Source organism: Sandarakinorhabdus limnophila DSM 17366 (assembly GCF_945882885.1).
GTDB classification, from domain to species: domain Bacteria; phylum Pseudomonadota; class Alphaproteobacteria; order Sphingomonadales; family Sphingomonadaceae; genus Sandarakinorhabdus; species Sandarakinorhabdus limnophila_A.
The window spans coordinates 1-48,885 of record NZ_CAMCWT010000015.1 but is presented as its reverse complement, the minus strand read 5'-3'; the positions used below and the strand labels follow the sequence as shown (position 1 = coordinate 48,885).

The following is a 48,885-nucleotide window of genomic DNA, read 5'->3' as shown; positions in this document are numbered from 1 at the left end:
TAGAGGCCATCGATGCGGACATTGCCGGCCACCACCGGCGAGAAACCGCGCACGCGTTCGCGGCTGTAGAGGCCGGAGACCTCGCGGCCGATCGAAGTGCCGAAGGCATCGCCGGCCTGACGCACGGCGTTTTCCGCCGATCGGCTGCCAGTGGCGGCGACAGATGCTGCGACGGCATCAGGCTCGTCGGTCACCGGCAATTCGGCGGGCGGCGGCGTGCTGTCGTTTGGTTGTGGCGCCGGGATCGGCTGCAGGACTGGCTGCGCCGCCAATATCGGCGCGGCGAGCAGCCAAGCGCCGATCATGGTCAGCGCGCGGCCCGCTGAGTTTGCCCCTGTCATGCCCGGCTCTTGGCCGCCGCTTGGGCCCAAGTCCAGCGCCAAAATGCGCAGGGCGCGGTGCGGGCGGCGCGGTTCGGGCGGTGGGGTGCGCCGGGCCCGAAACGACGATGGCGGCAATGGGGTGTTGCCCCATCGCCGCCATCATGCCTGCCCAACGGGCGGGCCGCATCAATAACGATAATGATCCGGCTTGAACGGGCCGGTTTCGCCGACGCCGATGTAGCTGGCCTGCTTGTCCGACAGGGTGGTGAGCTTCACGCCCAGCTTTTCGAGGTGCAGGCGGGCGACCTTTTCGTCGAGATGCTTGGGCAGCACATAGACGCGGTTCTCATAGGCGTTGGCCTTGGTCCACAATTCGATCTGGGCCAGCACTTGGTTGGTGAAGCTGGCCGACATCACGAAGCTGGGGTGGCCGGTGGCGCAGCCCAGGTTCACCAGGCGGCCCTTGGCCAGCACGATGATCTGATTGCCATCAGGGAATTCGACAATGTCGGTGCCCGGCTTCACTTCGGTCCACTTGTAGTTGGACAGGGCCGAGATCTGGATCTCGCTGTCGAAGTGACCGATGTTGCAGACGATGCTGTTGGGGCGCATCGCCTTCATGTGTTCAGCGGTGATCACATCCATGTTGCCGGTGGCGGTGACAAAGATGTCAGCCCGCTTGACGGCGTCTTCCATGGTGACGACTTCAAAGCCTTCCATCGCGGCCTGCAGGGCGCAGATCGGATCGATTTCCGTCACCATCACGCGGGCACCGCCGTTGCGCAGGCTCTGCGCCGAGCCCTTGCCGACGTCGCCAAAGCCGGCAACCACGGCAACCTTGCCGGCCAGCATCACATCGGTGGCGCGGCGGATGGCATCGACCAGCGATTCCTTGCAGCCGTACAAATTGTCGAACTTCGACTTGGTCACGCTGTCGTTGACGTTGATCGCCGGGAACGGCAGGCGGCCCTGCTTGGCCAGTTCATACAGGCGGTGCACACCCGTGGTGGTTTCTTCCGAAACGCCCTTCAGGTTTTTCACCGTCTCGGTCAGATAGCCGGGGCGGGCCTTGATATAGGCTTTGAGCGCGCGCTGGAACTCGACTTCTTCCTCGTTTTCCGGCTCGCCCATGGTTTCGCCGGCTTCAAGGCGGGCGCCCCACAGCGCGAACATGGTGGCATCGCCGCCATCATCGAGGATGATGTTGGAGGTAACATCGCCCCAATTGAAAATGTGGCCAACATAATCCCAGTAATCCGCCAGGCTCTCGCCCTTGATGGCATAGGTCGGGATGCCGGCCGCCGCCATAGCCGCAGCAGCATGATCCTGGGTGGAGAAGATGTTGCAGGTGGCCCAGCGCAGTTCGGCGCCCAGTGCCACCAAAGTTTCCATCAGCACCGCGGTCTGGATCGTCATGTGCAGCGAGCCGGTGATGCGCGCGCCCTTCAGCGGCTTCGACGCACCAAATTCGGCGCGCAGCGCCATCAGGCCGGGCATTTCGGTTTCGGCGATGGCGATTTCGCGACGGCCGAATTCGGCGAGGCTCAAGTCCTTGATGGCATAATCGGCCATGGTGCGATTCCTGATGATGAAAGCTAGAGTTGGCGTTCCCCTATCGGTCATGGCCTTTGCGCGCAAGTATAAAGATAGCTTTATATGATGTCGCAGGCGACCGGATTGTGGCAATTGCTGGAAATGCCGGGCGCAAGCGGCCATGGTGTGCGCCATTGCCCAAAAGGGAGAAACCGGCCCTGCGCTTGCCTCTTGCGATTGTGATGATGATGTCCACCGCTGCCTCTGTTGTTGCCGCCCCGATCGCCTATCCCGAAACCAAGCGCGGGTTCGAGGTGGAAGCGCGTCATGGCCTTTCGGTGCCCGACCCATATCGCTGGCTGGAAGCCGATGTGCGCACCGATGCCAATGTGGCCAAGTGGGTGGACGCGCAAAACACGGTTACGATGGGTTATCTCGCTGGCCTGCCCAAGCGGGAACCGATCCGCCAGCGGCTAACCGCGCTGTATAATTACGAACGCTTCGGCATCCCGCGGGTTCGTGGCGGGCTGCAATTCTATGCTCGCAACTCCGGTTTGCAGAACCAGTCTGTTCTGTATGTGCAGGCAGATGGCGCCGCGCCGCGCGTGTTGATTGATCCCAACCCTTGGGCCAAGGATGGCGCCACGGCGCTGGCCGAATGGACGCCGTCGAAGGATGGCAAGCATCTCGCCTATGCCGTGCAGGACGGCGGTACCGATTGGCGCTCCATCAAGGTGATGAATGTCGCCACCGGCATCGATCTGGCCGACAGCCTCGAAGGGGTGAAATACACTGGCGAGGTGGCCTGGCGGCCCGATGGCAGCGGCTTTTACTATTCGCGCTTCCCGGCGCCGCCGGCGGGCCAGAAATATCAGTCCGCCACGCTTAATGAGGCGATCTGGTTCCACAAGCTGGGTACGCCGCAAAGCGCTGATACCAAGGTGTTTGCGACCCCCGATCGTCCCAAGCTGGGCCACCACGCCCAGCTGAGCGAAGATGGCCGCTGGATGGTGGTGTCGAGCAGTGAAAGCTCCGGCGGCAACGCTGTCTTCATCGCCGATCTGTCCAAGGGTGAGACGCCGCGTGCGTTTGTCAGCGCCCTCGACAAGGAGTGGGGCTTCGCCGGCAGCCAGGGCGGCACGCTGTATTTTGTCACCAACAAGGATGCGCCGCGTTACCAGCTGCTCGCGGTTGATGGCGCGAGCGGCTTTGGCAAGCCGGTTGTCCCCGAAGGCGCGGCCACGCTGACCGGCGGCGCCGTGGTCGGCAAGCGGCTGGTGGTGGAGACGCTTGAGGACGCCAAATCAGTCGTGCGGTTGTATGAAACGGACGGCAAGCCCGTGGGCGTGGTGCCGCTGCCCGGCATCGGCACGGCCGGTGGTTTTCAATCATCGGATGACGGTAAGACTTGGTTTGCCTTCTCCAGCTTTGCCACCCCTGGGTCGATCTGGCGCTATGATGCGGCCACCAACACGGCAGAGGTCGTGCGCCAGGCCAAGGTGGCGTTCAACCCGGCAGATTACACGGTGAGCCAGGTCTTCTACCCGTCGAAGGACGGCACGAAGGTTCCGATGTTCGTCGCCCACCGCAAGGATGTGGACGTCAGCAAGCCGCACCCAACCCTGCTTTATGCCTATGGTGGCTTCAATATCAGCAGCACGCCGGGCTTCAGCGTGTCGCGGCTGGTGTGGATGGAAATGGGCGGTGTCTTCGCTGTGGCCAATATCCGCGGCGGCGGCGAATATGGCGCAGCCTGGCACGATGGCGGCCGGTTGCTAAACAAGCAGAATGTGTTCGACGATTTCATCGCGGCTGGTGAAGCGCTGATCCAGCGCGGGCTGACGACGAAGGGCCAACTGGCCATCCAGGGCGGTTCCAACGGCGGCCTCCTAGTGGGCGCTGTCACCAACCAGCGGCCTGATCTGTTCGCTGCCGCGCTGCCGGCCGTCGGCGTGATGGACATGCTGCGCTATGCCAATTGGACCGCCGGCCGATATTGGGTCGATGACTATGGCGACATGAACAAGCCGGAGATGTTCCGCTACAATCTCGGCTTCAGCCCGTATCACAATGTGAAGGGTGGCAAGGCGTATCCGGCCATTCTCGTCACCACCGCCGACACCGATGATCGGGTCGTGCCGAGCCACAGCTTCAAATATGCAGCGGCCCTGCAGGCGGCGCCGATCGGCGACAAGCCGCATCTGATCCGCATCGAAACCCGCGCCGGCCACGGTAGCGGCAAGCCGACCGACAAGATCATCGCGGAAGCGGCCGATCTGTGGGCCTTTGCCGGATATTGGACTGGTCTTACGAAATAGGTCCGTTCGGGCGGGTGATGATGAACAGGCAGGTGATCGGCAGGATCACCGCCTGGATGATGATCACCCGCTGCGGCGCGCCGACCAGCACCGAAATCCCCACCACCCCCGCCATCGACAGCACCGCCAGCACCTTGGCGCGTTGCGAGATGGCGCGATGTTGTTCCCAATTGTGGATCAGGGGCCCGAAAATCTTGTGGCCCAGCAGCCAGTCGTGCAGGCGGGGGCTGGAGCGGGCGAAGCAATAGGCCGAAAGCAGCACGAACGGCGTGGTGGGCAGCAATGGCAGCACCACGCCGGCAATGCCGAGCGCAAGGCTGGTCAGCCCGATGATGAGCCAGAGGGTGCGGAACATCGGGTCACGTTAGCAGGGCGCTGTTCTGGCACCAGCACTTATCAATCCGGGCAGGACAACGCCTCGGCAATGGCGGCGGCGAGCGCCGGATCGCCGGCGGCGATGACGGCGCCGCGACTGGCGGTGGTGAGCGGCTGCCCTTCCCAGTCGGTGATCACACCGCCGGCGCCGGTGATGATCGGCACCAGCGCAGCCCAATCATGCAGTTTCAGCCCGGATTCGACCACGGCATCAAGATGCCCCGCGGCGACCAGGCCATAATTGTGACAATCGCCGCCATACAGCGTGTCATGCGCGGCGGTCCGCACGCGTTCGAAACACGTGAAATCTTCCGACTCAAAAGCCTGCGGGCTGGTGGTGCCGATGCGCGCCTGGGCAAGATCGGTGCAGTGCCGCACATGCACCCGCGCGCCGTTCAGCGTGGTGTGCTGGCCGGGTGCCGCCATCCAGCGATCGCGGATGATGCATTGATCGATGATGCCCAGCACCGGCTTGCCCTGCTCCAACAGCCCGATCAGCGTGCCGAACAGCGGCCGGCCGGCGACAAAGGCCCGCGTGCCGTCGATGGGATCGAGCACCCACACCCGCTCGGCATCGGGGCGATCATCGCCATATTCCTCGCCAATCACCCCGTCATCGGGGCGATACTGCGCCAGCAGGCGGCGGATGGCGGCTTCGGCTTCCTTGTCGGCGGCAGTGACGGGGGAGAAATCTTCCTTGGTCTCCACCAGGAAAGGTCGCCGGAACCATGGGCGGATGGCCTGGCCGGCCGCTTCGGCGAGCATTTCGGCAAGGGCGAGATCGCTGATCGTCACAGGCCGAGTTCCTTCAGGATAGCAGCGCGATCTGCATCCAGGTCGGGGGCTGGGGCGCGGGTGGCGGGATCGGCATGAGCCGAAAGCTTGATCGGATTGCCGGCGGCGATCAGCGGTGTGCCGTCGGGCAGGGCGGTGTGCACCACCATGTTCCGCGCCTTCACCTGCGGGTTGGCCAGCGCCTGGCCGATAGTGTTCAGTGGCCCGCACGGCACACCGGCCGCCTCCAGCTTCGGCAGCCAGTGCGCCACCGGTTGGGTGAGCAGCACGTCCTCCAGAACAGCGGCCAGTTCCTCGGCATGGGTGGTGCGCGCGTTGTTATCGGCAAAGCGCGGATCATCTTCTGGCAGGCCCAGCGCCTTGCATAGCGCGGTGAACAACTGGTCGTTGCCAGCCGCGATCACGATTGGTGCATCGGCGCAACTGTAAGCGGCAAAGGGCGTGATCGACGGGTGGCGCGCGCCCAGCGGGCCCGGCGACTGGCCGGTGGCGGCATAGCGCGCGATGGCGTTTTCGAGGATGGCGATCTGGCCATCGAGCATCGCGACATCGACGAACTGGCCCTTCCCCGTCCGGTCCCGGTCATGCAGCGCCGCCATGATGCCGATTACGGTGAACAGCCCGGCGGTGATGTCACCCACACTGGTGCCAACGCGTGTGGGCGGACCGCCGGGGTGGCCGGTGACACTCATGATGCCGCCCATGGCCTGCACCACCATGTCATAGGCAGCTTTTTGGCTGTCGGGCCCGGTCTGGCCGAAGCCAGAGGTGGCGGCGTGGATCAGGCGCGGATAGCGTGCGGCCAGACCCTCCCAGCCATAACCCAATCGCGCCATCACGCCGGGGCGATAATTGTCGATCAGCACATCGGCCTTTTCCAGCAGCGCTTCGAAGATGACGCGATCTTGCGGAGATTTCAGATCGAGCGCGATCGATTGCTTGCCGCGGTTGATGCTGGCGAAATAGGCGCTGTGGCCGTTGATGAATGGGCCATAGGCGCGGGCATCATCGCCGCCATCGGGCCGTTCCACCTTGATCACCCGGGCGCCCAGATCGGCCAGCACCATGGTGGCATAGGGGCCGGCGAGCACGCGCGACAGATCGATGACGGTGAGATCGGAGAGGGGACCGGGCATGGCCATGGGTGTAGCGATGTTTTTCCCCCTCGTCACCGCCCCGCCGGCTGGATAGACCATAGGCAACACATGAGGGGAACGAACATGCGATCATTGATTCTGGCGGCGCTTCTGCTGGGTACCGCTGCTGCTGCGCAACCTGCCGCCAATCGCGAAGCGGCGTACGACGCCCAAATCAGCAGCGCCGATCAGATGGCGTGGCTGAAGACCATGGCCGCCGGCCCCAATCATATGGGCAGCCCGCACAACCAGGCCAATGCAGCGCTGATCGAGAAGATGTTCCGTGAATGGGGCTGGCAGGTGAAGCGCGCCGATTATCAGGTGCTCTATCCCACGCCGGTTTCCACGGCGCTGGCTCTCGTGGGCCCGGTGGCAAAGACGCTGGGCGGGCAGGAGCCGGGCATCCCGCAGGACGCCACCTCCAACAGCCTTGCAGGCGCGCTGCCGCCCTATGTCGCCTTTCAGGGTGATGGCGATGTCACGGCGCCGGTGGTGTATGTGAACTATGGCCTGCCCGCCGATTATGAGGCGCTGGCGCGGCGCGGCATTTCGGTGAAAGGCAAGATCGTCATCGCACGGTACGGCGCCGGCTGGCGCGGCCTGAAGCCGAAGCTGGCGCAGGAACAGGGCGCCATCGGCTGCCTGATCTATTCCGATCCGCAGCAGGATGGTTATGGCAGCGCCGATACCTATCCCAACGGCGGCGGCCGCCCGCCGGCCGGGGTGCAGCGCGGCAGCGTGCTGGATATGATCACCTATCCCGGCGATCCGCTCACCCCCGGTGTGGGTGCCACCAAGGACGCCAAGCGCCTGACCCGCGAGACGGCGCCGACGGTGCTGAAAATCCCGACAATGCCGATTTCCTATGCGGATGCGACCGAGATCCTCTCCCGTCTGAAGGGTGCGCCCGTGCCCAACGATTGGCGCGGCGGCCTGCCGTTCCATTATCGTTTCGGCGGCGACGACAGCGTGCAGGTGCATTTGAAGGTGCAATCCGAATGGTCGCTGAAGACCATTTCCAACGTGATCGCCACGCTGCCGGGATCGTCGAAGAAGGACGAATGGATCGTGCGCGGCAACCATTATGATGGCTGGGTGTTCGGCGCCTCCGATCCACTGTCGGGCGAAGTCGCGATGATGAGCGAAGCCAAGGGATTGGGCGCGCTGTGGAAATCCGGCTGGCGGCCAAAGCGCAGCATAGTTTACGCCAGCTGGGACGGCGAGGAGCCGGGCCTGTTGGGCTCAACCGAGTGGGTGGAAGAGCATATCGCCGAACTGCGCCAGAAGGCGGTGGTGTACATCAACAGCGACAGCAATGGCCGCGGCTTTCTGGGCGTCGATGGCAGCGGGCAGTTCACCGCGTTGATAGGCAAGGCCGCTGCTGACGTGAAGGATCCGCAGACCGGCGCCAGCGTGGCCGACCGCTGGCGGGCGGGCGTGCGCGCCAAAGCGTTCGACGGCCTGCGCGGCAATCCGGCGGCGCTGGCGGCCGCCGAACTGGCCGCCGATCAGCCGATGGATGCGCTGGGTTCGGGCAGTGATTACACCGCCTTCATCCACCATGCCGGCGTGTCGTCGATCAACATCGGCTTTGGCGGCGAGGGCGAGAGCGCCGGTTCCTATCACTCGATCTACGACAGCTATGATCATTTCGTGCGCTGGGATGATCCGGGTCTCGTCTATGGCGCGGTGCTGTCCAAGGTGGCGGGCCGGATGGTGATGCGGCTGGCCGATGCCGATGCGCTGCCGGTGCGTTTTGGCCCGGTGGCCGGCGCGGCCCGCAGTTATTTCGGTGAGATCAAGACGCTGATCGACAACCGCCGCCGCGAGGATGACAAGCGCGCTGCGCTGAGCGCCGACATCTACCGGCTGGGCAGCGATCCGCGCGATCCGCTCGGGCCGCCGCTGCCGAAGACGCCGACCCCGGCGCTCGATCTGGCCGTGCTGGATGCGGCGATCACCCGGCTGGATGGTGCCGCCAAGGCTTTCGATGCCGCCATTGCTGCAAAGGAAGGCAGCCTGACCCCGGCGCAAACGACAGCGTTCAACGGCAAGCTGCGCGACATCGAACAGACGTTGCTCAGCCCCAGCGGCCTGCCGTTCCGGCCGTGGTTCCGCAACATCCTCTACGCACCGGGCCGCTTCACCGGCTATGGCTCCAAGACGCTGCCGGGCCTGCGCGAAGCGGTGGAAGAGCGGCGCTTTGACGATGCGACCCGCGAAGCCGGGATCGCGGCGAAGGCGCTGGGTGATTATGCAGATCGCTTGAATGAGGCGGCGGGGTTGCTCAAGTGAAGTGCGCTGCCCTCGTTCTGGCCTTGCTGGCCGCCACGCCGGCGCTGGCACAGCGGATGCGGCCGGCGGATGTCGATAAATTGCCGTCCTCCGCCCCGGCGCTGACCGAGGCCTATGGCAAGGAACCAACCCAAGTCGGCGATCTGCGCCTGCCGGCGGGTCCCGGCCCGCACCCGGTGGTGATCGTCATCCACGGTGGCTGCTGGTGGAAGGGCTTTGCCACCCGCCAGAACACCGCGGCGCTGGCCAGCCGATTGACGGAAAAGGGCTTTGCCACCTGGAATATCGAATATCGCCAGGCTGGTGAGAAGGACAAGGACGGCAAATACAGCGGAGATGCTGGCGCTGGCTGGCCGGGCACCTTTAACGATTGGGCGGCGGCCACCGATCATCTGCGCGACCTCGCCAAACGCTATCCGATCGATCTGGCGCGGCTTGCCGTCACCGGCCACAGTGCCGGCGCCCATGCCGCGCTATGGGTGGCGAGCCGTCACAAACTGCCGAAGGACAGCGACATCGCCTCGCCTGATCCGCTGAAGATCGGGGCCGTGGTCGCCATTGACGGCCCGGCCGATCCGTCCAGTGAGATCGAGACGTTCGAGAAGGGCTGTGGTGTCCCGGCCGGCAAGGCGATGTTTGGCGGCACGCCGGCTGAGCAGCCCAAGCGCTGGGCCGAAGGCAGCCCGCAGGCGCAATTGCCGCTGGACGTGAAATCCGGCCTGGTCTCTGCCAGCCTGTTCCTCTCCCCCACCGCCGCCGCCAAGTGGGTGACAGAAGCACGGAAAGGTAAGGGCAAATCCAGCGCCCTCATCCTCGGCGGCACCGGCCATTTCGAAGTGATCGCACCGGGCAGCCCGGTGTGGAGCCAGGTCGAAGCCTTTCTGCTGGAACAACTGAAGGTGGAAAAGTGAAACTCCTCGCCTCTCCTACGTCGCCCTATGCCCGCAAATTGCGGGTGGTTGCGCATGAACTGGGCCTTGCCCTGCCGGTGGAAGACACCGCGCCAATGACCGATCCAGCCGCGCTGCTGGCCGCCAATCCGCTCGGCAAAGTGCCGGCGCTGGTGCTGGACGATGGCAGCGCCATGATCGATTCACCGGTGATCGCCGCCTTCCTTCTCGCCAGCGTGCCGGGGCAGCAGTTGATGGCGCAAAGCGGCCACGCCCACTGGCAGGCGCGCACCACCGAGGCGCTGGCCGACGGCGTGCTCGATGCCGCGATCATCCTCAGGTTCAATATGACGCAGGGTATCACCAGTGGCCCGTGGGTGGACCGGCAATATCGCGCCATCGAACGTGCGCTGAGCGTGATGAACACCCGCGTTGGCGGCAGCGACTTTGGCGACATCTGCATCGCGGTCGCCTGCGACTATCTCAGCTTCCGTTTCCCCGATCTGCACTGGCGTGAGCATAACGCGGCGCTGGCAGAATTGACGTATAGGCTGCTGGCCACGCCGGCGTTCGCTGCAACACGACCGCCGGCCTGAGCCTCACTTCTTCAGTTCCCGCGCCAGTGCCTTGGCGGTCTTGGCGCCATAGGGCGGCTTGAACCCGGCCAGGCCGGCGAGATCGATTTTGGGCTGGCTGTAGATCGCCTTGGGATGGCTGAATTCCTTGAAGCCATCGTGGCCGTGGTAATTGCCCATGCCGGCCGGGCCGATGCCGCCGAACGGCAGGTCTTCGGCAGAGACGTGGAAGATCACGTCGTTCACCGTCACGCCGCCCGAAATGGTGCGGTCGAGCACGCGGCGCTGTTCCAGTTCGTCCTGGCCGAACCAATATAGGCCCAGCGGCCGGTCGCGGCGGTTGATCTCGTCGATGGCGCCGTCCACAGACTTGTAGGTGCGCACGGGGAGTAGCGGCCCGAAGATTTCCTCCTGCATCACCGTCATCTCGTCGGTGGCGCCGCGGATGATGTGCAGCGGCATCTTGTTGGTGTTCTGCTTGCTGAAATCCTCGTTCGCCGGATTGACCACCACCACGTCTGCGCCCTTGGCGCGGGCGTCTTCCACATGGGCTTCCAGGCGCTCCCGGTGACGAGCGCCCAGCACGCTGGTGTAGTCCGGGTTGGCCAGCATGGTGGGATACATTTTGGCGGTGGCGGCCTTCAGCCCCTCGATGATCTCACCTTCGTTCTCCTCGGGCACCAGCAGATAATCCGGCGCCAGGCAGATCTGGCCGGCGTTCATCAATTTGCCCATCGCCACGCGCTCGGTGGCCGACGCCACATCGGCGGAGCGCGAGATGATTGTGGGCGACTTGCCACCGAGTTCGAGCGTCAGCGGCACCAGATTCTTGGCGGCGGCGGCCATCACGTGGCGGGCCACGCTGGTGGCACCGGTGAAGATGATGTGATCAAAGGGCAGTTCGGTGAACGCCTTGCCCACTTCCGGCCCGCCGGTGATCACCGCGATTTCGGTCTGGTCAAACGCCGCTTCCAGCACTTCCTTCATCAACGCCGAAGTGACCGGCGTATATTCCGAAGGCTTGATCATCGCCCGGTTGCCGGCAGCCAGCACACCAGCCAGCGGCGCGAAGGTGAGGTTCACCGGGAAATTCCACGGGGACAGGATCCCGACGACGCCCTTGGGCTGCCATTCCACCCGCGCTTTCGCACCAAGCAGGCCCATGGGGAAATCCAGCTTGCGCTTTTCCGGCTTCATCCAGGCATCGAGATGCTTCAGCGCATGCTTGAGCGGCTTGATCGACGCCATAATGTCGGTGACCAGGCTGAGTTCGGTCGAACGGTGGCCGAAATCCTCGCTCATCGCAGCGGCAAAGCGGTCCTTGTTGGCCAGCACCACATCGAGCGCGCGGTTCAACCGGTCGCGACGGGCGGCGGCCGTCACCGGCAGTTCGGCGGTGAAGCTGGCGCGCTGCGCATCAAGCACGCCCCGCATGTTCGCGGCATCGCGGGCATCCCATTCAGCGGTTTTGGCGATCGTGGCCATGGCTCATCTCTCTTGTTTGTTTGGGCGCAGCCTAGGCGGGTTATCCGCTGTTGCCAAGCCGCCCACATTGAAGGGGAACTGCGCCGTTCTGACAGACTGGCGGGGCGCTGCGCTTTGCGGCATCGTGGCCGCAATAAAAACGCCTTGGGGAAATGATGAATGAGCAACTGGCCCGCCATGTCGATTGCCGAAGCCCATGCGCTGCTCACCGCGCCGGGGCAGCCGCTGGAGATGGAAACGGTTGCCATCCAGGGCCGGCCCACAAGGGTCTGGAAGAATGCGCCGGCATCGTTGGCCCATTGTTTCGCTGCCGGCCGCGCTCATGGCGACAAGATTTTCATGGTGCTGGACGAGGAACGGGTGACGTTCGAAGCCTTTGCCCGCGCCACGCTGGCGCTGGCCGAGCGGTTGAAGGCCGATGGCCTGGCGAAGGGCGACCGCGTGGCGGTGGTAATGCGCAACCTGCCGGAATGGCCGGTCGCCTTTTATGCCGCCAGCCTGTGCGGGGCGATCGTCACGCCCTTGAATGCCTGGTGGACGGGCGGCGAGCTGGAATATGGCCTGACCGACAGCGGCACCAAGATCCTGCTGATCGATGCCGAGCGCTACAACCGCATCGCTGAACATCTGCCCAACTGCCCGGACCTGGAGCAGATCTACGTTACCCGCGCCAGCGAACTGGAACTTGGTGATCCGCGTGCGCGCCGGCTGGAAGAGGTAATCGGCTGGCCGATGGACTGGGCGTCGCTGAAGGACCGTGCCATCCCGGCCGATGCCTTGGCGCTTCAGCCCGAAGATGACGCGACGATTTTCTACACCAGCGGCACCACCGGCAAGCCCAAGGGCGCGCTGGGCAGCCACCGCAACATCTGTTCCAACATCATGGCCAGTGCCAGCAGCGCGGCGCGCAGTTTCCTGCGGCGCGGCGAGCAGCCGCCGGCGGCTGACCCCAACGCCCCGCAGAAGGCGACCCTGCTATCGGTGCCCTTCTTCCACGCCACCGGTTGCCATGCCGTGCTCAATCCCGCGCTGGTGGGCGGCGTGAAGCTGGTGCTGATGAAGAAATGGGATGTGGTGGAAGCCATGACGCTGATCGAACGTGAGAAGATCAGCTCGGCCGGCGGCGTGCCCACCATCGCCTGGCAGATCCTGGAACATCCCGACCGCGCCAAATATGACCTGTCGAGCCTGGAGGCCGTCAGCTACGGCGGCGCACCATCAGCGCCCGAACTGGTTCGCCAGATCGCCAAGGAGTTCAAGGCCAAGCCCGGCAACGGCTGGGGCATGACCGAAACCAGCGCCACCTTCACCCACCACATGGCGGAAGATTATGAGCACCGGCCCGACAGCTGCGGCCCGCCGGTGCCGGTGTGTGATCTGCAGGTGCGCGACCCGGACGGCAAGGTGTTGGGGCCGAACGAGGTGGGCGAAATCTACGGCTTCGGCCCCAACGTGGTGCGGCTCTATTGGAACAAGCCCGAAGCCACGGCGGCCACCTTCATCGACGGCTGGGTGCGCACCGGCGATCTGGGGCGCATCGATGAAGAGGGCTTCTGCTTCATCATCGACCGCGCCAAGGACATGCTGATCCGCGGCGGCGAGAATATCTACTGCGTCGAGGTGGAAAACGCGTTGTACGAGCATCCGGCGGTGATGGACGCCGCGCTGGTCGGCCGCCCGCACAAGCAGTTGGGCGAGGAGCCGGTGGCGTTCGTGACGCTGAAAGAGGGCGTCGACGCCAGCGAAGAGGAACTGCGCGCTTTCGTGGCGGCGCGGCAGGCGGCCTTCAAGGTGCCGGTTGCGGTGCATTTCAGTCGCGAACCGCTGCCACGGAACGCCAATGGCAAGATATTGAAGACCGAGCTCAAGAAGCTGGTGGCCGGGGGCTGAGCTTCAGTCCCAGTCCAGTCGGCCTTATTGCTCGTTGTTCGAGAAGCTGCCGTCGGCACGCAGGATGCGCGGGCCGCCGGTGGGGGCTGGGGCAGTTTTCGGCCAGCGGGCGGTGAGGAAACGGTCGCGGGCAAAGCGCTTCACGTTCACGGCATCGCCTTGGTTGCCGCCCAGGATATGATAGGCCGAGGCATCTTCGCCGACATAAAAGCCGACATGGCCCTGCCAGCCATCGCGGCTGCCGCGCCAGAAGGTCATCACGGCGCCCGGCTGCGGCACAGGGCAGGGCACACCAAACCTGGTCCAGGTGCGCGCGCCCAGCGGATTGGACGTCAGCACTTCGCCGGGCAGGGTGAGGCCGATGCAATGGGCGACGAACAGCCCGCACCAGGCGATTTCATCCTTGGCATAATCAATGCGCAACCGGCGCGCCCAGCCGGTGATCAGCGGGTTGGAACCGGGGCCGGTGTCTTCCTTCACGCCAATGGCGCGCTGCGCTTCGATGAACCATGGCATCGACAGGCTGTGGATCGGGTCAGGCGCAGTCTGCACTGCGGATGCCGCAAGCTTGGCAAGCGTATCGGGCCTCGCCACACCATCCACATCCAGGCCATTGGCCGCCTGGAAGGCACGGATTGCAGCGATGGTGTTGCGCCCCATCGCACCATCGATGTCTCCTGGGTCGAAGCCTCTGGCTTTTAAGGCTTTCTGGAGCTCGAGCGTGGTCATATCGGAAGTCCCCCGATGAATGTTGCCTTCGACCCTGATTGAAAAATACCATAGCGGCGCAGCGTAGGACAGCCGGTGCGTGCGGGGACCAAAAGCGATGGTAGGAAAGCCCGTCTGCATCGGTTAAAGCAGCCCGAATCTTCCCTTCCACTGCTGGGCTGCCGCCATGAAATTCTTTGCCGATACCGCCGACGTTGCCGAAATCGCCGATCTGGCCGCCACCGGCCTGCTGGATGGCGTCACCACCAATCCCAGCCTGATTGCCAAATCGGGCCGCAATTTCCTCGAAGTCGTCAAGGAAATCTGCGGGATCGTCGATGGCCCGGTTTCGGCTGAAGTGGTCGCCCCCGATCATGCCACGATGATGCGCGAAGCCGCCGTGCTGCGCGCGCTGGCGCCCAATATCTGCATCAAGCTGCCGCTCACCCTGGATGGCCTGAAAAGCTGCAAGGCGCTCACCGCCGAAGGCGTGAAGACCAACGTGACGCTGTGCTTCTCCGCCAACCAGGCGCTGCTCGCGGCCAAGGCCGGCGCGACGTATATTTCGCCGTTCGTTGGCCGGCTGGATGATATCGGCCATGACGGGATGGAACTGATCCAGGACATCCGCACCATCTACGACAATTATGATTTCAAGACGGAAATCCTCGTCGCCAGCGTGCGTAGTCCGGTCCATGTGCTGGCCGCGGCGCGCATCGGCGCCGATGTCGCCACCATGCCGCCTTCGGTGATCCGCCAGCTGGCGGGCCACGCGCTCACCGACAAGGGCTTGGCCGCGTTCGAGGCCGATTGGGCCAAGACGGGTCAGAGCATCCTCTGAGCGCGGCGGCAGAGCCTCTGGCCGGTCTGATCGGCCGCTTCCTCGCCTATTCGGGCGACCAGCGGCGATTGTCTGTCCACACGCTCAGGGCCTATGGCCTGACGCTGGAACGGTTCGACGATTTCCTGAGCACCCATCTGGGCGGCGCCGTGACCGGTGGGCGGCTGGCCACGTTGGCTGCCGCCGAACTGCGGGCCTTTCTTGCGCTGCGGCGCGGTGAGGGGCTGGCGGCGCCATCACTGGCGCGCGATGTATCGGCGTTGAAAGGCTTTTTCGCGTGGGCGCGGCGCAACGAGGGGCTGGCCTGCGATGCCATTGCCGCGCTGAAGGTCCCGAAACAGCCGCGCCGCCTGCCACGTGCCGTTTCGCCGGGCGATGTGCGGCAACTGGTGGCGGTGGTGGGCGATGCAGCGGCACAGCCCTGGCTGGCGGCGCGCGACATGGCGGTTTTGCTGCTGCTTTATGGTGCCGGCCTGCGCATTGGCGAGGCGCTGTGGCTCACCGGAGCCGCTCTGCCCTTGGGCGACGTGATCGCGGTGACCGGTAAGCGCGCCAAGACCCGCCAGGTGCCACTGCTGTCCCAGGTGCAGGCCGCGATCATGGATTATGTCGAAAAATGCCCGTTCGACTTGGCCCACGATTCCCCACTGTTCCGCGGAGTGAAAGGCGGCGCGCTCGATCCCGGCACGGTGCGCCGCGCTGTGCAGGCTGCACGGACAGCGATGGGCCTGCCTGCCAGCGCCACGCCGCACGCGCTGCGCCACAGTTTCGCGACCCACTTGCTGGCAAGGGGCGCTGATTTGCGGCAGCTGCAGGAACTGCTCGGCCATGCCAGCCTGTCGTCAACGCAGATATATACCAAGGTCGATGCGGCGCAATTGCTCGATGCGTGGGCGGCGGCGCATCCCCGCGCGGAGTAGCCGCGCAAAACGGGCAATGCGCGGAGGTGCAGCGATCAGGCGGGGCGATAAACCCGGCGGGTTTCGGACAGCGTGATCGGTTCCACTTCGATGAAGAACAGATCGAACTGCGGGTCCACCGTGACCGTGATGTCCACGAAATCCTGGTCATTGGCGGCACCTGGGGTGATGGTTGGCGCTGTCATCACGCTGCCCAGGCCAAAGCTGTTGGCGCGGATCGCTGTGCTGATCTGTGTGTTTTTGCGGCGCGGGAAGAGCGTAGCCACCCGGGCGCCTTCGCTGAAACCCTAGCCGTGTGGCCGGGTGGGCAGTCGTGATGTGGGCAGGGTCTAACCGGCGAGGCGGCGCAGGATGATCTCCCAATGGCGCAGGGCCGGCGCGATGGCGGTTTCCGGCACACGTTCGTTCAGGCCGTGGGCGAAACTGTCTTCCTGGCGCATGAACAGGCCAGAGACGCCGTAGGACGGGATGCCCAGCGCGCGCCAGAACACGCTGTCGGTGGCGCCGGCGTCCATGCCGGGGGTAGCGGCAAGGCCGGGTGACCTTGCCGAAACCGCCGCCTGCACGGCCGCTGTCACGTCAGGCCGCAGCGGCGATGCCGGGGTGACCGGCCAATCGATGCCGGTGGCAAAACTCACCCCGGGGTCCTCGGCCACCCGCGCCAATTCCTCCTGCACGGCAGCAATGCTGGTGCCGGGGAAGATGCGGCAGTTGACGGTGAGGGTGACGCGCTGCGGCAAGGCATTGGGCGCATGGCCGCCATTTATCATGCTGGGCACGCAAGTGGTGCCAATCTGGCCGATGGTGCCGGGATTGGCGCGCAGGGCCGTGATGGCCTCGGCATCATCAGTATTGGCGGCAAAGCGGCGCATGGCGTCGCCCAGTGCGTCGCTCCGCGCGCGGCCTGCTTCGGCCAGCGACGCCCGAGTGATGTCGTTCACCTGTGCCGGCCAGCGGTGTCCGGCGATGCGTGCGGCCACCAGGCCCACGCGGGCAATGGCGTTGCTGGCGGTGGGGGTGGAACTGTGGCCGCCCGGGTCGGTGATGGTCAGCTGGAAATCGGCATAGGATTTCTCGGCCGCCTGTAGCTTGTAGAAAAAGGGTTTGCCCTGCGCGTCCAGCCCACCGCCGCCGCCATCGCTGTTCAGCATAACCTCGATGCCCAGCGCGCCGGCCTGCTTGGCCTGTGCGGCGCTGGCGATGCCGTCGGTTTCCTCGTCGCCTGACAGGAAGAAGTGGATGTCGCGTTTCGGCGTCCAGCCACTGGCCTTCAGCTGGGCCAGCGTGGCGATCATCATGGCGACATCGAACTTGTTGTCCTGCACGCCGCGGCCGAAGATGTAGCCGTTTTCGGCGACTGCAGTGAACGGCGGCCGTTCCCAATCGGCCGGTTTGGCTTCCACCACGTCCAGATGGCCAGTCAGTGCCATGGGTTTGGCCTTGGCTGAGGCTGCGCGCCAGACGAAATGGAAATTGGCGGTGCCGGCCAGTTCGTCGATCTGGATGTCGGCGGCGTTGAAGCCGGCCTGCACCAGTGCAGCGCGATAGAAACGCGCCAGCGCCGGGGTCTGGCCGCTGCCCTTGACGCTGGCGATGCCAACACTGTCCATCAACAGCCGCTTGGCCTCCGCAGCGTCGCCGGGGGCGGCATGCGCGGGCAAGGCAGTGCAGGACAGGGCGAGGATAGCGGCGAGGGTGCGGATCATGAACCGAGACTGCGCCGCGCGCGCGCCGGCTGCAAGCCTTGGCGCGCGGTTTCCGGCTTGACGGCGCCAAGGCGCTGCCCGAAGTCAGGCGGCCATGAAGCCCACAAACTCGCTTACCCGCTGGATCCTGATCGGCCTTGTGGCCGGGCTTGGCGTCGGCTGGGCGATCAATGCCAGCATGGCGGCGGAGCAGGCCAAGGAGATCGCCGGTTATCTGTCGGTCATCACCGATGTGTTTCTGCGACTGATAAAGATGATCATCGCTCCCTTGGTGCTGGCGACGCTTACCGTGGGCATCGCCCACATGGGCTCGGGCGGAGCGGTGGGCCGCACCTTTGTGCGCACGCTGGCCTGGTTCATCGCGGCGTCGATCTTCAGCCTGGGGTTGGGCATCCTGATGGTTAATCTGCTGGCGCCCGGTGTTGGCGTCGGTTTGCCGCTGCCGGCAATTGATGCGGCATCGGGTGTTGCCAGCAAGGCCTTCAACCTGAAGGAATTCATCGGGCATATCTTCCCGAAGTCCATTATCGAAGCCATGGCCACCAACGAAGTGCTGCAGATCGTCATCTTCAGCCTGTTTGCCGGCGTGGCGCTGATCCAGATGGGTGATAAGGCCGAACCGATCAACAAGGGCCTCGATGCCATCATGCACATGATGCTGGTGATCACCGGCTATGTGATGAAGGTGGCGCCGTTTGCGGTGTTTGCCGCCATTGCCAGTTCCATCGCGGTGGAAGGGCTGGGCATCCTCGTTACCTTCGGCAAGTTCGTCGGCGGATTTTACCTGGCGCTGGCCGTGTTGTGGGCCTTCCTGCTGGGCGCCGGCGCGTTCGTGCTGGGCTTTGGCGAGGTGCGTCGCCTGATCCCTGAAATCCGGGAGCCGTTTCTGATCACCTTCGCCACCGCGTCGTCGGAAGCCGCCTATCCCAAGCTGCTGGCCTCGCTGGAGCGTTATGGCGTGCCCGGCCGCATCGCCTCGTTCGTGCTGCCGCTGGGCTACAGCTTCAATCTTGATGGCTCGATGATGTACTGCGCCTTTGCCAGTATCTTTATTGCGCAGGCCTATGGCATCGATCTGTCATTAGGCCAGGAAATCGCCATGCTGGGCCTGCTGATGATCACGTCGAAAGGCATCGCCGGCGTGCCGCGCGCGTCGCTGGTGGTGATCGCGGCCACGCTGCCCTATTTCAACATCCCGGAAGCCGGCCTGCTGCTGATCCTGGCGGTGGATCATTTCCTCGACATGGGCCGCAGCGCCACCAACGTGATCGGCAACGCGGTTGCCACAGCGGTGATCGCGAAATGGGATGCGGGCGAAGTGACGGCGGCGAAACCTGCCGAATAGGCGCGTTCAATTCACTGGCGGGCGGCGCCGGTAAGACAATGCTTCTGCAACGTGCATACGCGCCACGCCGCCGCTGCCGGCCAGATCCGCAATCGTGCGCGACACCCGCAGCACCCGCGCATAGCCGCGCGCCGACAGGCGCAACGTGTCAGCAGCCTGGGTGAGCAGGCGCTGGCCTTCGGCATCCGGCGTGGAATGGGCGGTGAGCGCTTCGCCATCGGCTTCGGCATTCATGCGAGTGGCAGTGCCGGCATAGCGGGCTGTCTGCCGGGCCCGCGCGGCGGCGACACGGGCAGCGACCTGCGCGCTGCCTTCAGCCGGTGGCGGAAGTGTGAGATCGGCGGCCGAAAGCGCCGGCACCTCGACATGCAGATCGATGCGATCGAGCAATGGCCCGGAGAGCTTGCTCTGGTAATCGGCCGCACAGCGCGGGGCGCGGGCGCAGGCGAGGCCGGGATCAGCCAGATGCCCGCAGCGGCACGGGTTCATGGCGGCGATCAACTGCACGCGCGCCGGATAGGTGACGTGGGCGGCGGCGCGCGCCACCTGCACCTGGCCGGTTTCCAGCGGCTGGCGCAGCGAATCGAGCACGCCGCGCTGGAATTCCGGCAGTTCGTCGAGTAACAGCACGCCGAGATGCGCGAGGGAGACTTCGCCCGGCCGCGCCTTTGTCCCGCCGCCGACCAGCGCCGCCATCGAAGCGCTGTGGTGCGGCGATCGGAACGGCCGGGTGCGCTTCAGCTTGCCGCCCTCCAACTCGCCGGCGATGGAAGCCACCATCGAGACTTCCAGCGCTTCGGCCGGCGTGAGATCGGGCAATATGCCGGCCAGCGCGGCGGCGATCAGCGATCTACCGGAACCGGGCGGGCCACTCATCAGCAGATTATGGCCGCCGGCCGCAGCGATTTCGGCAACGCGTTTGGGGGTTTCCTGGCCCTTGATGGCCGCGAAATCCGGGCCACGGCGCTGCGGTTCGGCTTCGGCCCGCCGCGGCGGAGGCAGGATGATCTGGCCCTTCAGATGGTTGATCAGCGCCAGCAGGTCGGGCGCGGCCAGCACATTCACCTCGCCGGCCCAGGCCGCTTCGGGTCCTTGCACTGCAGGGCAAATCAGTCCCTGCTCGCAGGATGCGGCATGCAGGGCCGCGAGCAGCACGCCCGGCACCTTCTGGATGGCGCCATCAAGCCCCAGCTCGCCGACCGCGACAAATTCATCAAGCGCATCCTGGGGAATCACCCCCATCGCGCTGAGCAGCCCCAGCGCGATCGGCAGATCATAATGCGATCCTTCCTTGGGCAGATCGGCTGGCGACAGGTTCACCACCACCCGGCGCGGCGGTAGCGAAAGCCCGATGGCGTGCAGCGCGGCGGCGACGCGCTCGCGGCTTTCCTTCACCGCCTTGTCGGGCAGGCCCACGGTAACGAAGGTGACGGGCCCGGCCGAGATCTGCACCTGCACATCAACACTGCGGGCCTCCAGCCCCAGAAACGCCACCGTGCCGACATGGGCCACCATCAACCTTTTCCCCAAAAGAAAGGAAGCATTTGACCCTGATCACAATTCGTAGAGTTTTTGGCCTTGCGGTGCAATTGCCGCCTTAAGATTGCCACAGCTGGGCCGTATCGGGATCCAATCGTGAGCCGTCCCGACTTTCTTGACCTGCTGGTTCGGTCCGAACCGTTCCGGGTGTTCCAGATCTTGCTGGGGCTCCTGCTGATGGCGGCTGCCGGCATCGTCGGGCTGCTGTCGCCGGCGCCGATCGGTATCGTCATCCTTGGGGCCGGGGTGGCGCTGGTGTTCCGCAACTCGCGCTGGGCGCGCCGGCATTATCTGTTCTACACTCGCCAATATCCGCGGGTGCGTCGCGCCGTGGACTTTGGCTTGCGGCGCGACAAGCGGCGCGCCAAGCGCGGGCAGGAGGCTGCGGCTTCATTGACGAAAAGGGTGACTGACCCTACATCGCCCACCATGCCGCCGGTGTAACGGGCCACCCTGTTACGCGCGGCACGCCAAGGTTTCGCCAAGTCAGGATTTTCATGCTCGGGTTGAACAAGGTCGCGAAGGCGATTTTCGGGTCGTCGAATGATCGCTATCTGAAGTCGCTGCGGCCGATCATCATGCGCATTTCTGGTCTGGAAGACCAGATCAGTGCGCTGACCGATGACCAACTGCAGGCGCAGACGCCCAAGCTGAAGGCTGAGCTCGAAGCCGGCAAGTCGTTGGATGATATTCTGCCCGAAGCCTTTGCCACCGTGCGCGAAGCCTCCAAGCGCGTGCTGGGCATGCGGCATTTCGATGTGCAGATGATCGGCGGCATCGTGCTGCATCGCGGCGAAATCGCCGAAATGCGCACCGGCGAAGGCAAGACGCTGGTGGCGACGCTGGCGGTCTATCTGAATGCCTTGTCCGGCAAGGGCGTGCACGTGGTGACGGTGAATGATTATCTCGCCACCCGCGATGCGCAGTGGATGGGCGAGATCTATCGCTTCCTCGGGCTCACGGTTGGCACCATCGTCCCCAACCTCGACGATCAGACGCGCCGCGCCGCCTATGCGTGCGATATCACCTACGGCACCAACAATGAATTCGGCTTCGATTATCTGCGCGACAACATGAAATACACGCGCGAGCAGATGGTGCAGCGGCCGTTCAATTTCGCCGTGGTCGATGAAGTCGATAGCGTGCTGGTCGATGAAGCCCGTACCCCGCTGATCATTTCCGGCCCCACCGACGACAAGTCGCAGCTCTACACCCAGGTCAACGCCGTGGTGAAGGAACTGGTGCGCGAGGATGTCGAGGTCGATGAGAAGCAGAAGTCCGTTATTCTCACCGAAGCCGGCACCGAGAAGGTGGAGAGCATGCTATCCGCCGCCGGGCTGCTGGTAGGCGAGAATCTCTATGATTTCGAGAATACGCAGGTGGTGCACCACCTGAACCAGGCGCTGCGCGCCATCGTCATCTTCCGCCGCGACACGGATTATATCGTGCGCGATGGCAAGGTGATCATCATCGATGAATTCACCGGCCGCATGATGGATGGCCGCCGCTGGTCCGAAGGTCTGCACCAGGCGGTGGAGGCCAAGGAAGGCGTGCAGATCATGCCGGAAAACCAGACGCTGGCCAGCATCACCTTCCAGAATTATTTCCGCATGTATCCCAAGCTGGGCGGCATGACCGGCACGGCGGCCACCGAAGCCGCGGAATTCTTCGACATCTACAAGCTGAACGTGGTGGAAATTCCCACCAATGTGCCGGTGCTCCGCAAGGATGTGGACGACGAATTCTACAAGAACGCCGAAGACAAGTTCAAGGCGATCGTGAAGGCCGTCCGCGGTGCCCAGGAACGCGGCCAGCCGGTGCTGGTTGGCACCGTCTCGATCGAAAAGAGCGAGATGCTGTCGGACTATCTGAAGGAGCAGGACGTCAAGCACGTGGTCTTGAACGCCCGCTATCACGAGCAGGAAGCCGTGATCGTGGAAGACGCTGGCCGCATCGGCGCCGTCACCATCGCCACCAACATGGCCGGCCGTGGGACTGACATCAAATTGGGCGGCAACGAGGAAGCCCGCGTCGCTCGCGAACTGGCCGGCATGCCGGAGGGGCCGGAGCGCGAGGCCGCCGAAGCCCGGATCAAGGCCGAAGTGCTGGCCGAACGCGAGCAGGTGAAGGCCAATGGCGGCCTGTTCGTGCTCGGCACCGAGCGTCACGAAAGCCGCCGCATCGACAACCAGCTGCGTGGCCGTTCCGGCCGCCAGGGCGATCCCGGCCTGTCACGTTTCTACCTGTCGCTCGACGATGATCTGCTGCGCATTTTCGGCCAGCAGAACATGCTGACCCGCCTGATGAACTCTGGCCTGGAAGAGGGCGAGGCGATCATCCACCCATGGATTTCGAAAGCCATCGAAACCGCCCAGAAAAAGGTGGAAGCCCGCAACTACGACGTGCGCAAGCAGCTGCTGCAATACGACGACGTGATGAACGACCAGCGCAAGGTGGTCTATGAACAGCGCGCCGACGTGATGGACAGCGAAACCGTGGGCGATGTCGTGATCGACATGCGCCACGAAAGTGTGAACGCCATCGTCGGCGCCCGCTGCCCGATGGGCAGCTATCCCGAACAATGGGATGTGGCCGGGCTGCAGGAAGATGTGACGGGCACGCTCGGCCTGTCGGTGGATGTTTCGGCCTGGGCCAAGGAAGAGGGCATTGATCCCGAAATCGTCGTCGATCGCCTGATCGAACAATCCGATGCGCTGGTGGCTGCCAAGGCCGCCGAACTGCCGTCCGAAACCTGGATCAGCATCGAAAAGAGCTTCCTGCTGCAGGCGCTGGACCATCACTGGAAGGAGCATCTGGCCACGCTGGATTCGCTGCGTTCGGTCATCCACTTGCGCGCCTATGCCCAGAAGACGCCGATCAACGAATATAAGCGCGAAGCCTTCGCCCTGTTCGAACGCATGCTGCAGAATGTGCGCGAAGACGTGACGCGCATGCTGGCCAATGCACAGTTCGCGCTGCAGGCTGACGAACCGCCGCAGGAATTGCCGTCGTTCATCACCACCCACGTCGATCCGGCCACCGGCCAGAACGAAGCCGGCCCGACGCTGAACTTCGATGCCTTCGGCTCGGCCCTGCCCGCCGGCATGCTCTCCGCCGCGCAGAGTGCCGCCGAAATGATCGACATCGATCCGGCCGATCTGGAGGAATGGCGCCAGACCATCAGCCGCAACGCCGAATGCCCATGCGGTTCCGGCCAAAAGTTCAAGCACTGCCACGGGGCGCTGTAAGGCAGCGCAGCGGCGTCGGTTGCTGCTGCCGTTAGGGCCCGGCGACCGCTCCACTGATCTCGGCCACCCGCAGTTCGCCGTCCCGCGTCTGGCCGCCCAGTTCCAGGAAGCGGCGCATGGCGTGCCGGGCCGGATTGCTGAACAGCAGCGTCTGGAACAAGTCGGCTTCCTGCTGGCACCCCTCCGCCATCGGCAGCGTCGCGCTGTCCACCGACTGCTTGGCCAGGCGCACCGCGTCCGCCGGGAAGCTGGCGATGCGGCGGGCCAGCGCGTTCACATGCGCGTCGATCGCGTTGGCGGGCAGGGCGCGGTTGAGCCAGCCCCAACGTTCCGCTGTTTCGGCATCCACGTCGATGCCGCCCAGGATGATCTCCATGGCCCGTGCGCGGCCTACGAGGCGCGGCAGATTCTGGGTGCCGGTGCCGCCGGGCAAGATGCCGATGGGCACTTCCATCTGGTTGATGACGGTCTTGCCAAGGACGCCGAAGCGCATGTCGAAATTCATCGACAGTTCGGCGCCGCCGCCGCCGACGCGGCCTTCGATCTGCGCAATCGTTACCTTGTCCATGGTGCGGAACCGCTGGCACATGGCGTGATAGGCGTTGGCATTGTCGGTTGGCGGCGCCGGTGCATCAGCCATGGCGATCAGCGCGGCGACATCGAAATGGGCCAGAAAGAAATCCGGGTCCGCGCTTTTCAGCACGAACACCAGTGCCGCCGGATCGGCTTCCAGTTCTTCCGCCAGCCGCGCCAGTTCCCCGAACAGCGCCATGGTGATCAGGTTGATCGGCGGATTGTTGACTGTCGCCGTGACCAGCGGGCCATCGCGTTGCACATCGATGAGGGTGTAGCCGTCGTACGCCATGATCTGTCTCCCGAAGTGCCGGTGACCGGGATGTTAGGCCGTGAACGCAGGGAGTCCACCCTTCGTCATGGAGAGGACTGCTGGGCCCGAAATCGCTTGCGAGCCCGGTGTCGGCTTTGTAGCACTAGGGCAGGGGCAGCCATCTTGGCGCTGAACAGGTGCAACATGGGCAACAGGCGTTTGGCGCAAAAAATGATGCTGTTGCTGGGGGTCTGCCTGCACAGTCTTGCTGCGGCGTCCACCTTGATCACCGGGGCCAGCGTCCATGACGGGACGGGCGCGCCGGCCCAGCAGGTCGCCGTGCGCATCGACAAGGATCGCATTGTCGCGGTCGGCGCCTTGCAGCCGCTTGCCGGCGAGCAGGTGATCGACGCCAAGGGGCTGGTGCTGGCCCCCGGCTTCATCGACAGTCACAGCCACCATGATCGCACCGATTATGCCGAACGTGCCATGGAGCCGCTGCTGGCCCAGGGGGTGACGACGATTGTCGTTGGCCAGGATGGCGACGGCGATGCGCCGCTGGCCGAAGTCGCCGCCAAATTCGCCGCGCGGCCCGCCGCCATCAATGTCGCATCGTACACCGGCCACGGTTTCCTGCGCGATCGGGTGATGGGCGCAAACTACAAGCGCGTTGCCACTCCGGCCGAAGTGCAGGCCATGCAGGCGTTGCTTACGGCTGACCTGAAGGCCGGCTCGCTGGGGTTCTCGACCGGGCTTGAATATGATCCCGGCATCTATTCTGCCCGTGATGAAGTGCTGGCGCTGGCCGGCACCGCCAAGGCCGGCGGCGGCACCTACATGAGCCATATCCGATCCGAAGATGTCGCCTTCGACGACGCGATCGACGAGATCCTCGAGATCGGCGCCAAAACCGGCATCCCGGTGCAGATCTCCCACCTCAAGCTTGGCATTGTCGATCGATGGGGCCAGGCCAAGCAGGTGCTGGCCAAGCTTGACGCCGCCCGCGCCCGCGGCATCAAGGTGACGGCCGACGTTTACCCGTATGAATATTGGCAATCGACGCTGAGCGTGCTGTTTCCGAAGCGCGATTTCACTGATCTGGCCGCCAGCCGCTTTGCGCTCACCCATCTCACCACGCCGGCTGGCATGTTGATCGGCTTTTATGCGCCCGAACCATCGTATGTGGGCAAGACTATCGCCGACATTGCCGCGCTGCGCGGGGAGGAACCGGCAGTCACCTATCTGTGGCTGATCAACAATGCCCAGGCCTGGAAGGCCGCCCATCCGGAAGCGACGCGGGTGGAATCGGTTATCGGCACCGCGATGGCGCCGGCCGACATCGCCGATTTCCTGGCCTGGAAGCACAGCAACCTGTGTTCCGATGGCGGCATAGGCGGGCTGCACCCGCGCGGCTATGGCGCCTTTGGCCGCATGGTGCGCGTCCATGTACGCGAGACGGGCCGGCTCACCCTGGCTGAAGCCATCCACAAGATGACCGGGCTTTCCGCCGAGCATCTTGGCCTGAAAACCCGTGGGCTCATTCGCCCCGGCATGAAGGCCGATCTCGTACTGTTCGATCCAGACCGCTTTGCTGACAAGGCCACGGTGCAGTCGCCCAACGCGTTGGCGGTCGGCATGAGCAAGGTCATCATCGGCGGCGAGATCGTCTTTCAAGGCGGCAAGCCCACCGGCGCCTATCCGGGCCAGTTCCTGAAGCGCGGGCAGGATTGATGCACCGCCGGGCGTTCCTCTCCGGCGTGGCGGCGCTGGCTGCCACAAGTGCGACCGCAGCACCTGTGCTGAATGCCAAGAATTACGGCCTGACGCCGGCGAGGGCGGCCCGGCGCAACGGCTGGATCGAGGTGGATGCCGCCGCCTTCGAAACCAATATCGATAAGGTGCGCGGCCTCATCGGCAGCGCCAGCCTGTGCGCGGTGATGAAGGCGGACGCTTACGGCAATGGTATCGCCCTGTTGATCCCGTCGATCATTGCCAAACGCATCACCGATGTCGCCTTCACCGCCAATGACGAAGCGCGGGTGGCCCGCAAGCTCGGCTATCGCGGCCGCCTGATCCGCATCCGGGCGACCACGCCAGAGGAGATGGAGGACGCGTTCCCGCTCGGCGTCGAGGAACTGATCGGCAACCCGGAAGCCGCCACCCGCTTGCAGATGCTGTGGCGCAAGAGCCATCGCCGCCAGCGGCTGCCCGTCCACCTCGCGCTCAATGCCGGTGGCATGTCGCGCAATGGCGTCGAGCTTTCGACCGACTATGGCAAGGCCGATGTCCGCGCGCTGCTGGCGCTGGACGGGCTGAAGATCCGGGGCGTCATGACCCATTATCCCAGCGAGGAGGCGGGTGACATCCTGAGCCAGCTCGCCCGTTTCGAAGCAGACATGGCCTGGCTTGCGGCTGCCGGGCTGGCAACACCGGGCCTGGTGCGCCACAGCGCCAACAGCTTCACCACGCTGCAGCATCCCGAAACCCGGCTCGACATGGTGCGGGTTGGCGGGCTGCTCTATGGCGATCCCGGTTCGGTGAAGACCGATCGGTTCGTGCCAACCATGGCGATCAAGTCGCGGGTGGCGGCGGTCAATCACTATCCGGCTGGGCAGACGGTGAATTACGATCGCACCTGGCGGCTGGAGCGCGAATCCTGGCTGGCGAATATCCCGCTCGGCTATTCCGATGGTGTGCGGCGCAGCCTCAGCCGCAGCAACAGGCCTGAATTCCCCGCCGAAACCCGCAACCGCACCCAGGTGCTGATCGGTGGCCGGCGTTTCCCGGTGGTGGGCCGGGTGACGATGAACACGCTGATGGTTGATGTGACCGATGCCCGCGACACGGTGCGGCTGGGCGACGAGGTGGTATTGTTCGGCGCGCAGGGCCGGGAGCGCATCGCCCAGGCCGAACTTGAAGCCAATTCCCAGGCCTATGGCCCCGAATTGCTGGGCGTACTGGGCGCCGGCCTGCCACGCGTGCTCAAGCCCGGCATCGATCGGGCCGAGGCTTGAGGCCATCGCCACCCGTTGACCTGGGGGGGGCATTGCGGCTAAGTGCGCGCATCCCTGATCGGCGGCAACGCTGGGTGGGGGATACGACAGACGGCACCGTGTGCGAACGGCCTTCCGAACTCCGGGGGGCCTTTCGCACTTATGTGATGTGAATTCATCAACGGGGCAGGTCTGGAGTAGGCGTTTGGCCATGGTGGCCATTTGCCGAAGCGAGAAGAGAGACGATGCCAACGATCAACCAGTTGATCCGCAAGGGTCGCACGCCGCAAAAGGCGCGCAACAAGGTGCCGGCCATGGAGGCCAACCCGCAGAAGCGTGGTGTTTGCACCCGCGTTTATACCACCACCCCCAAGAAGCCGAACTCGGCGCTCCGCAAGGTGGCCAAGATCCGTCTGACCAATGGCTTTGAAGTCATCGGTTATATCCCGGGTGAAGGCCACAACCTGCAGGAACACTCGGTCGTGCTGATTCGCGGCGGCCGCGTGAAGGATCTTCCCGGCGTGCGCTATCACATCGTTCGCGGTGTGCTCGACACGCAGGGTGTGAAGAACCGGAAGCAGAGCCGTTCGAAGTACGGCGCGAAGCGTCCGAAGTAAGGGGGATATAGATCATGTCACGTCGTCGTCGCCCCGAAAAGCGCGTCATCCTGCCGGATCCCAAATTCGGCGATCAGGTGCTTTCCAAATTCATGAACCTCGTCATGCTGCAGGGCAAGAAGTCGGTCGCCGAATCAATCGTCTATTCCGCCCTGGAAGTGATCGAGACCAAGAGCCGCCGCGAACCGCTGGGCGTGTTCCACGATGCGCTCGCCAACGTGCGCCCGGGTATCGAAGTGCGCAGCCGCCGCGTCGGTGGTGCCACCTACCAGGTGCCGGTGGAAGTGCGTCCGGAACGTGGCCAGGCCCTGGCCATCCGCTGGATCATCTCGGCCGCCCGCAAGCGCGCTGAGCACACCATGGCGGCCCGCCTTTCAGCAGAGCTGATGGACGCCGCTGCCAACCGTGGTTCGGCCGTGAAGAAGCGTGAAGACACGCACCGGATGGCGGAAGCCAACCGCGCCTTCTCGCACTATCGCTGGTAAATCGTTTTGGCCGGCGCTGCGTGCAGTGCCGGCCACTAATCCTGTTCTTCTAAGCCCGAGGCCCTTTTCCCATGCCCCGCACTCACCCACTTGAGCGTTATCGCAACATCGGCATCATGGCCCACATTGACGCCGGCAAGACGACCACGACCGAGCGCATCCTGTATTACACCGGCAAGTCCTACAAGATTGGTGAAGTGCACGAAGGTACCGCCACCATGGACTGGATGGAGCAGGAGCAAGAGCGCGGCATCACCATCACCAGTGCGGCGACCACCTGCTTGTGGTCGGCTGATGAAGGTAATGGCCCCGAGCACCGCATCAACATCATCGACACCCCCGGGCACGTCGATTTCACCATCGAAGTGGAGCGCAGCTTGCGCGTGCTCGATGGTGCCGTGGCCTGCTTTGACGGCGTGGCCGGCGTTGAGCCCCAGTCCGAAACCGTGTGGCGCCAGGCCGACAAGTACAAAGTGCCGCGCATGTGCTTCGTCAACAAGCTCGATCGCACCGGTGCCAACTTCGATCGCTGCGTGCAGATGATCAAGGATCGCCTCGGCGCGCGTCCGGCGGTGCTGTATCTGCCGATTGGCCTTGAGAGCGATTTCATCGGTCTGGTCGATCTCGTGCAGAACCGCGCCATCGTATGGCTCGAAGAAAGCCTGGGCGCCAAGTTCGAATACAAGGCCATTCCGGCTGACATGGCGGAAGCCGCCGCTGTCGCCCGTTCCGAACTGATCGAAATGGCCGTCGAGCAGGACGACGCGCTGATGGAGGCCTATCTCGAAGGCACCGAGCCGACGACTGCCCAGCTCAAGGCGCTAATACGAAAGGGTACGCTGAACTTCGATTTCGTGCCGGTGCTGTGCGGTTCGGCGTTCAAGAACAAGGGCGTGCAGCCGCTGCTCGATGCCGTGGTCGATTATCTGCCGAGCCCGCTCGACATTCCCCCGATGCACGGCATCAACCTGAAGGATGAGGACGAAATCCGCGAAGCATCGGATGATGCGCCGTTCTCGGCATTGGCCTTCAAGATCATGACCGATCCGTTCGTTGGCACGCTGACCTTTGCCCGTATTTATTCGGGCAAGATGGAAGCCGCCTCCACCGTGCTCAACTCCGTCAAGGACAAGCGCGAAAAGATCGGCCGCATGCTGCTGATGCACGCCAACAACCGTGAAGACATCAAGGAAGCCTTTGCCGGCGACATCATCGCGCTGGTTGGCCTGAAGGATGTGACCACGGGTGACACGCTTTGTGCGCCGCTGAAGCCGATCATCCTGGAGCGCATGGAATTCCCCGAGCCCGTGATCGAAGTGGCCGTGGAACCCAAGACGAAGGCCGACCAAGAAAAGATGGGCATCGCCCTCAACCGCCTGGCGCAGGAAGATCCGTCTTTCCGCGTGTCGTCGGACAATGAAAGCGGCCAGACCATCATCAAGGGCATGGGCGAACTTCACCTGGAAATCCTGGTGGATCGCATGCGCCGCGAATTCAAGGTGGAAGCCAACGTCGGTGCGCCGCAGGTGGCCTATCGCGAGTCGCTGGCCCGCAAGGTGGACGTGGATTACACCCACAAGAAACAGTCCGGCGGTTCCGGCCAGTTCGGGCGGATCAAGTTCACTGTCGAACCGGGCGAGCGCGGTTCGGGCGTTATCTTCAAGGATGAGGTCAAGGGCGGCAACGTGCCCAAGGAATATATCCCGGCCGTCGAAAAGGGTATCCGCGAAGTTGCTTCGTCGGGCCACCTGATCGGCTTCCCGCTGATCGACTTCACCGCCACGCTGTATGACGGCGCTTATCACGACGTCGATTCCTCGGCCCTGGCGTTTGAAATCACCGGGCGTGGCGGCATGCGTGAAGCCGCCGACAAGGCCGGCATCAAGATCCTCGAGCCGATCATGAAGGTCGAGGTGGTGACCCCGGAAGATTATCTGGGTGACGTGATCGGCGACTTGAACAGCCGTCGTGGCCAGATCCAGGGCACCGATACCCGCGGCAATGCGCAGGTGATTGATGCCATGGTGCCGCTGGCCAACATGTTCGGGTACGTGAACAATCTGCGCTCGATGTCGCAGGGTCGTGCCCAGTACTCCATGCAGTTCAGCCACTACGACGAAGTGCCGTCGAACGTGGCTGAGGAAATCAAGCTCAAGCTGGCTTGATTTTTCGCGAAAGCCGGCTAGTCAGCGCGCCTCTGGGCACGATGATTCGGCCGGTTCTCCGCTGACACCACCGCCAGGGCGGTTCCGTTGTGGACCCGCCATAATCGTTGAACGCCTCACACGTTGAGCAAGGAAGAAGGTTCAAGGCCATGGCCAAAGCAAAATTCGAGCGGAACAAGCCGCACTGCAACATCGGGACCATCGGTCACGTCGACCATGGCAAGACCTCGCTGACCGCCGCGATCACCAAGATCCTGGCCGAAACCGGTGGCGCCACCTTCACGTCGTACGACAACATCGACAAGGCCCCGGAAGAGCGTGAGCGCGGCATCACCATCTCGACCGCCCACGTCGAGTATGAAACCGTCAACCGCCACTATGCCCACGTCGATTGCCCCGGCCACGCCGATTATGTGAAGAACATGATCACCGGTGCCGCGCAGATGGACGGCGCGATCCTGGTCGTGTCCGCCACCGATGGCCCGATGCCGCAGACCAAGGAGCACATCCTGCTCGCCAAGCAGGTCGGCGTGCCGTCGATGGTCGTGTTCATGAACAAGTGCGATCTGGTCGACGACGAGGAAATCCTCGAGCTGGTCGAAATGGAAATCCGCGAAGAGCTGTCCAAGCGCGATTTCGATGGCGACAACATTCCGATCGTCCGTGGTTCGGCCGTCTGCGCGCTGAACGGCACCAACGACAAGCTGGGCCGTGAAGCCATCCTCGCGCTCATGGCCGCTGTCGACAGCTACATCCCGCAGCCGGAGCGTCCGCTGGACAAGCCGTTCCTGATGCCGATCGAAGACGTGTTCTCGATTTCGGGTCGCGGCACCGTGGTGACCGGCCGCGTTGAAACCGGCATCGTCAAGGTTGGCGAAGAAATCGAAATCGTCGGCATCCACGACACCCGCAAGTCCGTGTGCACTGGCGTCGAAATGTTCCGCAAGCTGCTCGATCAGGGCCAGGCTGGCGACAACATCGGCGCCCTGCTGCGCGGCGTTGGCCGTGAAGACGTGGAACGTGGCCAGGTGCTCTGCAAGCCCGGCTCGATCAAGCCGCACACCGAGTTCACAGCCGAAGTCTACGTGCTGTCGAAGGACGAAGGCGGCCGTCACACGCCGTTCTTCGCCAACTACCGCCCGCAGTTCTACTTCCGCACCACCGACGTCACCGGCACCGTTGAACTGCCGGCTGGCACCGAAATGGTGATGCCGGGCGACAACGTGCAGCTGACCGTCAAGCTGATCGCTCCGATCGCCATGGATCCGGGTCTGCGCTTCGCCATTCGCGAAGGCGGCCGTACGGTTGGCGCCGGCGTGGTTGCAACCGTCATCAAGTGAGTGTAAAGGCCCTTTTCCCTAGGGAAGCGGCCTTGATTCGTTAGCGCGTGGAAACACAGCGCGGATGAGAAAAGCCGGGCCCCGCGGCTTGAAACCCAGGGGCAGTTATTCTGAAGCGGCCGGTGCAACCCCGACCTCACATCCAGTGATGAGCTGGCGGGGATGTGTCGGTCCGCTTTTTTTGAATGAACGCTGTTTGACAAGATTGGTGCCATGGACGCTCAGAACATCCGCATTCGCCTGAAGGCTTTTGACCATCGTGTGCTCGACCTGGCCACCGGTGAGATCGCCGACACCGCCAAGCGGACTGGTGCGGCCATCCGTGGTCCGATTCCGCTGCCGACGCGCTTCGAGAAGTTCACCGTGAACCGCTCGCCGCACGTCGACAAGAAGAGCCGTGAACAGTTCGAAGTGCGCACCTACAAGCGCCTCCTCGACATTGTTGATCCGACCCCGCAGACGGTGGACGCGCTTATGAAGCTCGATCTGGCCGCAGGCGTGGACGTGGAAATCAAACTCGGCAAGTAACCGTCCCGACCAAATACGCGGAGCGAATTTGGAAGGGTCACGCCCCTCCGCCGGGAACACCGGATGGGGCCTCTGATGAAAGGAGCAGATCATGCGCACAGGCGTGATCGCGAAGAAAATGGGGATGACGCGGATTTTCCGCGACGACGGCCGGCATGTTCCGGTCACCGTTCTTGCCCTCGAGAACAACCAGGTCATCGCGGTGAAGACCGACGAGACCGATGGCTACACCGCTGTCCAGCTTGGCGCTGGCGCGAAGAAAGCCAAGAACACCACAAAGCCGGAACGCGGCCATTTCGGCAAAGCCGAAGTGGAGCCCAAGGCCAAGGTGGCGGAGTTCCGCGTGGCAGCAGATGCTGTGCTGGAACCCGGCGCCACCATTTCCGCAGATCATTTCATCCCGGGCCAGATGGTTGATGTCACCGGCATCACCCAGGGCAAGGGCTTTGCCGGCGTCATGAAGCGCTGGAACTTCGGCGGTCTGCGCGCCACCCACGGCGTCTCGGTCTCGCACCGCTCACACGGTTCGACTGGCCAGCGCCAGGATCCGGGCAAGGTGTTCAAGGGCAAGAAGATGGCCGGGCACATGGGCGCCAAGCAGCGCACCCAGCAGAATCTTGAAATCGTGTCGACCGATGTCGAGCGCGGTCTGATCTTCGTGATGGGCTCAGTGCCCGGCTCGAAGGGCGGCTGGCTGCTCATCAAGGACGCCGTCAAGGTCGCCCGTTACGCTGACGCCCCGTACCCGGCCGCTCTCAAGGTGGCTGCCAACACTAACGTCGTGACTGCGGATGTGGTTGATGCCGCACCGGCCGTTGCTGACGAAACCACGGAGGCCTGATCATGAAGATTCAGGTGAAGACCCTGACCGCGGCTGATGCCGGCGAGCTGGAACTGTCGGACGCCGTGTTCGGCAAGGAACCGCGCCTCGACATCCTGCACCGCGTTGTGACCTGGCAGCTGGAAAAGCGTCGCGGCACCGCCCGCAAGGCGCGTGAACGCAGCGAAGTCGCCCGCACCGGCAAGAAGCTGGGCAACCAGAAGGGCGGCGGTCGTGCCCGTCACGGCAACCGCGCTGCGCCGCAATTCATCGGCGGTGGCAAGGCCCACGGTCCGCGCGTGCGTGATTTCGATCCGTCGCTGAACAAGAAGATCCGCCGTCTCGGCCTGGCCACCGCGCTCAGCGTGAAGGCCCAGGAAGGCAAGCTGATCGTGGTGGAAGACCTGAACCTTGGCGAAGCCAAGACCAAGGCGTTCCTGGCTTCGATGGGCGCGCTTGGCATCACGTCCGGCCTGTTCATTGATGGCGCTGCGGTTGATGTGGGTTTTGCCCGCGCTTCGGCTAACGTGCCCCACATCGTCGTGCTGCCGGCCATCGGCGCCAACGTCTATGACATTCTCAAGCACGACACGCTGGTTCTGACCCGCGCTGCCGTTTCGGCTCTGGAGGCCCGGGTCAATGGCTAACATCGACATCAAGCATTACGACGTGGTCGTGAAGCCGGTGATCACCGAAAAGTCGACCCTGGTGTCTGAGTACAACCAGGTCGTCTTTCAGGTCGCCAAGGACAGCACCAAGCCGCAGATCAAGGCTGCCATCGAAGCGCTGTACGGCGTGAAGGTGCTGGCCGTGAACACCATGGTGGCCAAGGGCAAGACCAAGCGCTGGCGTGGCGAGGAATATCGCCGGTCTGATGTGAAGAAGGCCGTGGTGACGGTTGCCGATGGCGATCGCATCGACGTGACCACCAGCATCTGAGGGCAGGGACAATGGCACTCAAGAAATTCAATCCGACCAGCCCCGGCCAGCGCGGCCTGGTGCTGATCGATCGTTCGTCCCTGCACAAGGGTCGCCCGGTCAAGATGCTCACCGAAGGTCTGAAGAAGACCGGCGGCCGCAACAACAAGGGCCACGCCACCGCGCGCGGCATTGGTGGCGGTCACAAACGCCTGTATCGCATCGTCGATTTCAAGCGCCGCATGTGGGACGTCGCTGCGACCGTCGAACGCATCGAGTATGACCCCAATCGGTCGGCATTCATCGCTCTGGTGAAGTATGCCGACAAGGACGGCACCGTTGCCTACATCATCGCGCCGCAGCGCCTGAACGTTGGTGACAGCGTGATCGCCGGCAAGAAGGTCGACGTGAAGCCGGGCAATGCGATGGAAATCGGCCAGATGCCGGTTGGCACCATTGTCCACAACGTCGAGCTGAAGCCCGGCAAGGGTGGCCAAATGGCCCGCGCCGCCGGCACCTTCGTGCAGGTTGTCGGCCGCGACAAGGGCATGGTGATGGTTCGCCTGAACTCGGGCGAGCAGCGTTACGTCCGTGCCGAGTGCATGGCCACCGTTGGTGCCGTGTCCAACCCGGACAACAGCAACCAGAACCTGGGCAAGGCCGGCCGCAACCGCTGGCTCGGCTATCGTCCGCTCACCCGCGGCGTCGCCAAGAACCCGGTCGATCACCCGCACGGCGGTGGTGAAGGCCGCACCTCGGGCGGTCGTCACCCGGTGACCCCATGGGGCAAGCCGACCAAGGGTGCCAAGACCCGTTCGAACAAGGCGACGGATCACATGATCATCCGTTCGCGCCACGCCAAGAAGAAGAGGTAAGCGCGCATGAGCCGCTCCGTCTGGAAGGGTCCCTTTGTGGATCTCTCGCTGCTGAAGAAGGTCGAAGCCGCACAGGGCTCCGGTGCGCGTGCGCCGATCAAGACCTGGTCGCGCCGTTCCACCATCCTGCCGCAGTTCGTTGGTCTCACCTTCAGCGTTTATAATGGCAAGAAGCACATCCCGGTCATGGTCAATGAGGACATGGTCGGCATGAAGCTGGGTGAATTCGCGCCGACGCGCTTCTTCCCCGGCCACGCCGCCGACAAGAAGGGCAAGCGCTGATGTCCAAGCCCAAATCCCCCCGCAAGGTTGGCGACCGTGAGGCGCTGGCTATTGCCACCACCATCCGCGGCTCGGCTTACAAGCTGAACCTGGTTGCTGGCCTGATCCGTGGCCGCAAGGCGTCGGACGCGCTCAACATCCTGCTGTTCAGCCGCAAGGCGATGGCCGTGGATGTCCGCAAGGTTCTCGCCTCTGCCGTGGCCAACGCCGAAAACAACCACAACCTGGATGTTGACGCGCTGGTCGTGAAGGAAGCCAGCGTTGGCAAGGCGATCACCATGAAGCGCTTCACGCCGCGTGCGCGTGGTCGTGCCTCCGCCATCACCAAGCCGTTCAGCCGCCTGCGCGTTGTCGTGCGCGAAGCCGATGAAGAGGGAGCAAACTAATGGGTCACAAGACGTCCCCCATCGGTCTGCGCCTGCAGATCAACCGTACCTGGGACAGCCGCTGGTTCGCCAAGGGCGACGAGTATGGCAACCTGCTGCTGGAAGATCTTCGCATCCGCGAGTTCATCATCAAGCACCATGGCCAGGCCGCCATCTCCAAGGTGGTGATCGAGCGTCCGGCCAAGCTCTGCCGCGTGTCCATCTTTGCTGCACGCCCCGGCGTGATCATCGGCAAGAAGGGCGCGGACATCGAGAAGCTGCGCAAGCAGATCGCCCAGATGACCCGCAGCGACGTGAGCCTGAACATCGTTGAAATCCGCAAGCCGGAAATCGATGCCAAGCTGGTGGCCGCCGGTGTGTGCGATCAGCTTGAGCGCCGCATCGCGTTCCGTCGCGCCATGAAGCGTGCCGTGCAATCGGCGCTGCGTCTGGGTGCTGAAGGCATCAAGATCACTTGTTCCGGCCGTTTGGGAGGCGCTGAAATTGCCCGCACCGAATGGTATCGCGAAGGCCGTGTGCCGTTGCACACTCTGCGCGGCAACGTCGATTACGCCGAACATCAGGCCCACACTGCTTATGGCGTGTGTGGCGTGAAGGTCTGGATCTTCAAGGGTGAAATTCTTGGCCACGACCCGATGGCCCAGGATCGCCTGATGATGGAAGCCCAGACCTCTGGCGTCCGTCCGGCGCGCTGAGGAGTAGAAAGAAATGCTGTCACCTAAGCGCACCAAGTTCCGCAAGGCGTTCAAGGGCCGTATCCATGGCGATGCCAAGGGTGGTTCGGCGCTGAACTTCGGCGCCTTTGGCCTCAAGGCCATGGAACCGGAGCGGATCACCGCCCGCCAGATTGAAGCGGCCCGCCGCGCGATCTCGCGTCACATGAAGCGTCAGGGCCGTTTGTGGATCCGGATTTTCCCCGATCTGCCGGTGTCGTCCAAGCCTGCCGAAGTCCGCATGGGCTCGGGCAAGGGTTCGCCGGAATATTGGGTGGCCCGCGTCAAGCCCGGCCGCATCATGTTCGAACTTGATGGCGTGCCCTACGACGTGGCCGCCGGCGCTTTCGAACGTGCCGCTGCCAAGCTGCCGATCAAGACCAAGATGGTGGTCCGCCTCGGCGAACCGACCACACAGGACTGAGACCCATGGCCGACAAGATTTTCGCTGATCTGAAGGTTGCGACCGACGATCAACTCGCCAACCAGCTTTCCGAGCTTAAGCGCGAGCAGTTCAACCTGCGGTTCCAGGCGGCCACCGGCCAGCTGGAAAAGCCGGGCCGGGTGCGCGTCGTGCGCCGCACCATTGCTCGCATCAAGACGCTGCAATCGGCCCGCAAGGCCGTCCAGCAGCTGGGAGCATAAGACATGCCGAAGCGCGTATTGCAGGGCACCGTGGTGTCCGACAAGGGCGACAAGACGGTGGTCGTGCTGGTGGAGCGCAAGGTCGCTCACCCGGTCTACGGCAAGATCATCCGTCGCTCGAAGAAGTATCACGCCCATGACGAGGGCAATGTGATCAAGGCTGGCGACACGGTGCGCATCGAAGAGTGCGCCCCATTGTCCAAGCTGAAAACGTGGAAAGTGCTCGAAAAGGTCGGCTGAGCCGGCGTTTTGAGTGGTTATTGAAGCCGTCTGCCGGTCGGAATCGGCAGACATAATGGAAGGATCGAACGCATGATCCAGATGCAGACGAACCTCGACGTGGCGGACAACAGTGGCGCCAAGCGGGTGATGTGCATCAAGGTCCTGGGCGGCTCCAAGCGCCGGTTTGCCGGCGTCGGCGACATCATCGTGGTGTCGGTGAAGGAAGCGCAGCCCAAGGGCAAGGTGAAGAAGGGTGATGTGCACCGCGCTGTTGTGGTGCGCACCGCCAAGGATATCCGTCGTCCCGACGGCTCGGTGATCCGTTTCGACAGCAATGCTGCCGTGCTGATCAACAAGAATGAAGAGCCGATCGGTACCCGTATCTTCGGGCCAGTGGTGCGTGAACTGCGCGCCACGGGTCACATGAAGATCATCAGCCTTGCCCCCGAGGTGCTGTAATGAGCGCTGCGAAGATCAAGAAGGGTGACACCGTGATCGTCCTGTCCGGCAAGGACAAGGGCAAGGAAGGCACCGTGACCCGCAACCTGCCGCGTGACGGCAAGGTCGTGGTGGCCGGTGTGAATCTGATCACCCGTCACAACAAGCCGAACCAGTCCAACCCAGAAGGTGGCATCGAGCGCGTTGAAGCGCCGATGGCGGTTTCGAAGGTGGCGCTGAAAGATCCGACCACTGGCCAGCCAACCCGCGTCGGTTTTGCTGTGGTGGATGGCAAAAAGGTGCGCGTCGCCAAGAAGTCGGGAGCCGTGATCAATGGCTGAGAAGCTCAACCCCCGCATGCAGGTTCTGTATGCTGAAACGATCCGCCCGAAGATGGTGGAAATGTTCGACTACAAGAACATGATGGAAGTGCCGAAGATCGACAAGATCGTGCTCAACATGGGCGTCGGTGATGCGACTCAGGACAAGAAGAAGGTCGATCAGGCTGCCGGTGAAATGGCCTTGATCGCTGGCCAGAAGCCGGTGATCTGCAAGGCCAAGAAGTCGGTCGCGCAGTTCAAACTGCGTGAAGGCATGCCGATCGGCTGCAAGGTCACGTTGCGCCGCGAGCGCATGTATGAATTCCTTGACCGCTTCGTCACGATCGCGCTGCCGCGCGTTCGTGATTTCCGCGGCCTGTCGGCCAAGTCCTTTGATGGTCGCGGCAATTATGCCTGCGGTATCAAGGAACAGCTGATCTTCCCGGAAATCAACTATGACCGGGTCGATCAGATCCGCGGCATGGACATCATCGTGGCCACCACGGCCAAGACCGACGAAGAAGCCCGCGCGCTCCTGGCGCTGTTCGGCTTCCCATTCGTTGGCTACACCCTCGAACAGAAGGCGGCCTGAACCATGGCGAAGCTTTCGATGATCAACAAGAACGAGCGCCGCAAGGCGCTGGTGGTGAAGTACGCCGGCAAATATGCCGTGCTCAAGGCGATCGCCAACGATGAAAGCCGTTCCGATGAGGAGCGTCTGATGGCCCGCCTGAAGATGGCCGAGCTGCCGCGCAATGCGAACCCGACCCGGGTGCGCAACCGCTGCGAGCTGACCGGCCGTCCGCGTGCCTATTACCGCAAGTTCAAGCTTTCGCGCATCATGCTGCGGGAACTGGCCAACAAGGGCCTGATCCCCGGCGTGACCAAGTCGAGCTGGTAAGGATAGCCCGATGTCAATGTCTGACCCCTTGGGCGATATGCTCACCCGGATCCGGAACGGCCAACAGGCCCGCAAGGATTCGATCGTCACCCCCGCTTCCAGGCTGCGCGCCCGTGTGCTGGATGTTCTGCAGCGCGAAGGCTATATCCGGGGCTACGTCCCGGTGCTTGATGGCGCCCACCAGAACCTGCGGATCGACCTGAAGTATTTCGAAGGTCGTCCCGCCATCCAGCACCTTGCCCGCGTGTCCAAGCCCGGCCGCCGCGTTTACAGCGGCTCCACCGAGCTGCCGCGCGTTCGCAACGGCCTGGGTATCACCATTGTTTCGACGCCTCAGGGTGTTCTTTCCGACGCGGAAGCGCGCGAAAAGAATGTCGGCGGCGAAATCCTCTGCCAGGTGTTCTGACCATGTCGCGCATCGGTAAAAAAGCAGTTGCCATTCCGGCCGGCGTCACCGCCGCCATCAATGACCGCATTCTTGTGGTCAAAGGGCCCAAGGGTGAACTGTCCATGCCGCTGGTGGACGACATCAGCTACACCATCGAAGGTGCCGAGATCGCGGTTCTCCCCGCGTCTGACACCAAGCGGGCCCGCTCGTTCTGGGGCATGCAGCGCACGTTGGTCAGCAATCTCATCACCGGCGTGTCCGATGGCTTCACCAAAGTGCTTCTGATCACCGGCGTGGGCTATCGTGCCTCGGTGCAGGGCGCCAACCTGAAGCTGCAGCTCGGCTACAGCCACGACGTGGATTTTGCCATCCCCGACGGTATCACCATCAAGACGCCTGATCCGACGACGGTGGAAATCACTGGTTCCGACAAGCAGCGCGTTGGCCAGGTGGCCGCCGAGATCCGCCGCTGGCGCAAGCCCGAGCCTTACAAGGGCAAGGGCATCAAGTACCGCGGCGAAGTCATCTTCCGGAAGGAAGGGAAGAAGAAATGAGCAGGCTTACCCATTTCGACCAGCGTCGTCGCCGCGTGCGTACGGCCATCGCCCGCAACAGCGGCGGTCGCCCGCGCCTGTCGGTGCATCGTTCGTCGCAGCATATCTATGCGCAGATCATCGACGACACCAATGGTGTCACGCTGGCGGCCGCCTCTACCTTGGAGAAGGACGTGCGTGCGACCACCGGTGCCACCACCGGTGCCGCTGCTGCCGTTGGCAAGCGCCTGGCCGAGCGGGCCAAGGCGGCCGGTGTTTCGGCTGTTGTGTTCGACCGTGGCGGTTTTCTCTTCCATGGCCGCGTGAAGGCGCTGGCCGAGGGAGCCCGCGAAGGCGGGTTGGAGTTCTGAGATGAGTGATGAAATCGAAGTGACCGGCGCCGCTGCGCCGGAAGCCGACGCCCGCGGGCCTGGTCGTGGTCGTGGTCGTGGTGGCCCCGGTGGTGATCGCCGTGGTGGCCCCGGCGGCAACCGTCGTGACGGTGACCGCAACAAGCGTGGACGTGACAACAGCGGCGAACCCGCTGGCGAAGAGCTGATCGAAAAGCTCGTCCACATCAACCGCGTCTCCAAGACCGTGAAGGGCGGCAAGCGCTTCGGCTTTGCTGCGCTGGTCGTGGTGGGTGATGGCAAGGGTCGCGTCGGCTTCGGCCACGGCAAGGCCCGCGAAGTGCCGGAAGCCATCGCCAAGGCCACTGCCGCCGCCAAGAAGGCGATGGTGCGTGTGCCGCTGCGCGATGGCCGCACCTTGCACCATGATGGCTACGGCCATTTCGGCGCCGGCAAGGTCTATGTGCGTTCCGCCACGCAGGGTACCGGCATCATTGCCGGTGGTCCGATGCGCGCCGTGTTCGAATCGCTGGGCGTTGCCGACGTGGTCACCAAATCGGTGGGCACCAACAACCCCTACAACATGATCCGTGCCACCTTCGCAGCCCTGGTTGGCCAGGTCAGCCCGAAGAGCGTCGCCCAGCGTCGCGGCAAGAAGGTTGTGGATCTGCTGTCGCGCCGCGGTGACACTTCTGCCAAGCTGGCTGAAGCCGACGCCGAAGCGGTGGCCTGAGGAGAGGCATGATGGCCAAAGTCAAAGTCACCCAGATCGGTTCGCCGATCCGCCGCACGCCGATCCAGGAAAAGAACCTGATTGGCCTCGGCCTCAACAAGATGAACCGCAGCCGCGAGCATGTCGATACACCGGAAATCCGGGGCATGATCAAGAAGGTGGCGCATCTTCTCAAGGTTGAAGAGGTCGCCTGACCCCTCTTCCCGGCTCCGGCCGGGAGCCAGAACAAGCGCCGGGCACCGCAGGTTCACCCTGGGGTGCCCAGCCGTTTAAAGACCAACATCCAGCGCGTAAGCGAAAGCGAGTGCAACTCATGACCACCAAGCTCAACGACCTTCACGACAATCCCGGTGCCCGCAAGAAGCGCGTGCGCGTCGGTCGCGGCATCGGCTCCGGTGTCGGCAAGACCGGCGGTCGCGGCCAGAAGGGCCAGACCAGCCGTTCGGGCGTGTCGATCAACGGCTTCGAAGGCGGCCAGATGCCGCTGCACATGCGCATCCCGAAGCGCGGCTTCAACAACATCTTCCGCAAGGATTATGCCGTGCTGAACCTCGGCACGCTGCAGGCCGCCATCGACGCCGACAAGCTGGACGCCAAGACGCTGATCGACGCCGATGTGCTGGTTGCCGCCAAGGTGCTGACCACGGCGCGTGATGGCGTGCGCCTGCTCGGCGTGGGTGCGCTCACCGCCAAGGTGTCGCTCAAGCTCGCCGGTGCCTCGGCCTCGGCCAAGGCGGCGGTGGAAGCCGCTGGCGGCTCGGTCGAACTGCCGGCCCCGGCCCCGGCGCCGCTGACCAAGGACGAGCAGAAGGCCGCCCGCGCTGTTGCCCGTGCCGCCAAGGCCGTCAAGGCCGCCAAGTAAAGAATCAACCGGGTCAAACGACCCCATGGCAATTGCGCCGCGTGTCGCCTACATGGGACGGACATGCGGCGCTTTGCCGTTTCAGACACGCTTGATCAGGTAGGGTTTCATGGCGTCTGCCGCCGAACAAATGGCCGCGAACCTGTCGTTCGCCAACTTCTCAAAGGCCACCGAGCTGAAGAGCCGAATCTGGTTCACGCTCGGCGCGCTGGTGGTGTTCCGTCTTATCTCGTTCGTGCCGCTGCCCGGCATCGATCCGCTGGCGCTGTCCAGCCTGTTCGAGCAGACTCGCGGCGGCGTGCTGGATTTCTTCAACATGTTCTCCGGCGGTGCGCTGGAGCGCATGAGCCTGATCGCGCTGGGCGTCACCCCTTATATCACCGCTTCGATCGTGGTGCAGCTGCTCACCAGCCTCGTTCCCAGCTTCATGGCGCTGAAGAAGGAAGGCGAGGCCGGCCGCAAGACGCTGAACCAGTACACGCGCTATGGCACCGTGTTACTCACCATCGTTCAGGGCTATGGCATCGCCGTTGGCCTCGAAGGCTGGGGCGCCGGCCAGGGCGTGTCTGCCGTGATCGATCCGGGTTGGTTCTTCCGCATTTCCACGGTGATCTCGCTGCTGGGCGGCACTATGTTCCTGATGTGGCTGGGTGAACAGATCACCAGCCGTGGCATCGGCAACGGCATTTCGCTGATCATCATGGCCGGCATCGTGGCGCAGCTGCCTTCGGCGCTGGGCACCCTGTTCGAACAGGGCCGCACTGGCGCGCTGTCGGCGGGGTTCGTGCTGCTGGTGGCCGTGGTGGCGCTGGGCACCATCGCCTTCATCTGCCTGATGGAACGCGCGCAGCGCAAGATCCTGATCCAGTATCCCAAGCGCCAGATGGGCAGTCGCATGTTCCAGGGCGATAGCAGCTTCCTGCCGCTGAAGATCAATACCGCGGGCGTGATCCCGCCGATCTTTGCCAGCTCGCTGCTGCTGATGCCGCTAACTGTGGCGCAGTTCTTCAGCCAGCAGGGCACCATGCCGGAATGGATGACGACGGTGACGACCGCGCTGCAGCACGGCGCACCGCTCTACATGTTCCTCTATGCCGCCGGCATCATCTTCTTCAGCTTCTTCTACACCGCCGTGGTGTTCAACCCGGACGAGACGGCCGAGAATCTGAAGAAGTACGGCGGTTTCGTGCCCGGCATCCGCCCCGGCACGCGCACGTCGGAATATCTCGATTTCGTGCTTACCCGCCTGACGGTGATTGGTGCGGCGTACCTCACGCTGATCTGTCTGTTGCCGGAATTCCTGATCAGCGAGCTGAAGGTACCCTTCTACTTTGGGGGGACTAGCCTTCTGATCGTCGTCAATGTCACAATGGACACGGTTGCGCAGATCCAGAGCCATCTGTTGGCGCATCAGTACGAGGGACTCATCAAGAAGTCCAAACTTGGGGGGAATCGTCGTTGAATCTCATCCTGCTGGGCCCGCCGGGAGCGGGCAAGGGCACCCAGGCCAGCCGCCTCGTGAAGGAACGCGGCATGGTCCAACTTTCCACAGGCGACATGCTTCGCGCCGCTGTCGCGGCCAGCACGCCGGTGGGCCTTGCGGCCAAGGCGGTGATGGAATCCGGCGGTCTTGTTTCTGACGAGATCGTGTCGGGCATCCTGTCCGAAAGGCTGGACCAGCCCGATGCCCGCGCCGGCTTCATCCTGGATGGCTATCCGCGCACCGATGTGCAGGCGGATTCGCTCGATGCCATGCTGGCCGAAAAGGGCCTGGCGCTGGATCATGTGATCGAACTGGTGGTGGATGAAGACGCGCTGGTCGATCGCATCACCGGCCGGTTCACCTGCGGCAGCTGCGGCGAAGGCTATCATGACCGCTACAAGCAGCCAAAGGTTGCCGACACGTGTGATGTGTGTGGCGCCAGCAACTTCAAGCGCCGCGCCGATGACAATGCCGATACCGTGCGCCAGCGCATGATGGAATATCGCGCCAAGACCGCGCCGATCATTCCGCATTATGAAGGCCGTGGTATTGTTGCGCGTGTGGACGGGATGGCCGATATGGATGCAGTCGCCGCCTCCATCGACAAGACTGTCGATGCCTGAGGGCGCTGCCCTGTCAGTAGCTTGACTTTTCGGCGACTCACGTATATCAGCATTTGTTCCGTTTGATCGGATTTAGGAACCGGCTGTCCGTTGGGCGGCCGGCATATTGCTTTGAGATGGCGACATCTGCCCAGGGTCGCCGTGGAGCATGAAAGGAAATCGACTGTGGCACGTATTGCGGGTGTGAACATCCCGACCAACAAGCGCGTTGAGATTGCGCTCACCTACATCCACGGCATCGGTCGCACCACTGCGACCCGTCTGGCGAATGAACTCGGCTTCCCGCGGGAACGCCGCGTGCAGGAACTGTCCGACGCCGAGATCCTGTTGATCCGTGAAAAGATCGATCGTGAACTCACCGTGGAAGGTGATCTTCGTCGCCAGAACGCGATGAACATCAAGCGCCTGATGGACCTGGCCTGCTATCGCGGCCTGCGTCACCGCAAGGGCCTGCCGGTCCGCGGCCAGCGCACCCACACCAACGCCCGCACCCGCAAGGGCAAGGCCAAGCCGATCGCCGGCAAGAAGAAGTAAGCGCGTTCGCGCCGCTCATCATCTTCTTCTCATCAGGCAAGGATTAATCAAATGGCTCGCGAAGTTGCTCGCATCAAGCGCAGGGAGCGCAAGAACATCACCAGCGGTGTTGCCCATGTCAACGCCAGCTTCAACAACACCATGATCACCATCACCGACGCGCAGGGCAATGCGATTGCCTGGTCGTCGGCTGGCACCTGTGGTTTCAAGGGCAGCCGCAAATCAACGCCGTTCGCGGCGCAGATGGCTGCCGAAGACGCCGGCAAGAAGGCCGCCGAACATGGTGTGCGCACGCTCGAAGTCGAAGTGCGTGGCCCGGGTTCGGGCCGTGAATCGGCGCTGCGTGCCCTGCAGGCCGTGGGTTTCGTCATCACCGCAATCCGCGATGTGACGCCGATCCCGCACAACGGCGTGCGCCCCCCCAAGCGCCGCCGCGTCTGACCGTTTGCCTGGCGCCGGGCTCCGTTGCGGCGCCCAGCGTTTCCTATCCAGGGGCCAACGGGACCGGCGGGTGACGATCCGCTTCTCCCGAGACCCCCACACTCCAGACCAAGGTGAACCCCGTGGCAGTCATCGCCAAGAACTGGACCGAACTCAAGAAGCCCAACCGCCTGGAGCAGCGCCCCGGCGGTGACGCCAAGCAGAAGGCGGCCTTTGTCGCTGAACCCCTGGAGCGTGGCTTTGGCCTGACGCTGGGCAATGCCCTGCGCCGGGTGCTGCTGTCGTCGCTGCAGGGTGCGGCTGTCACTGCCATCAAGATCGATGGCGTGCTGCACGAATTCTCCAGCCTAGCTGGCGTGCGTGAAGACGTGACCGACATCGTGCTGAACATCAAGCAGGTGGCGATCCGCATGGCTGGTGATACCGCCAAGCGCGTCTATCTGAACGCCACCGGCCCCGGGCCGGTCGCTGCTGGCCAGATCGCAGTTTCCGGCGACATGGAAGTGATGAACAAGGATCTGGTGATCTGCACGCTGGACGAGGGCGCGACGCTGAACATGGAACTGACGGTGGAAACCGGCAAGGGCTATGTGCCGGCCAGCGCCAACCGCCCGGCCGATGCGCCGATCGGCCTGGTGCCGGTTGATGCGCTCTACTCGCCGGTGCGCCAGGTCAGCTACAAGGTCGATCCGACCCGCGTTGGCCAGGAACTGGACTATGACAAGCTGACGATCTCGGTGGAAACCGATGGCAGCCTGTCGCCGGAAGACGCGCTCGCCTATGGCGCCAAGATCCTGCAGGACCAGCTCCAGCTGTTTGTGAACTTCGAAGACGCCACTGCGGCGGCTCCGGTTGCCAGCACCACCGCCACCAGCGTTGTGGAACTGGACGACAGTGCCAGCATCAACCGTTACTTGCTCAAGAAGGTGGACGAGCTGGAACTGTCGGTGCGTTCGGCCAACTGCCTGAAGAACGACAACATCATCTACATCGGTGATCTGGTGCAGAAGACGGAGAGCGAAATGCTTCGCACCCCGAACTTCGGCCGCAAGTCGCTGAATGAGATCAAGGAAGTGCTGTCCCAGATGGGTCTGCGCCTTGGTATGGAAATTGCCGGGTGGCCGCCGGAAAACATCGAAGAGATGGCCAAGAAGCTCGAACAGGAATTTTGATCTTTGGCCGCTCGGCGGCTTGCGGCCAAAATCATGTCACGGGGTATCTGGCTGACCCCAACATCAGCCTGGTCCGGGGTACCTGAGACGGCCCCTGAACGAACGGAGTAAGACATCATGCGCCACGGCGTTGCCCACCGCAAACTCGGCCGCACCAGCAGCCATCGCATCGCGATGCTGCACAACATGGCCGCCGCCCTGATCAAGCACGAGCAGATCAAGACCACCTTGCCCAAGGCCAAGGAACTGCGCCCCTACGTCGAAAAGCTGGTGACGCTGGCCAAGACCGGCGGCCTGTCCAACCGCCGCCTCGCCGACGCCCGCCTGGGTGACGACACCCAGCTCATCAAGCTGTTCGAAACTTTGGCCGCCCGCTATGCCGACCGCCAGGGTGGTTACACCCGCGTCGTCAAGGCCGGCTTCCGTCGCTCCGATGCCACCGCGATGGCGATTATTGAGTTCGTTGATCGCGACGTGGATGCCAAGGGCAAGGATTCGGGCCCGGTCGAAACCTTCGGTGACGACGAATAAGCCTTAACCGGAAGGATCGCCATCATGGCCGATGAAATCGATCTGGGCGCCAATCCCGAAAATGGCTTTGGCGATGAGCCGATGCCGCAGGTGGCGATCATTACCCAGTATGTGAAGGATCTCTCGTTCGAGAATCCGAACGCGCCGGGCAGCCTGCAGGTGCAGAGCCAGCCGCGTATCGACGTCAATGTGGGTGTCAACGCCCGCAAAGCCGCCGATGACGTGTACGAAGTCGAACTGAAGATCAGCGCCAAGGCTGAAGTTGATGCCGGCGCTGCCTTCATGGTCGAGCTGCTCTATGCCGGCCTGTTTGGCCTCAAGAATGTGCCGGAAGAAGCCATCGAGCCTTTCTGCATCATCGAAGGCCCGCGGATCCTGTTCCCGTTCGCCCGTCGCATTATCGCGGACGCCGTGCGCGACGGCGGCTTCCCGCCGCTGATGCTCGATCCGATCGATTTCAGCGCGCTGTATATGTCCCAGCAGGGCCAGGTCGGCAACGCGTAAGCCAACATCACAATCACAACGAAACGGGCGGCCCTCGGGTCGCCCGTTTTCGTTTGAGGCACTGTCGCCTTGCACTTTCCGGGGCATTGCCTAATCCGGTGGCGCAATGAATCTCGTCCGTGCCACCGCCACCATCGGCAGCCTCACGCTCCTGTCCCGCATCGGTGGCTTTGCCCGCGATGTGCTGCAGGCATCGTTGATGGGTGCCGGCATGGCCGCCGATGCCTTTCTGATCGCCCAGCGCCTGCCCAATCTGTTCCGCGCGCTGTTTGCCGAGGGCGCTTTTGCTTCGGCCTTCGTGCCGATGTTCAATCGCCAGGTTGGCGCTGATGGTGGCCAGATCGATGGTGCGCAGCGCTTTGCCGAGGATGTGCTGGCAGTGTTGCTGCCGATCCTGCTGCTGTTCACGGTTGTGATGGTGGCGGGCGCGGTGCCAGTGGTGTGGGCGCTCACCGGCGGTTTCCCGGATGCGGCGCCCACGAAAGTCGCGCTCACCGTTGATTTCACCCGGCTCACCTTCCCTTATCTGATGCTGATCAGCCTGACTTCGCTGCTCGGTGGCTTGCTCAACTCGGTCGGGCGGTTCGCGGCCAATGCCGCCGCACCCATCCTGCTCAACATCGTGCTGATTTCGGGCCTGTTGTGGTCGGGCAGCGGCGATGATGTGGCCGCCGCACGCGTGCAGGCGGTGTGCGTGACGCTGGGCGGCATTGCGCAACTGGTCTGGCTGTTGTGGTGGTGTGCCCGCGCCGGGATCAATCTCAAGTTGCGCATGCCCCGCCTCACGCCGCAGGTGAGGACACTGTTGAAGCTGATCGTCCCGGCTGCCTTTGGTGCCGGCGCGGTGCAGATCAATCTGCTCATCTCCACGGCGTTGGCCGCGCGCTTCCTGGGCGATGGCGCGGTCAGCTGGCTCTATTTCGCCGATCGCCTCAACCAGTTGCCGCTTGGCATCATTGGCATCGGCGTTGGTACCGCACTGTTGCCCACCATGTCGGGCCTGATCGGCGCCGATGATGTGCCTGGTGCAATTTCGCAGCAGAACCGCGCCATGGAACTGGTGCTGATCCTCACCCTGCCGGCCGCCGCTGGCCTGGTGGTGGCGGCCCAGCCCATCGTGGCGCTGCTGTTCCAGCACGGCGAGTTCACCGCGGCCGACAGTCTGGCCACGGCCGCAGCGCTGTCGGGTTTTGCCTTGGGACTTCCCGCTTACGTGCTGATCAAGGTGCTCACCCCCGGCTTCCACGCCCGCAGTGATACCACCACGCCGGTGCGCGTGGCCATTGCGGCGATGCTGGTCAATCTGGTGGCCAATCTGGCGCTGGTGTGGCCGCT

The 48,885-nt window shown here is 63.7% G+C and carries 55 protein-coding genes and 1 pseudogene; 45 read left to right on the top strand and 11 right to left on the bottom strand.

What is annotated here, in order from left to right; genetic code table 11:
* Together Q7O19_RS05190 and ahcY are read right to left on the bottom strand one after the other, a co-directional pair.
* Window positions 1-305 (bottom strand): annotated as a pseudogene (locus Q7O19_RS05190) (TonB-dependent receptor); the annotation flags it as partial.
* Between the two features lie 204 nt (window positions 306-509).
* Complete coding sequence (gene ahcY, locus Q7O19_RS05185; protein WP_022680057.1) at window positions 510-1,895, bottom strand: adenosylhomocysteinase; 1,386 nt, start codon at window positions 1,893-1,895, stop codon at window positions 510-512.
* 203 nt (window positions 1,896-2,098) lie between these two features.
* Between ahcY and Q7O19_RS05180 the strand changes: the two genes are divergently transcribed.
* Entirely contained in the window at window positions 2,099-4,174 is a 2,076-nt protein-coding gene (locus Q7O19_RS05180) for a prolyl oligopeptidase family protein (protein WP_303809083.1), read from the top strand.
* Here Q7O19_RS05180 and Q7O19_RS05175 read toward each other — a convergent pair.
* The 3 genes from Q7O19_RS05175 to Q7O19_RS05165 are packed head-to-tail and all read right to left on the bottom strand — an operon-like array spanning window position 4,164 to window position 6,480.
* Entirely contained in the window at window positions 4,164-4,529 is a 366-nt protein-coding gene (locus tag Q7O19_RS05175) for a YbaN family protein (RefSeq protein WP_022680055.1), read from the bottom strand. The genes Q7O19_RS05180 and Q7O19_RS05175 overlap by 11 nt on opposite strands.
* A 41-nt stretch (window positions 4,530-4,570) precedes the next feature.
* Window positions 4,571-5,344, bottom strand: a complete 774-nt coding sequence (gene hisN, locus Q7O19_RS05170; protein WP_022680054.1) for a histidinol-phosphatase — start codon at window positions 5,342-5,344, stop codon at window positions 4,571-4,573.
* Window positions 5,341-6,480, bottom strand: a complete 1,140-nt coding sequence (locus tag Q7O19_RS05165; RefSeq protein WP_022680053.1) for a CaiB/BaiF CoA-transferase family protein — start codon at window positions 6,478-6,480, stop codon at window positions 5,341-5,343. The genes hisN and Q7O19_RS05165 overlap by 4 nt, the downstream gene beginning before the upstream one ends.
* A gap of 84 nt (window positions 6,481-6,564) precedes the next feature.
* On the opposite strand from Q7O19_RS05165, the gene Q7O19_RS05160 reads away from it, so the two are divergent.
* From Q7O19_RS05160 to Q7O19_RS05150, 3 genes are read left to right on the top strand one after another with little or no spacing between them, the layout of a single operon-like run.
* Complete coding sequence (locus tag Q7O19_RS05160; protein ID WP_303809081.1) at window positions 6,565-8,775, top strand: transferrin receptor-like dimerization domain-containing protein; 2,211 nt, start codon at window positions 6,565-6,567, stop codon at window positions 8,773-8,775.
* Window positions 8,772-9,686, top strand: a complete 915-nt coding sequence (locus Q7O19_RS05155) for an alpha/beta hydrolase (RefSeq protein ID WP_022680051.1) — start codon at window positions 8,772-8,774, stop codon at window positions 9,684-9,686. The genes Q7O19_RS05160 and Q7O19_RS05155 overlap by 4 nt, the downstream gene beginning before the upstream one ends.
* Window positions 9,683-10,261 carry a glutathione S-transferase family protein gene (locus tag Q7O19_RS05150; RefSeq protein ID WP_273461738.1) on the top strand — a complete coding sequence of 193 codons (579 nt, stop codon included), beginning with the start codon at window positions 9,683-9,685 and terminating at the stop codon, window positions 10,259-10,261. Before Q7O19_RS05155 ends, Q7O19_RS05150 begins: the two co-directional genes overlap by 4 nt.
* Window positions 10,262-10,264: 3 nt before the next feature.
* On the opposite strand, the gene Q7O19_RS05145 is transcribed toward Q7O19_RS05150, so the two are convergent.
* The gene (locus Q7O19_RS05145; RefSeq protein ID WP_303809080.1) at window positions 10,265-11,725 is read right to left on the bottom strand and encodes a coniferyl aldehyde dehydrogenase; all 1,461 of its coding nucleotides are present in this window, start codon (window positions 11,723-11,725) and stop codon (window positions 10,265-10,267) included.
* Between the two features lie 159 nt (window positions 11,726-11,884).
* Here Q7O19_RS05145 and Q7O19_RS05140 point away from each other — a divergent pair, with 159 nt between their 5' ends.
* Window positions 11,885-13,615 (top strand): class I adenylate-forming enzyme family protein, encoded by a 1,731-nt coding sequence (locus Q7O19_RS05140; protein WP_303809079.1) that lies wholly within the window; start codon window positions 11,885-11,887, stop codon window positions 13,613-13,615.
* 24 nt (window positions 13,616-13,639) lie between these two features.
* Here the strand turns inward: Q7O19_RS05140 and Q7O19_RS05135 are convergent, their stop codons facing one another.
* The gene (locus tag Q7O19_RS05135) at window positions 13,640-14,344 is read right to left on the bottom strand and encodes a TIGR02594 family protein (protein ID WP_303809078.1); all 705 of its coding nucleotides are present in this window, start codon (window positions 14,342-14,344) and stop codon (window positions 13,640-13,642) included.
* A 166-nt stretch (window positions 14,345-14,510) separates the two neighbouring features.
* Between Q7O19_RS05135 and fsa the strand changes: the two genes are divergently transcribed.
* Window positions 14,511-15,164 carry a fructose-6-phosphate aldolase gene (gene fsa, locus Q7O19_RS05130; protein ID WP_022680047.1) on the top strand — a complete coding sequence of 218 codons (654 nt, stop codon included), beginning with the start codon at window positions 14,511-14,513 and terminating at the stop codon, window positions 15,162-15,164.
* A complete protein-coding gene (locus Q7O19_RS05125; RefSeq protein ID WP_022680046.1) occupies window positions 15,134-16,084 on the top strand; it encodes a tyrosine recombinase XerC in 951 nt (316 codons plus the stop codon). The genes fsa and Q7O19_RS05125 overlap by 31 nt, the downstream gene beginning before the upstream one ends.
* A 35-nt stretch (window positions 16,085-16,119) precedes the next feature.
* On the opposite strand, the gene Q7O19_RS05120 is transcribed toward Q7O19_RS05125, so the two are convergent.
* The gene (locus Q7O19_RS05120; RefSeq protein WP_022680045.1) at window positions 16,120-16,350 is read right to left on the bottom strand and encodes a hypothetical protein; all 231 of its coding nucleotides are present in this window, start codon (window positions 16,348-16,350) and stop codon (window positions 16,120-16,122) included.
* A gap of 63 nt (window positions 16,351-16,413) precedes the next feature.
* A complete protein-coding gene (locus Q7O19_RS05115) occupies window positions 16,414-17,790 on the bottom strand; it encodes a M20/M25/M40 family metallo-hydrolase (protein WP_303809077.1) in 1,377 nt (458 codons plus the stop codon).
* A 94-nt stretch (window positions 17,791-17,884) separates the two neighbouring features.
* Here Q7O19_RS05115 and Q7O19_RS05110 point away from each other — a divergent pair, with 94 nt between their 5' ends.
* Window positions 17,885-19,135: a dicarboxylate/amino acid:cation symporter gene (locus Q7O19_RS05110; RefSeq protein WP_303809076.1), complete on the top strand. Its 1,251-nt coding sequence runs from the start codon at window positions 17,885-17,887 to the stop codon at window positions 19,133-19,135.
* 6 nt (window positions 19,136-19,141) lie between these two features.
* On the opposite strand, the gene Q7O19_RS05105 is transcribed toward Q7O19_RS05110, so the two are convergent.
* Window positions 19,142-20,650: a YifB family Mg chelatase-like AAA ATPase gene (locus Q7O19_RS05105; protein WP_303809074.1), complete on the bottom strand. Its 1,509-nt coding sequence runs from the start codon at window positions 20,648-20,650 to the stop codon at window positions 19,142-19,144.
* 120 nt (window positions 20,651-20,770) lie between these two features.
* Here Q7O19_RS05105 and Q7O19_RS05100 point away from each other — a divergent pair, with 120 nt between their 5' ends.
* On the top strand, window positions 20,771-21,118 hold the full coding sequence (locus Q7O19_RS05100; protein WP_303809073.1) for a hypothetical protein: 348 nt from the start codon (window positions 20,771-20,773) through the stop codon (window positions 21,116-21,118).
* 53 nt (window positions 21,119-21,171) lie between these two features.
* On the top strand, window positions 21,172-23,922 hold the full coding sequence (secA, locus tag Q7O19_RS05095; protein ID WP_303809072.1) for a preprotein translocase subunit SecA: 2,751 nt from the start codon (window positions 21,172-21,174) through the stop codon (window positions 23,920-23,922).
* A gap of 31 nt (window positions 23,923-23,953) precedes the next feature.
* Here secA and Q7O19_RS05090 read toward each other — a convergent pair whose 3' ends face one another.
* Window positions 23,954-24,787: an enoyl-CoA hydratase/isomerase family protein gene (locus tag Q7O19_RS05090; protein ID WP_303809071.1), complete on the bottom strand. Its 834-nt coding sequence runs from the start codon at window positions 24,785-24,787 to the stop codon at window positions 23,954-23,956.
* Window positions 24,788-24,979: 192 nt separating this feature from the next.
* Between Q7O19_RS05090 and Q7O19_RS05085 the strand changes: the two genes are divergently transcribed.
* The 35 genes from Q7O19_RS05085 to murJ all read left to right on the top strand — a co-directional run.
* Window positions 24,980-26,479, top strand: a complete 1,500-nt coding sequence (locus tag Q7O19_RS05085) for an amidohydrolase family protein (RefSeq protein WP_303809070.1) — start codon at window positions 24,980-24,982, stop codon at window positions 26,477-26,479.
* A complete protein-coding gene (gene alr, locus Q7O19_RS05080) occupies window positions 26,479-27,762 on the top strand; it encodes an alanine racemase (RefSeq protein ID WP_303809068.1) in 1,284 nt (427 codons plus the stop codon). Before Q7O19_RS05085 ends, alr begins: the two co-directional genes overlap by 1 nt.
* A gap of 224 nt (window positions 27,763-27,986) precedes the next feature.
* Window positions 27,987-28,358: a 30S ribosomal protein S12 gene (rpsL, locus tag Q7O19_RS05075; RefSeq protein ID WP_017666954.1), complete on the top strand. Its 372-nt coding sequence runs from the start codon at window positions 27,987-27,989 to the stop codon at window positions 28,356-28,358.
* A 14-nt stretch (window positions 28,359-28,372) separates the two neighbouring features.
* Window positions 28,373-28,843 carry a 30S ribosomal protein S7 gene (rpsG, locus tag Q7O19_RS05070; RefSeq protein WP_022680037.1) on the top strand — a complete coding sequence of 157 codons (471 nt, stop codon included), beginning with the start codon at window positions 28,373-28,375 and terminating at the stop codon, window positions 28,841-28,843.
* 71 nt (window positions 28,844-28,914) lie between these two features.
* On the top strand, window positions 28,915-31,008 hold the full coding sequence (fusA, locus tag Q7O19_RS05065; RefSeq protein WP_303809066.1) for an elongation factor G: 2,094 nt from the start codon (window positions 28,915-28,917) through the stop codon (window positions 31,006-31,008).
* A gap of 149 nt (window positions 31,009-31,157) precedes the next feature.
* Window positions 31,158-32,348, top strand: a complete 1,191-nt coding sequence (tuf, locus tag Q7O19_RS05060; RefSeq protein WP_273433551.1) for an elongation factor Tu — start codon at window positions 31,158-31,160, stop codon at window positions 32,346-32,348.
* A 213-nt stretch (window positions 32,349-32,561) separates the two neighbouring features.
* On the top strand, window positions 32,562-32,876 hold the full coding sequence (rpsJ, locus tag Q7O19_RS05055) for a 30S ribosomal protein S10 (protein WP_017666958.1): 315 nt from the start codon (window positions 32,562-32,564) through the stop codon (window positions 32,874-32,876).
* Between the two features lie 91 nt (window positions 32,877-32,967).
* Complete coding sequence (rplC, locus tag Q7O19_RS05050) at window positions 32,968-33,717, top strand: 50S ribosomal protein L3 (protein ID WP_303809064.1); 750 nt, start codon at window positions 32,968-32,970, stop codon at window positions 33,715-33,717.
* A gap of 2 nt (window positions 33,718-33,719) precedes the next feature.
* Window positions 33,720-34,343 (top strand): 50S ribosomal protein L4, encoded by a 624-nt coding sequence (rplD, locus tag Q7O19_RS05045; RefSeq protein WP_303809063.1) that lies wholly within the window; start codon window positions 33,720-33,722, stop codon window positions 34,341-34,343.
* Window positions 34,336-34,635, top strand: coding sequence for a 50S ribosomal protein L23 (locus Q7O19_RS05040; RefSeq protein WP_303809061.1), 300 nt, complete (start codon window positions 34,336-34,338; stop codon window positions 34,633-34,635). The genes rplD and Q7O19_RS05040 overlap by 8 nt, the downstream gene beginning before the upstream one ends.
* Before the next feature lie 11 nt (window positions 34,636-34,646).
* The gene (gene rplB / locus Q7O19_RS05035) at window positions 34,647-35,489 is read left to right on the top strand and encodes a 50S ribosomal protein L2 (protein WP_022680032.1); all 843 of its coding nucleotides are present in this window, start codon (window positions 34,647-34,649) and stop codon (window positions 35,487-35,489) included.
* Window positions 35,490-35,495: 6 nt separating this feature from the next.
* The gene (rpsS, locus tag Q7O19_RS05030) at window positions 35,496-35,771 is read left to right on the top strand and encodes a 30S ribosomal protein S19 (RefSeq protein WP_303809058.1); all 276 of its coding nucleotides are present in this window, start codon (window positions 35,496-35,498) and stop codon (window positions 35,769-35,771) included.
* On the top strand, window positions 35,771-36,157 hold the full coding sequence (gene rplV, locus Q7O19_RS05025) for a 50S ribosomal protein L22 (protein ID WP_303783563.1): 387 nt from the start codon (window positions 35,771-35,773) through the stop codon (window positions 36,155-36,157). Before rpsS ends, rplV begins: the two co-directional genes overlap by 1 nt.
* Window positions 36,157-36,852 carry a 30S ribosomal protein S3 gene (rpsC, locus tag Q7O19_RS05020; protein WP_022680029.1) on the top strand — a complete coding sequence of 232 codons (696 nt, stop codon included), beginning with the start codon at window positions 36,157-36,159 and terminating at the stop codon, window positions 36,850-36,852. Before rplV ends, rpsC begins: the two co-directional genes overlap by 1 nt.
* A gap of 13 nt (window positions 36,853-36,865) precedes the next feature.
* Window positions 36,866-37,294, top strand: a complete 429-nt coding sequence (rplP, locus tag Q7O19_RS05015; RefSeq protein ID WP_017666966.1) for a 50S ribosomal protein L16 — start codon at window positions 36,866-36,868, stop codon at window positions 37,292-37,294.
* Between the two features lie 5 nt (window positions 37,295-37,299).
* On the top strand, window positions 37,300-37,515 hold the full coding sequence (rpmC, locus tag Q7O19_RS05010; RefSeq protein ID WP_022680027.1) for a 50S ribosomal protein L29: 216 nt from the start codon (window positions 37,300-37,302) through the stop codon (window positions 37,513-37,515).
* Between the two features lie 3 nt (window positions 37,516-37,518).
* Window positions 37,519-37,755, top strand: coding sequence for a 30S ribosomal protein S17 (rpsQ, locus tag Q7O19_RS05005; protein ID WP_017666968.1), 237 nt, complete (start codon window positions 37,519-37,521; stop codon window positions 37,753-37,755).
* Between the two features lie 72 nt (window positions 37,756-37,827).
* Window positions 37,828-38,196, top strand: a complete 369-nt coding sequence (rplN, locus tag Q7O19_RS05000; RefSeq protein WP_017666969.1) for a 50S ribosomal protein L14 — start codon at window positions 37,828-37,830, stop codon at window positions 38,194-38,196.
* Window positions 38,196-38,516 (top strand): 50S ribosomal protein L24, encoded by a 321-nt coding sequence (rplX, locus tag Q7O19_RS04995; RefSeq protein ID WP_273433561.1) that lies wholly within the window; start codon window positions 38,196-38,198, stop codon window positions 38,514-38,516. The genes rplN and rplX overlap by 1 nt, the downstream gene beginning before the upstream one ends.
* Window positions 38,509-39,087 (top strand): 50S ribosomal protein L5, encoded by a 579-nt coding sequence (rplE, locus tag Q7O19_RS04990; protein WP_303809056.1) that lies wholly within the window; start codon window positions 38,509-38,511, stop codon window positions 39,085-39,087. The genes rplX and rplE overlap by 8 nt, the downstream gene beginning before the upstream one ends.
* A 3-nt stretch (window positions 39,088-39,090) precedes the next feature.
* Window positions 39,091-39,396 (top strand): 30S ribosomal protein S14, encoded by a 306-nt coding sequence (rpsN, locus tag Q7O19_RS04985; protein WP_022680024.1) that lies wholly within the window; start codon window positions 39,091-39,093, stop codon window positions 39,394-39,396.
* Between the two features lie 10 nt (window positions 39,397-39,406).
* Window positions 39,407-39,802: a 30S ribosomal protein S8 gene (gene rpsH / locus Q7O19_RS04980; RefSeq protein ID WP_303779187.1), complete on the top strand. Its 396-nt coding sequence runs from the start codon at window positions 39,407-39,409 to the stop codon at window positions 39,800-39,802.
* Between the two features lie 2 nt (window positions 39,803-39,804).
* A complete protein-coding gene (gene rplF / locus Q7O19_RS04975; protein WP_303809055.1) occupies window positions 39,805-40,338 on the top strand; it encodes a 50S ribosomal protein L6 in 534 nt (177 codons plus the stop codon).
* Entirely contained in the window at window positions 40,335-40,688 is a 354-nt protein-coding gene (rplR, locus tag Q7O19_RS04970; RefSeq protein ID WP_303809053.1) for a 50S ribosomal protein L18, read from the top strand. The genes rplF and rplR overlap by 4 nt, the downstream gene beginning before the upstream one ends.
* 1 nt (window position 40,689) lies before the next feature.
* On the top strand, window positions 40,690-41,400 hold the full coding sequence (gene rpsE / locus Q7O19_RS04965) for a 30S ribosomal protein S5 (RefSeq protein WP_303809051.1): 711 nt from the start codon (window positions 40,690-40,692) through the stop codon (window positions 41,398-41,400).
* A gap of 11 nt (window positions 41,401-41,411) precedes the next feature.
* The gene (gene rpmD / locus Q7O19_RS04960; protein ID WP_026090625.1) at window positions 41,412-41,594 is read left to right on the top strand and encodes a 50S ribosomal protein L30; all 183 of its coding nucleotides are present in this window, start codon (window positions 41,412-41,414) and stop codon (window positions 41,592-41,594) included.
* A gap of 119 nt (window positions 41,595-41,713) precedes the next feature.
* Window positions 41,714-42,262: a 50S ribosomal protein L15 gene (gene rplO / locus Q7O19_RS04955; RefSeq protein WP_303809085.1), complete on the top strand. Its 549-nt coding sequence runs from the start codon at window positions 41,714-41,716 to the stop codon at window positions 42,260-42,262.
* Between the two features lie 109 nt (window positions 42,263-42,371).
* Window positions 42,372-43,724, top strand: coding sequence for a preprotein translocase subunit SecY (secY, locus tag Q7O19_RS04950; protein WP_303809049.1), 1,353 nt, complete (start codon window positions 42,372-42,374; stop codon window positions 43,722-43,724).
* Window positions 43,721-44,368: an adenylate kinase gene (locus Q7O19_RS04945; protein ID WP_303809047.1), complete on the top strand. Its 648-nt coding sequence runs from the start codon at window positions 43,721-43,723 to the stop codon at window positions 44,366-44,368. Before secY ends, Q7O19_RS04945 begins: the two co-directional genes overlap by 4 nt.
* Before the next feature lie 165 nt (window positions 44,369-44,533).
* Entirely contained in the window at window positions 44,534-44,902 is a 369-nt protein-coding gene (gene rpsM, locus Q7O19_RS04940; protein ID WP_303809046.1) for a 30S ribosomal protein S13, read from the top strand.
* Window positions 44,903-44,953: 51 nt separating this feature from the next.
* On the top strand, window positions 44,954-45,343 hold the full coding sequence (rpsK, locus tag Q7O19_RS04935) for a 30S ribosomal protein S11 (RefSeq protein ID WP_273461778.1): 390 nt from the start codon (window positions 44,954-44,956) through the stop codon (window positions 45,341-45,343).
* A gap of 122 nt (window positions 45,344-45,465) precedes the next feature.
* A complete protein-coding gene (locus Q7O19_RS04930) occupies window positions 45,466-46,515 on the top strand; it encodes a DNA-directed RNA polymerase subunit alpha (RefSeq protein ID WP_303809044.1) in 1,050 nt (349 codons plus the stop codon).
* A gap of 117 nt (window positions 46,516-46,632) precedes the next feature.
* Window positions 46,633-47,046 carry a 50S ribosomal protein L17 gene (rplQ, locus tag Q7O19_RS04925; RefSeq protein ID WP_303809043.1) on the top strand — a complete coding sequence of 138 codons (414 nt, stop codon included), beginning with the start codon at window positions 46,633-46,635 and terminating at the stop codon, window positions 47,044-47,046.
* A 24-nt stretch (window positions 47,047-47,070) separates the two neighbouring features.
* Window positions 47,071-47,550: a protein-export chaperone SecB gene (secB, locus tag Q7O19_RS04920; protein ID WP_303809041.1), complete on the top strand. Its 480-nt coding sequence runs from the start codon at window positions 47,071-47,073 to the stop codon at window positions 47,548-47,550.
* A gap of 106 nt (window positions 47,551-47,656) precedes the next feature.
* The coding region (gene murJ / locus Q7O19_RS04915; RefSeq protein ID WP_303809039.1) for a murein biosynthesis integral membrane protein MurJ at window positions 47,657-48,885 on the top strand (1,229 nt) is incomplete at its 3' end.

Coding starts and splice junctions, on each gene's coding strand:
- Q7O19_RS05110 (WP_303809076.1), top strand. CDS start 17,885: ATGAAGCCCACAAACTCGCTTACCCGCTGGATCCTGATCGGCCTTGTG.
- Q7O19_RS05040 (WP_303809061.1), top strand. CDS start 34,336: ATGGCTAACATCGACATCAAGCATTACGACGTGGTCGTGAAGCCGGTG.
- Q7O19_RS05175 (WP_022680055.1), bottom strand. CDS start 4,529: ATGTTCCGCACCCTCTGGCTCATCATCGGGCTGACCAGCCTTGCGCTC.
- alr (WP_303809068.1), top strand. CDS start 26,479: ATGCACCGCCGGGCGTTCCTCTCCGGCGTGGCGGCGCTGGCTGCCACA.
- Q7O19_RS05140 (WP_303809079.1), top strand. CDS start 11,885: ATGAGCAACTGGCCCGCCATGTCGATTGCCGAAGCCCATGCGCTGCTC.
- Q7O19_RS05145 (WP_303809080.1), bottom strand. CDS start 11,725: ATGGCCACGATCGCCAAAACCGCTGAATGGGATGCCCGCGATGCCGCG.
- Q7O19_RS05180 (WP_303809083.1), top strand. CDS start 2,099: ATGATGATGTCCACCGCTGCCTCTGTTGTTGCCGCCCCGATCGCCTAT.
- rplP (WP_017666966.1), top strand. CDS start 36,866: ATGCTGTCACCTAAGCGCACCAAGTTCCGCAAGGCGTTCAAGGGCCGT.
- fusA (WP_303809066.1), top strand. CDS start 28,915: ATGCCCCGCACTCACCCACTTGAGCGTTATCGCAACATCGGCATCATG.
- Q7O19_RS05160 (WP_303809081.1), top strand. CDS start 6,565: ATGCGATCATTGATTCTGGCGGCGCTTCTGCTGGGTACCGCTGCTGCT.
- Q7O19_RS05090 (WP_303809071.1), bottom strand. CDS start 24,787: ATGGCGTACGACGGCTACACCCTCATCGATGTGCAACGCGATGGCCCG.
- Q7O19_RS05085 (WP_303809070.1), top strand. CDS start 24,980: ATGATGCTGTTGCTGGGGGTCTGCCTGCACAGTCTTGCTGCGGCGTCC.
- secA (WP_303809072.1), top strand. CDS start 21,172: ATGCTCGGGTTGAACAAGGTCGCGAAGGCGATTTTCGGGTCGTCGAAT.
- rplF (WP_303809055.1), top strand. CDS start 39,805: ATGTCGCGCATCGGTAAAAAAGCAGTTGCCATTCCGGCCGGCGTCACC.
- rpsS (WP_303809058.1), top strand. CDS start 35,496: ATGAGCCGCTCCGTCTGGAAGGGTCCCTTTGTGGATCTCTCGCTGCTG.
- rplD (WP_303809063.1), top strand. CDS start 33,720: ATGAAGATTCAGGTGAAGACCCTGACCGCGGCTGATGCCGGCGAGCTG.
- rpsJ (WP_017666958.1), top strand. CDS start 32,562: ATGGACGCTCAGAACATCCGCATTCGCCTGAAGGCTTTTGACCATCGT.
- rpsN (WP_022680024.1), top strand. CDS start 39,091: ATGGCGAAGCTTTCGATGATCAACAAGAACGAGCGCCGCAAGGCGCTG.
- rpsG (WP_022680037.1), top strand. CDS start 28,373: ATGTCACGTCGTCGTCGCCCCGAAAAGCGCGTCATCCTGCCGGATCCC.
- secB (WP_303809041.1), top strand. CDS start 47,071: ATGGCCGATGAAATCGATCTGGGCGCCAATCCCGAAAATGGCTTTGGC.
- tuf (WP_273433551.1), top strand. CDS start 31,158: ATGGCCAAAGCAAAATTCGAGCGGAACAAGCCGCACTGCAACATCGGG.
- rpmD (WP_026090625.1), top strand. CDS start 41,412: ATGGCCAAAGTCAAAGTCACCCAGATCGGTTCGCCGATCCGCCGCACG.
- rplQ (WP_303809043.1), top strand. CDS start 46,633: ATGCGCCACGGCGTTGCCCACCGCAAACTCGGCCGCACCAGCAGCCAT.
- Q7O19_RS05105 (WP_303809074.1), bottom strand. CDS start 20,650: ATGGTGGCCCATGTCGGCACGGTGGCGTTTCTGGGGCTGGAGGCCCGC.
- rpsK (WP_273461778.1), top strand. CDS start 44,954: ATGGCTCGCGAAGTTGCTCGCATCAAGCGCAGGGAGCGCAAGAACATC.
- rpmC (WP_022680027.1), top strand. CDS start 37,300: ATGGCCGACAAGATTTTCGCTGATCTGAAGGTTGCGACCGACGATCAA.
- rpsL (WP_017666954.1), top strand. CDS start 27,987: ATGCCAACGATCAACCAGTTGATCCGCAAGGGTCGCACGCCGCAAAAG.
- Q7O19_RS05135 (WP_303809078.1), bottom strand. CDS start 14,344: ATGACCACGCTCGAGCTCCAGAAAGCCTTAAAAGCCAGAGGCTTCGAC.
- rplN (WP_017666969.1), top strand. CDS start 37,828: ATGATCCAGATGCAGACGAACCTCGACGTGGCGGACAACAGTGGCGCC.
- rplX (WP_273433561.1), top strand. CDS start 38,196: ATGAGCGCTGCGAAGATCAAGAAGGGTGACACCGTGATCGTCCTGTCC.
- rplE (WP_303809056.1), top strand. CDS start 38,509: ATGGCTGAGAAGCTCAACCCCCGCATGCAGGTTCTGTATGCTGAAACG.
- rplR (WP_303809053.1), top strand. CDS start 40,335: ATGAGCAGGCTTACCCATTTCGACCAGCGTCGTCGCCGCGTGCGTACG.
- rplV (WP_303783563.1), top strand. CDS start 35,771: ATGTCCAAGCCCAAATCCCCCCGCAAGGTTGGCGACCGTGAGGCGCTG.
- rpsC (WP_022680029.1), top strand. CDS start 36,157: ATGGGTCACAAGACGTCCCCCATCGGTCTGCGCCTGCAGATCAACCGT.
- Q7O19_RS05165 (WP_022680053.1), bottom strand. CDS start 6,480: ATGCCCGGTCCCCTCTCCGATCTCACCGTCATCGATCTGTCGCGCGTG.
- fsa (WP_022680047.1), top strand. CDS start 14,511: ATGAAATTCTTTGCCGATACCGCCGACGTTGCCGAAATCGCCGATCTG.
- rpsE (WP_303809051.1), top strand. CDS start 40,690: ATGAGTGATGAAATCGAAGTGACCGGCGCCGCTGCGCCGGAAGCCGAC.
- rpsQ (WP_017666968.1), top strand. CDS start 37,519: ATGCCGAAGCGCGTATTGCAGGGCACCGTGGTGTCCGACAAGGGCGAC.
- rplC (WP_303809064.1), top strand. CDS start 32,968: ATGCGCACAGGCGTGATCGCGAAGAAAATGGGGATGACGCGGATTTTC.
- secY (WP_303809049.1), top strand. CDS start 42,372: ATGGCGTCTGCCGCCGAACAAATGGCCGCGAACCTGTCGTTCGCCAAC.
- rplO (WP_303809085.1), top strand. CDS start 41,714: ATGACCACCAAGCTCAACGACCTTCACGACAATCCCGGTGCCCGCAAG.
- Q7O19_RS05115 (WP_303809077.1), bottom strand. CDS start 17,790: ATGATCCGCACCCTCGCCGCTATCCTCGCCCTGTCCTGCACTGCCTTG.
- rplB (WP_022680032.1), top strand. CDS start 34,647: ATGGCACTCAAGAAATTCAATCCGACCAGCCCCGGCCAGCGCGGCCTG.
- ahcY (WP_022680057.1), bottom strand. CDS start 1,895: ATGGCCGATTATGCCATCAAGGACTTGAGCCTCGCCGAATTCGGCCGT.
- rpsH (WP_303779187.1), top strand. CDS start 39,407: ATGTCAATGTCTGACCCCTTGGGCGATATGCTCACCCGGATCCGGAAC.